Annotated in this window: 43 protein-coding genes, 1 tRNA gene and 1 other RNA gene (1 of these 45 running past the window's edge); 23 read left to right on the top strand and 22 right to left on the bottom strand. The window is 69.5% G+C overall.

The genetic code is table 11. From position 1 onward, the window contains the following. The 7 genes from ACWGE0_RS26385 to ACWGE0_RS26355 all read right to left on the bottom strand — a co-directional run. Positions 1 to 5,976: the 5' end (the start) of a non-ribosomal peptide synthase/polyketide synthase gene (locus ACWGE0_RS26385; protein WP_452263573.1), read on the bottom strand. It extends 17,985 nt beyond the left edge of the window; the window shows 5,976 of its 23,961 coding nt (coding positions 1-5,976); it begins with the start codon at positions 5,974 to 5,976; the stop codon falls past the left edge of the window. A 4-nt stretch (positions 5,977 to 5,980) separates the two neighbouring features. After that, entirely contained in the window at positions 5,981 to 9,571 is a 3,591-nt protein-coding gene (locus tag ACWGE0_RS26380) for an amino acid adenylation domain-containing protein (protein WP_452263572.1), read from the bottom strand. Between the two features lie 50 nt (positions 9,572 to 9,621). Then, positions 9,622 to 10,605 carry a TauD/TfdA family dioxygenase gene (locus ACWGE0_RS26375; RefSeq protein WP_452263571.1) on the bottom strand — a complete coding sequence of 328 codons (984 nt, stop codon included), beginning with the start codon at positions 10,603 to 10,605 and terminating at the stop codon, positions 9,622 to 9,624. Positions 10,606 to 10,630: 25 nt separating this feature from the next. Then, positions 10,631 to 11,569 (bottom strand): TauD/TfdA family dioxygenase, encoded by a 939-nt coding sequence (locus ACWGE0_RS26370; RefSeq protein WP_452263570.1) that lies wholly within the window; start codon positions 11,567 to 11,569, stop codon positions 10,631 to 10,633. A 77-nt stretch (positions 11,570 to 11,646) separates the two neighbouring features. Then, positions 11,647 to 12,069, bottom strand: a complete 423-nt coding sequence (locus ACWGE0_RS26365) for a FixH family protein (RefSeq protein ID WP_452263569.1) — start codon at positions 12,067 to 12,069, stop codon at positions 11,647 to 11,649. A gap of 3 nt (positions 12,070 to 12,072) precedes the next feature. Then, positions 12,073 to 13,476: a hypothetical protein gene (locus ACWGE0_RS26360; protein ID WP_452263568.1), complete on the bottom strand. Its 1,404-nt coding sequence runs from the start codon at positions 13,474 to 13,476 to the stop codon at positions 12,073 to 12,075. A gap of 47 nt (positions 13,477 to 13,523) precedes the next feature. Then, positions 13,524 to 15,332 (bottom strand): BTAD domain-containing putative transcriptional regulator, encoded by a 1,809-nt coding sequence (locus ACWGE0_RS26355; protein WP_452263567.1) that lies wholly within the window; start codon positions 15,330 to 15,332, stop codon positions 13,524 to 13,526. A gap of 325 nt (positions 15,333 to 15,657) precedes the next feature. Here ACWGE0_RS26355 and ACWGE0_RS26350 point away from each other — a divergent pair, with 325 nt between their 5' ends. From ACWGE0_RS26350 to ACWGE0_RS26340, 3 genes are read left to right on the top strand one after another with little or no spacing between them, the layout of a single operon-like run. Then, the gene (locus ACWGE0_RS26350; protein ID WP_452263566.1) at positions 15,658 to 17,577 is read left to right on the top strand and encodes a BTAD domain-containing putative transcriptional regulator; all 1,920 of its coding nucleotides are present in this window, start codon (positions 15,658 to 15,660) and stop codon (positions 17,575 to 17,577) included. A gap of 57 nt (positions 17,578 to 17,634) precedes the next feature. After that, positions 17,635 to 18,420, top strand: coding sequence for an alpha/beta fold hydrolase (locus tag ACWGE0_RS26345; protein ID WP_452263565.1), 786 nt, complete (start codon positions 17,635 to 17,637; stop codon positions 18,418 to 18,420). 16 nt (positions 18,421 to 18,436) lie between these two features. After that, complete coding sequence (locus tag ACWGE0_RS26340; RefSeq protein WP_452263564.1) at positions 18,437 to 19,222, top strand: MerR family transcriptional regulator; 786 nt, start codon at positions 18,437 to 18,439, stop codon at positions 19,220 to 19,222. A 12-nt stretch (positions 19,223 to 19,234) separates the two neighbouring features. Here the strand turns inward: ACWGE0_RS26340 and ACWGE0_RS26335 are convergent, their stop codons facing one another. The 5 genes from ACWGE0_RS26335 to ACWGE0_RS26315 all read right to left on the bottom strand — a co-directional run bounded on the left by ACWGE0_RS26335 (position 19,235) and on the right by ACWGE0_RS26315 (position 22,266). Then, the gene (locus tag ACWGE0_RS26335) at positions 19,235 to 20,134 is read right to left on the bottom strand and encodes an NADP-dependent oxidoreductase (protein ID WP_452263563.1); all 900 of its coding nucleotides are present in this window, start codon (positions 20,132 to 20,134) and stop codon (positions 19,235 to 19,237) included. 125 nt (positions 20,135 to 20,259) lie between these two features. After that, positions 20,260 to 20,529 carry a hypothetical protein gene (locus ACWGE0_RS26330; protein ID WP_452263562.1) on the bottom strand — a complete coding sequence of 90 codons (270 nt, stop codon included), beginning with the start codon at positions 20,527 to 20,529 and terminating at the stop codon, positions 20,260 to 20,262. 128 nt (positions 20,530 to 20,657) lie between these two features. After that, positions 20,658 to 21,323 carry a hypothetical protein gene (locus ACWGE0_RS26325; RefSeq protein WP_452263561.1) on the bottom strand — a complete coding sequence of 222 codons (666 nt, stop codon included), beginning with the start codon at positions 21,321 to 21,323 and terminating at the stop codon, positions 20,658 to 20,660. A gap of 34 nt (positions 21,324 to 21,357) precedes the next feature. Then, complete coding sequence (locus tag ACWGE0_RS26320; protein ID WP_452263560.1) at positions 21,358 to 21,999, bottom strand: RNA polymerase sigma factor; 642 nt, start codon at positions 21,997 to 21,999, stop codon at positions 21,358 to 21,360. A gap of 184 nt (positions 22,000 to 22,183) precedes the next feature. Beyond that, positions 22,184 to 22,266: transfer RNA gene (locus ACWGE0_RS26315), tRNA-Leu, on the bottom strand. Positions 22,267 to 22,325: 59 nt separating this feature from the next. Between ACWGE0_RS26315 and ACWGE0_RS26310 the strand changes: the two genes are divergently transcribed. Continuing rightward, on the top strand, positions 22,326 to 23,420 hold the full coding sequence (locus ACWGE0_RS26310) for a bifunctional RNase H/acid phosphatase (protein WP_452263559.1): 1,095 nt from the start codon (positions 22,326 to 22,328) through the stop codon (positions 23,418 to 23,420). On the opposite strand, the gene ACWGE0_RS26305 is transcribed toward ACWGE0_RS26310, so the two are convergent. Together ACWGE0_RS26305 and ACWGE0_RS26300 are read right to left on the bottom strand one after the other, a co-directional pair. Then, on the bottom strand, positions 23,406 to 23,675 hold the full coding sequence (locus ACWGE0_RS26305) for a hypothetical protein (RefSeq protein WP_452263558.1): 270 nt from the start codon (positions 23,673 to 23,675) through the stop codon (positions 23,406 to 23,408). The two genes, ACWGE0_RS26310 and ACWGE0_RS26305, sit on opposite strands and share 15 nt — an antisense overlap. 109 nt (positions 23,676 to 23,784) lie before the next feature. Next, positions 23,785 to 24,306, bottom strand: a complete 522-nt coding sequence (locus ACWGE0_RS26300; protein WP_452263557.1) for an NAD(P)H-dependent oxidoreductase — start codon at positions 24,304 to 24,306, stop codon at positions 23,785 to 23,787. 104 nt (positions 24,307 to 24,410) lie between these two features. Here ACWGE0_RS26300 and rnpB point away from each other — a divergent pair. The 3 genes from rnpB (at position 24,411) to ACWGE0_RS26285 (ending at position 33,581) form a co-directional block, all read left to right on the top strand. Next, an RNA gene (gene rnpB, locus ACWGE0_RS26295) (RNase P RNA component class A) lies at positions 24,411 to 24,814 on the top strand. Positions 24,815 to 25,044: 230 nt separating this feature from the next. Then, positions 25,045 to 33,135, top strand: a complete 8,091-nt coding sequence (locus ACWGE0_RS26290) for a DNRLRE domain-containing protein (protein WP_452263556.1) — start codon at positions 25,045 to 25,047, stop codon at positions 33,133 to 33,135. A gap of 11 nt (positions 33,136 to 33,146) precedes the next feature. Next, complete coding sequence (locus ACWGE0_RS26285) at positions 33,147 to 33,581, top strand: hypothetical protein (RefSeq protein ID WP_452263555.1); 435 nt, start codon at positions 33,147 to 33,149, stop codon at positions 33,579 to 33,581. Between the two features lie 57 nt (positions 33,582 to 33,638). Here ACWGE0_RS26285 and ACWGE0_RS26280 read toward each other — a convergent pair whose 3' ends face one another. After that, entirely contained in the window at positions 33,639 to 34,835 is a 1,197-nt protein-coding gene (locus tag ACWGE0_RS26280) for a S8 family peptidase (protein ID WP_452263554.1), read from the bottom strand. Between the two features lie 112 nt (positions 34,836 to 34,947). Between ACWGE0_RS26280 and ACWGE0_RS26275 the strand changes: the two genes are divergently transcribed. Together ACWGE0_RS26275 and ACWGE0_RS26270 are read left to right on the top strand one after the other, a co-directional pair. Beyond that, positions 34,948 to 36,072 (top strand): threonine synthase, encoded by a 1,125-nt coding sequence (locus ACWGE0_RS26275; protein ID WP_452263553.1) that lies wholly within the window; start codon positions 34,948 to 34,950, stop codon positions 36,070 to 36,072. A gap of 155 nt (positions 36,073 to 36,227) precedes the next feature. Further along, a complete protein-coding gene (locus tag ACWGE0_RS26270; RefSeq protein WP_452263552.1) occupies positions 36,228 to 37,802 on the top strand; it encodes a DUF6345 domain-containing protein in 1,575 nt (524 codons plus the stop codon). Here the strand turns inward: ACWGE0_RS26270 and ACWGE0_RS26265 are convergent. Next, the gene (locus tag ACWGE0_RS26265) at positions 37,799 to 39,283 is read right to left on the bottom strand and encodes an ABC transporter permease (RefSeq protein ID WP_452263551.1); all 1,485 of its coding nucleotides are present in this window, start codon (positions 39,281 to 39,283) and stop codon (positions 37,799 to 37,801) included. The two genes, ACWGE0_RS26270 and ACWGE0_RS26265, sit on opposite strands and share 4 nt — an antisense overlap. Before the next feature lie 129 nt (positions 39,284 to 39,412). On the opposite strand from ACWGE0_RS26265, the gene ACWGE0_RS26260 reads away from it, so the two are divergent. Further along, the gene (locus ACWGE0_RS26260; RefSeq protein ID WP_452263550.1) at positions 39,413 to 39,934 is read left to right on the top strand and encodes a hypothetical protein; all 522 of its coding nucleotides are present in this window, start codon (positions 39,413 to 39,415) and stop codon (positions 39,932 to 39,934) included. Between the two features lie 12 nt (positions 39,935 to 39,946). Here the strand turns inward: ACWGE0_RS26260 and ACWGE0_RS26255 are convergent, their stop codons facing one another. Then, positions 39,947 to 40,279: a hypothetical protein gene (locus ACWGE0_RS26255; protein WP_452263549.1), complete on the bottom strand. Its 333-nt coding sequence runs from the start codon at positions 40,277 to 40,279 to the stop codon at positions 39,947 to 39,949. Positions 40,280 to 40,635: 356 nt separating this feature from the next. On the opposite strand from ACWGE0_RS26255, the gene ACWGE0_RS26250 reads away from it, so the two are divergent. The 12 genes from ACWGE0_RS26250 (at position 40,636) to ACWGE0_RS26195 (ending at position 51,777) form a co-directional block, all read left to right on the top strand. Next, complete coding sequence (locus ACWGE0_RS26250) at positions 40,636 to 40,914, top strand: hypothetical protein (protein WP_170176263.1); 279 nt, start codon at positions 40,636 to 40,638, stop codon at positions 40,912 to 40,914. A gap of 3 nt (positions 40,915 to 40,917) precedes the next feature. After that, complete coding sequence (locus ACWGE0_RS26245) at positions 40,918 to 41,388, top strand: hypothetical protein (protein ID WP_045313344.1); 471 nt, start codon at positions 40,918 to 40,920, stop codon at positions 41,386 to 41,388. After that, a complete protein-coding gene (locus tag ACWGE0_RS26240; protein WP_452263548.1) occupies positions 41,363 to 44,221 on the top strand; it encodes an ATP-binding protein in 2,859 nt (952 codons plus the stop codon). Before ACWGE0_RS26245 ends, ACWGE0_RS26240 begins: the two co-directional genes overlap by 26 nt. Then, a complete protein-coding gene (locus ACWGE0_RS26235; protein WP_452263547.1) occupies positions 44,218 to 46,086 on the top strand; it encodes a hypothetical protein in 1,869 nt (622 codons plus the stop codon). The genes ACWGE0_RS26240 and ACWGE0_RS26235 overlap by 4 nt, the downstream gene beginning before the upstream one ends. Positions 46,087 to 46,098: 12 nt before the next feature. Beyond that, positions 46,099 to 46,698, top strand: a complete 600-nt coding sequence (locus ACWGE0_RS26230) for a hypothetical protein (RefSeq protein WP_452263546.1) — start codon at positions 46,099 to 46,101, stop codon at positions 46,696 to 46,698. A 2-nt stretch (positions 46,699 to 46,700) separates the two neighbouring features. Continuing rightward, complete coding sequence (locus tag ACWGE0_RS26225; protein ID WP_452263545.1) at positions 46,701 to 47,702, top strand: C40 family peptidase; 1,002 nt, start codon at positions 46,701 to 46,703, stop codon at positions 47,700 to 47,702. 18 nt (positions 47,703 to 47,720) lie between these two features. Further along, a complete protein-coding gene (locus ACWGE0_RS26220; protein ID WP_452263544.1) occupies positions 47,721 to 48,194 on the top strand; it encodes a hypothetical protein in 474 nt (157 codons plus the stop codon). Continuing rightward, the gene (locus tag ACWGE0_RS26215; protein WP_319972007.1) at positions 48,191 to 48,385 is read left to right on the top strand and encodes a hypothetical protein; all 195 of its coding nucleotides are present in this window, start codon (positions 48,191 to 48,193) and stop codon (positions 48,383 to 48,385) included. Before ACWGE0_RS26220 ends, ACWGE0_RS26215 begins: the two co-directional genes overlap by 4 nt. A 34-nt stretch (positions 48,386 to 48,419) precedes the next feature. Beyond that, positions 48,420 to 49,817 (top strand): RNB domain-containing ribonuclease, encoded by a 1,398-nt coding sequence (locus ACWGE0_RS26210; RefSeq protein WP_452263611.1) that lies wholly within the window; start codon positions 48,420 to 48,422, stop codon positions 49,815 to 49,817. A gap of 61 nt (positions 49,818 to 49,878) precedes the next feature. Further along, on the top strand, positions 49,879 to 50,544 hold the full coding sequence (npdG, locus tag ACWGE0_RS26205) for an NADPH-dependent F420 reductase (protein WP_452263543.1): 666 nt from the start codon (positions 49,879 to 49,881) through the stop codon (positions 50,542 to 50,544). After that, the gene (locus tag ACWGE0_RS26200; protein ID WP_452263542.1) at positions 50,544 to 51,305 is read left to right on the top strand and encodes a helical backbone metal receptor; all 762 of its coding nucleotides are present in this window, start codon (positions 50,544 to 50,546) and stop codon (positions 51,303 to 51,305) included. Before npdG ends, ACWGE0_RS26200 begins: the two co-directional genes overlap by 1 nt. A gap of 49 nt (positions 51,306 to 51,354) precedes the next feature. Then, a complete protein-coding gene (locus tag ACWGE0_RS26195) occupies positions 51,355 to 51,777 on the top strand; it encodes an RICIN domain-containing protein (RefSeq protein ID WP_452263541.1) in 423 nt (140 codons plus the stop codon). Here ACWGE0_RS26195 and pip read toward each other — a convergent pair. After that, complete coding sequence (pip, locus tag ACWGE0_RS26190) at positions 51,774 to 52,715, bottom strand: prolyl aminopeptidase (RefSeq protein ID WP_452263540.1); 942 nt, start codon at positions 52,713 to 52,715, stop codon at positions 51,774 to 51,776. The genes ACWGE0_RS26195 and pip overlap by 4 nt on opposite strands. A gap of 18 nt (positions 52,716 to 52,733) precedes the next feature. On the opposite strand from pip, the gene ACWGE0_RS26185 reads away from it, so the two are divergent. Further along, entirely contained in the window at positions 52,734 to 53,591 is an 858-nt protein-coding gene (locus ACWGE0_RS26185) for a glutathione S-transferase family protein (RefSeq protein WP_452263539.1), read from the top strand. 18 nt (positions 53,592 to 53,609) lie between these two features. On the opposite strand, the gene panB is transcribed toward ACWGE0_RS26185, so the two are convergent. The 4 genes from panB to ACWGE0_RS26165 all read right to left on the bottom strand — a co-directional run bounded on the left by panB (position 53,610) and on the right by ACWGE0_RS26165 (position 57,333). Next, positions 53,610 to 54,464 carry a 3-methyl-2-oxobutanoate hydroxymethyltransferase gene (gene panB, locus ACWGE0_RS26180; RefSeq protein ID WP_452263538.1) on the bottom strand — a complete coding sequence of 285 codons (855 nt, stop codon included), beginning with the start codon at positions 54,462 to 54,464 and terminating at the stop codon, positions 53,610 to 53,612. A 182-nt stretch (positions 54,465 to 54,646) separates the two neighbouring features. Beyond that, on the bottom strand, positions 54,647 to 55,477 hold the full coding sequence (locus ACWGE0_RS26175) for an alpha/beta fold hydrolase (RefSeq protein WP_452263610.1): 831 nt from the start codon (positions 55,475 to 55,477) through the stop codon (positions 54,647 to 54,649). 15 nt (positions 55,478 to 55,492) lie between these two features. Next, complete coding sequence (locus ACWGE0_RS26170) at positions 55,493 to 56,140, bottom strand: response regulator (protein WP_452263609.1); 648 nt, start codon at positions 56,138 to 56,140, stop codon at positions 55,493 to 55,495. Between the two features lie 2 nt (positions 56,141 to 56,142). Beyond that, entirely contained in the window at positions 56,143 to 57,333 is a 1,191-nt protein-coding gene (locus ACWGE0_RS26165; protein ID WP_452263537.1) for a sensor histidine kinase, read from the bottom strand. Between the last annotated feature and the right edge of the window lie 338 nt (positions 57,334 to 57,671).

Genomic DNA, 57,671 nt, shown 5'->3' with positions numbered 1-57,671 from the left:
GTCGACCTTGCCGTTGGGCGTCAACGGGATCCGGTCCAGCACCAGCAGGGCGGCCGGGATCATGTAGGCGGGCAGGACCGCGGCCAGGTGGGCGCGCACCTCGTCCACGTCGATCGCGGAGCCGGTCAGGTAAGCGACCAGTGCCTCGCCGCGCACCAGCACCACGGCCTCCCGGACGCCGGGGTGTTCGGTGAGGCGGGCCTGGATCTCGCCGAGCTCGATCCGGTAGCCGCGGATCTTGACCTGGTCGTCCAGGCGGCCGAGGAAGTCCAGCGGCCCGTCCGCGGCGCGCCGGGCCAGGTCGCCGGTGCGGTAGAGCCGGGAGCCGGGGGCGCCGAAGGGGTTGGGCACGAACTTCTCGGCGGTCAGGGCCGGGCGGTTCAGGTAACCGCGGGCCAGGCCGTCGCCGCCGATGGCCAGTTCGCCGGGCACGTCCAGCGCGGCGAGCCCCTGGTGCGGGTCCAGCACGTGCATCGAGGTGTTGGCGATCGGCGCGCCGAGCTGGGTGAGGTCAGTCGGCAGCGACGCGATCGGGTGCCCCGCGTTGGCCACGGTGGCCTCGGTGGGGCCGTACTCGTTGATCAACCGGTCCGGGCCGAGCACGCGCAGCCAGTAGGCGGCGGTGGCGGCGGGCAGTGCCTCACCGCCGACCAGGATCCGGGCGGCCAGCGAGGCGTTGTCGGCCTCGGAGAGCTGGTGCGCCAACAGGTCCAGGTGTCCGGGGGTGAGCTTGAGCAGGCCGAACGGTCCTGCCTCCGCCAGGGCGTGGCCCAGCTCGGCCGGTTCCGCGGTGATCAGGTGCACCGGCTGGCCGGTGACCAGGGGCACGTAGATGTTGGTGGCAGGCAGGTCGAACGCGATCGCGGAGAACAGCGGGGAGCCGCCCTCGCCGTGGCGGCCGTAGCGGTCCACCGTCCAATGCAGGTAGTTGGCCAGGCCGAGGTGGGTGACCATGACGCCCTTGGGGCGGCCGGTGGAACCCGAGGTGTAGATGACGTAGGCCAGGGTGTCCGGGTCGATGTCCTGCGCGGGCGCGGATTCCGGGTGCTTCGAGCAGTCGGTCTCGTCCAGTGGCAGCACCAGGCCCTCATAGGTGGCCGGGATTGCGGACGCGGTGGCCGTCTCGGTGAGCACGATCGGCGCGGCGGTGTCGGCGAGCTGGAAGCCGATCCGCTCGGCCGGGGTGTCCGCCTCGATCGGCAGGTAGGCCGCACCGGACTTGAGGATGCCCAGCAGCGCGGGCAGCAGCAACGGGCCGCGGCGCAGGCACACGCCAACCACGGTGTCCTGCCCGGCGCCCAGGGACTGGAGCCGGTGCGCGAGCTGGTTGGCCTGGCGGTCGAGCTCGGCGAACGTCAGCGTGATCTCGCCCGCGCGCACGGCGACGGCGTCCGGGGTGAGGGCGACCTGCACCTCGATCATGTCGAGCACGCTGGCGGCGGGCCACACCCTGGATCCGGCTCGACCGGCGGTCACGAGCGCCGCGGTGTCGCCGGCCGGCAGCACCGAGCCGGTGGCCTCGCCGCCGGTGATCATGGCCGTGAGCACGGCGCGGTACAGCGCGGACAGGCGGTCCGCGGCGGCCGGGGTGAGCGCGCCGGTGAGCACGATCCGGCCAGGACCGGCGATGGTCTTGAGGGTGAACTCGCTGGCGCCCGCGCCTGCCGAGCCGTCCAGGTCGATCAGTTCGCCGCCGACCTGGTGGAAGTCCTGGTAGTCGAACAGCACCGACAGCAGTCGTTCGGTACCGGCCAGCCGCTGGATCGCCGGCAGCGGATACCGGCGGTGTGCCCACACCCCGGCTTCGGTGGCGTGCGTGCGGGCGATCAGCTCGGCGAAGTCCCTGGCGTCGTGCACCGCGGGGAAGGGCACGGTGTTGAGGTGCATGCCGTGCACCCGTTCGCCGCCGGTGCGGGAGAGCCTGCCGTGCACCACGAGTCCACTGTGGATGGTGGTCTCGGTGCTGAGCTGGCTGAGCACCTTGAGGTGGGCGGCCAGCAGCACGGTCTTGAGCGAGGTGCCGGTGGTGGCGGCCAGGGCGCGCAGGTCCCCGGTCAGGTCGGTGAGGTCGACGGTGGTGCGCACGTCTCCGGCGCCGGGGGTGGACCAGCCGTCGGGCAGGGTGAACGGGCTGTGCCCGCTGACCACGTGCTGCCAGAACTCGCGGTGCTCCGGACTGTCCACAGCGGACAGCTCGGCAGCGATGAAGTCCGCGTACCGGATCTCGGGCGTGGCGTGTTCAGGTACGGGCAGGCCGTCGCGGTGTGCCTGGTACAGCTCCAGCAGCTCCACCAGCAGCGAGGACAGGCTCCAGCCGTCGGTGATCGCGTGGCACTGGGTGAGGGTGAGCCGCCAGGCGGTGGCCGACTCCACGTGCACCGCGAACCGCAGCAGCGGCGCGGTTTCCAGGTCGAACAGGCGGGTCCGCTCGGCCGCGAGGAAGGCCGGGGTCAACGCTCCGCTGTGAACGGTGAGCTCGGCTTCTGCGGTGGCGTGCACCAGCTGGAGCGGAGCCTCGTAGCCGGTGAGCGCGATCGAGGTGCGCAGGGCCTCGTGCCGTGCGATCACCTCGTCGATCGCGGCGCGCAGTGCGGTGGCGGAGAAGGGCTGGTCGTCGGGGACGCGGAAGGAGTTGACGTCGTGGTAGACGTTGTCCTCGTCCGCCACCAGCATCTCCACCAGCATGCCCGCCTGGACCTGGGACAGCGGGTAGGCGTCCACCAGGCCCTCCGGCAGCGCCTCGCGGTCCACTGTGGACAGCAGAGCGAACGGCGCCACGGCGGGAGCTTCCGTGCTGAGCGGGGTGGCGTGGTGAGCGAGGTCGGCCAGGGTGCGGTGGGTGAAGACGTCCCGGACCGCGACGTCCAGCCCCGCGGCGCGCAGGGCGGCGGTGAAGGCGACCGCGCGGATGGAGTCGCCGCCGAGGTCGAAGAACCCGTCGGTGACGCCGATCTCGCCGGCGGGCCGGTCCAGGACCTCGGCCAGCGCGCGGACCACGAGCTGCTCGGCCCCGGTGCGGGCGGTGACCTGGCCGGTGGCGGCGAAGGCGGTGCGGTCGGGGGCGGGCAGGGCGCGGTGGTCCAGCTTTCCGCTGGTGGTCAACGGAACGGTGGGCAGCGCGACGATGGCCGCGGGCACCATGTAGTCCGGCAGGACTTCGGCCAGGTGCGCACGCAGCGGGGTGGCATCGAACGTGCCGGTGGGGACCACGTACGCCACGAGCTGCTCGGCGCGCACGACCACGACGGCCTCGCGCACCTCCGGGCGTTCGGCCAGACGGGACTGGATCTCGCCCAGCTCGACCCGGTAACCGCGGATCTTGACCTGGGAGTCCTTGCGGCCCAGGAAGTCCACGCAGCCGTCGGTCCGGCGGCGGGCCAGGTCGCCGCTGCGGTAGAGCCGGGAACCCGGTGCGCCGTGCGGGTCGGGCACGAAACGTTCGGCGGTGAGCGCGGGCTGGCCGAGGTAACCGCGGGCCAGGCAGCCGCCGATGGTGATCTCGCCGGTCACGCCGGTGGGGACCAGTTCGCCCTGCTCGTCCAGCAGGTGCAGCGGGATGCCGGGGAACGGCAGGCCGATCGGGCTGCCGGCGCCGTCCAGGTCGGCCTCGGTGATCCGGTGGTAGGTCGTGGTGACCGTGGTTTCGGTGATGCCGTAGGTGTTGTACAGCGCGGTGCGGTCCAGCGGGCGGCCGCTGACCCAACGGCGCAGCTCGGACGGTTCCACGGCCTCACCGCCCAGGGTGATCACCCGCAGGCTGAGCCGGTCGATCCGCGGATCTCCCTGCGCGGCCAGCCGGGCGAGACCGCGGAAGGCCATCGGGGTCTGCTCCAGCAGCGTGACCCGTTGCTCCACCAGCAGGTCGAGCAGGTCCTCGGGGGAGCGAGCGGCCTCGCCGGGGATGAGCACCAGGCGGGCGCCGTGGGTCAGCGCGCCCCAGATCTCCCAGACGGAGACGTCGAAGGAGTAGGCGTGGAACTGCGCCCAGGCGTCCTCGGCGGTGAACCGGAACGGCGCGTCGGCAGCCGAGAACAGACCGGTCACCGCGGCGTGCGTGACCGCGACACCCTTGGGACGGCCGGTGGAGCCGGACGTGTGGATGACGTACGCGAGGTTGTCCGACCCGGCCAGCGGCAGCGGGTTGGTGCTGGGCTGCCCGGTGATCGCCGGGTCGACCACGGTGGCGCCGGGGAACTCGCCCTCGGTGGCGACGACCAGCTCGGTGCCGCTGTCGGCGAGCAGGTGCGCGACGCGGGCCGCGGGCAGGCCGGGAGGCAGCGGGAGGTAGGCGGCGCCGGACTTGAGCACGGCGAGCAGCGCCACGACGAGGTCCGTGCCCCGGTCGAGGCTCACGCCGACCAGGACCTCCGGACCCGCGCCCAGAGCGCGCAGGTGGTGGGCGAGCTGGTTGGCCCTGGTGTTCAGCTCGGCGTAGGTCAGCTCGGAGCCGTTGTCCCACAGGGCGATCGCGTCCGGCGTGGTGGCGGCGTGGGACTCCACGAGCTCGTGCACGCAGCCGCTGGCGAGCGTGGCCGGGGTGTTGAACCCGAGCAGCTCGGCACGTTCGGCCGGCGCGAGAACGTCCACAACGGACAGACGGCGATCCGGGTCGGTGGTGACCGCGTGCAGCAACCGCTGGAAGTGGCCGGCGGTGCGCTCGACGGTCGTGCGGTCGAACAGCGCGGTGGCGTAGGTGAGCTGACCGGTGAGGCCGCCGTCGGCGGTCTCCTGGAGTTCGAGGGACAGGTCGAACTTGGCGATCCTGTTGCCGGAGTAGGCGGTGACGTCCAGACCGGGCAGGTCGAACGCGGTGGACCGGTCCTCGTGCAGCACGAAGTCGACCTGGTACAGCGGGGTCCGGGACAGGTCGCGCTCGGGCGCCAGTTCGTCCACCAGGCGCGCGAACGGCACCTCCTGGTGGTCGAAGGCGGTCAGCAGCGTGCCCCTGGTGCGGTCGAGCAGACCGCGGAACGTCAGGTCCCCGGTCCAGGCGGCGCGGACGACGAGGGTGTTGATGCTGTAGCCGACCAGCTCCTGCAACTCCGGACGACCGCGGCCGGACACGGTGACGCCGACCGGGATGTCGGTGCTGCCGGTGAGCCGGGCGAGCAGGGCCTGGAACGCGGCCAGCAGCACGGTGTACGTGGTGGTGCCGGTGGCGGTGGCCAGCGCGCGAACCTGGTCGGCCAGTTCCGCGGAGAGGGTCAGCGGAACCAGATCGCCTCGCCAGTCGCGCACCGCGGGACGCGGGCGGTCCAGTGGGAGCGGCAGGGGTTCCAGGCCGGAGAGCTGGGACCGCCAGTAGTCGAGCTGGGCGCGCAGGGTGTCACCGGTGAGCCGCTCGGTCTCCCAGGCGGCGAAGTCGGCGTACTGCACCGCGAGCGGTTCGGCGGACTCGCCGCGGTAACCGCGGCTCAGCTCGCCGGCGACCAGCCGGATGGACCAGGCGTCGCAGGCGATGTGGTGGAAGGCGATCACCACCACGTGCTCGCCCGCGGCCCGGCGCAGCAGGCGGGCGCGGAACGGCCAGCGCGTGGCCAGGTCGAACGGCTCGGCCAGCTCGGCCTCCACCGCCCGGCGAACATCCTCATCAGACTGTCCACTGAGGTCGGTCGCCGGCAGCTCGACCGGCGCGATCGGGTCGATCACCTGGTGGGGTGCGGTGCCAGCGAGTTCGTAGCGGGTGCGCAGGACCTCATGCCGGTCCACGATCTGCTGCCATGCGGCCCGCAACCTCGGCGCGTCGAGCTCGCCGCGCAGGGCGAGCACCAGCGGCACCACGTACTCGGCGCTGTCCGGTTCCAGGCTCTGCAGGAACCACATCTGCTGCTGGCCGGACGACAGGGCCAGCGGGCGGGAGCGGTCGGCCTGGCCGATCCGGGTGCGACGGCCGGCGGCGCGCCCGGCGAGGCGGCGGCGCAGCAGGTCCGCGCGCAGGTCGGCCGCGCCGGTTCCCAGCTGATCGTCCACGCTCATGTGCTCAGTGCTCCCCAGTCGTGATGGCGTCCCGCAGCTCTGCCTCGGAGAGCTGCTCGATCTCGGCGCGGATGGCGTCCTCCACCGCCGCGGCGAGGCCGTGGATGGTGCGTTGTTCGAAGACCGTGCGCACGGACAGGTCGAGGTCGAACTCCTCCTGCAACCGCGCGGTCATCCGGATGGCCAGCACCGAGTGGCCACCCAGGTCGAAGAAGCTGTCGTGCACGCTGAGCCGCTCGATGCCGAGGACCTCGGTCCAGACCGACGCGATGAGCTCCTCGGCGGGGGTGCTCGGCGGCACGAACTCCCCGGCCGCGACGGCGGGGGCGGGCAGCGCGCGCTGGTCCAGCTTCCCGTTGGCGGTCAACGGGATGGCGTCGATCGACTGGAACACCGCGGGCACCATGTACTCCGGCAACCGGGTGCGCAGCTCGTCGGTGTCGGCCTGGCCGACCACGTAGGCGGTCAGCGCGGTCTCACCGCTCTCGGTGGGGCGCAACAGGACCACCGCGTCACGCACCGCGGGCTGGGCCAGCAGCGCCGCACGCACCTCGCCCAGCTCGACCCGGTAGCCGCGGATCTTGACCTGGTCGTCGGCACGGCCGAGGAAGTCCACCGCGCCGTCGGGCAGCCGGCGGGCCACGTCCCCGGTGCGGTAGAGCCGGGAACCCGGTGCGCCGTAAAGGTTCGGCACGAACTTCTCGGCGGTCAGCGCAGGACGACCGAGGTAGCCGCGGCCGACACCGGTGCCGCCCAGGTACAACTCGCCCGGCACGCCCGCGGGCACCGGCTGGAGGTCGCCGTCCAGCACGTAGGCGGTGGTGTTCGGCAACGGTTGCCCGATCGGCACACTGCGGTGTTGCGACGTGACGACCGGGTGCGTGGTCGCGCCGATGGCGGTCTCGGTGGGGCCGTACTCGTTGATCAACCGGTCAGGGCCGAGCAGCGCGAGCCAGTGGTTGGCGGTGGCGGGAGGCAGGGCCTCACCGGCGACCAGCACGACGTCGGCGAGCGCACGGGCCTGTGTCTCGGACAGCTGGTGGGTCAGCAGGTCCAGGTGGCCGGGGGTCAGCTTGACGAAGCTGTACGGCGCACCGGTGAGCAGCGCGCTGCCGAGCTTGGTCAGGTCCAGGTCGTCGGGCAGCAGGTGGGTGGTGCGGCCGGTCATCAGCGGCACGAACAGGTTGGTGGCCGGCAGGTCGAACGCCACCGAGGAGAACAGCGGCGCGCCACCCTGCCCGCGCACCAGGTCCTGGGCGGCCCAGTGCAGGTGGTTGGCCAGGCCGCGCTGGGTGATCGCGACACCCTTGGGACGACCGGTGGAGCCCGAGGTGTAGATGACGTAGGCCAGCTGGTCCAGGTCGTCCGCACGTTCCGGCGCGGTGGCCGGGTGGGCGGTGAGGTCGACCTGGTCGAGTAGCAGGGCGCCGGGGTGGTCGACGCCACCGGTGGTGATCAGGATCGGTGCGGCGCTGTCCGTGAGGGTGTGCGCGATCCGTTCGGCGGGGTTGGCCGGATCCATTGGCAGATAAGCGGATCCCGACTTCCACACGGCCAGCAGCGCGGTCACCAGGCCGACACCGCGGGGCAGGCACACCCCGACGAGCACCTCCTGGCCCGCGCCCAGCGAGCGCAGGTGGTGGGCCAGGCGGTTGGCGCGGGCGTCCAGTTCGGCGTAGGAGAGTTGTTCCGCACCGGAGATCAGTGCGATCGCCGACGGGGTCTCCGCCACCCTGGCCTCGAACTCGGCCAGCACCGAGGTCTGCGGGAACGCGCGCTCCGGTCCACCGGCGAGCAGGGCGGCCCGCTCACCGGCAGGCAGCAGATCCACAGTGGACAGACGATGGGCGGGGTCCGTGGTGACCGAGCCGATCAGGCGCAGGAAATGGCCGGCCAGCCGTTCGATCGTGGCGTGCGCGAACAACGCCGTGGCGTACTCGAACACACCGGTCCAACTGCCGTCGGACTCCGGGCGCACGTACAGGGTCAGGTCGGTCTTGGCCACCCGGCGGGCGCGCACGAAGGCCGCGCCGTCGGACCGGTCGGGCAGACCGCCGATGTAGCGCTCGTCGCCGAAGTTGAACGCCACCTGGTACAGCGGCGTGCGGGAGAGGTCCCGCTCCGGCCGCAGGTGCTCCACCAGGTGCTCGAAGCACACGTCCTGGTGTGCGAAGGCGGCGAGGGCGGAGTCGCGGACCACGTCCACCGCTTCGGTGAACGGCGCCTCGGCGTCCAGCTGGCAGCGCAACACCAGTGAGTTGAGGAAGAACCCCACTACAGGCTCGGTCTCCGGCCGATCACGTCCGGCCACCGGGACGCCGAGCGTGACGTCCCACTGGCCGCTGTGCCGGGCCAGCAGGGTGCAGAAGGCGGCCAGCGCGGTCATGAACGGCGTCGCGCCCTGACCGCGGCCCAGCGCGGTGAGCCGGTCGGCGACCGGGGCGGGCACGGTGAACGGCACCAGACCACCGCGGGCGTCGCGTTCGGCCGGGCGCGGGTGGTCGGTGGGCAGCTCGAGCGGGGTGGCGCCGTCCAGGGTCCGCTGCCAGAAGTCCAGCTGCGTGCCCAGGCGGTCCTTGTCCCGGTGGGTGCGCTGCCAGGTGGCGAAGTCGGCGTACTGGACGGTCAGTTCGGGCAACGACGGGGTGCGCCCGGCGGTCAGGTCGGCGCAGACCTGGTGGAACTCCTGCTCCAGCACCGCGGCCGACCAGCCGTCCGCGGCGATGTGGTGGACCGTGATCAGCAGCTGCTGGCGGCCGTCCGGCTCGCGCAGCAGCAGAGCGCGCCACAACCGGCCCTCTGCCAGGTCGAACCCGGCGTCGAGCTGCTCGCGGAAACGCTCCTCGATCTCGTCCAGCCTGGCCTCGACCACCCGAAGTTCCACAGTGGACGGTTCGCGGACCAGCTGCCGCGGCTCGCCGTCCACCGTGACGTAGCGGGTGCGCAGCGACTCGTGCCGGGCTTCCAGCACCGTCAGCGCTTCCCTCACCACGGTGGGGGAGAGTTCGCCGGGGAGCCGGACGTGCAGCGGCAGCGCCCATTCCGCGCTCTCCGGGTGCAGGTCGGCCATGAACCACACCCGGCGCTGCCCGAAGGACAACGGCAGCGCGTTCTCCCGGCTCACTCGCTCGACCGGTGGCAACTCGCCCGCCGCCGCGTCCACCAGCTCGGCCTGCCTGGCCACCGTGGTGGCGGCGTACAGCTCGGCCAGCGGCACCTCGCGCCCGGTGACCACGCGCAGCCGTTCCACCAGCGTGGTCAGCAGCAGCGAGTGGCCGCCCAGGTGGAAGAAGTCGTCGTCCGCGCCGATGTCGTCGACGTCCAGCAGTTCCGTCCACGCCGTCGCCACCGCGCGTTCGGTGGCGGTGCGTGGTTCGACGTAGGCCGGACGGTCGGAGTCCAGCAGCAGCAAGGGCTCCGGTTCCTCCACCGGCCCCAGCCGCTCCACCGAGCCGTCGTTGCGAATGCGGGCCAGCTCGCCGGTGCCGACCCCGTCCACGTGCAGCTCGCCCAGAACACCGGGAGGCACCGGGGAACCGAACTCGTCGAGCACGGCCACGGTGGCGTCCTCGGGCGCAAGCGAATCCTGATACACGGGTGCTCCTGGCGGCTTGGAGGGGAACGGGGTCGGCGGGGGAGAGCGGGTCAGGACAGGACGTAGCCGTTGCCGGGGCGGTACCCGCGGGTGCGGCGGTTGTCCAGGTGCACGAACGTCCGGTGCAGCCAGCGGTCCTGGCCGTCGTAGCGCGGCTCGAACGCACTGCGGCCGTGCAAGGAGATCCGGTTGTCCACAAAGGCCATTTCGCCGGACTGCAGCACCAGCGAGGTGGACACCGCCAGCAGCGCGTCACGCAGCGCGTCCAGTGCGGCCCGGCCCTCGGGATCGAGCGGTTCGGTGGCGGCGAAGTCCACGACGACGTTCGGGTCGGCGGGGTCGCCGCCGAGCACCGGCGCCGGTTCGGTGGCCGCGTCGGAGTGGAAGGACGGCGGCGCCGCGGTGACGAACCGCGGGCGGCCCAGCACCTCGACCACCTCGGCCGGCAGCAGCGGCAGGGCGCGCCGGATCGAGGACACCAGGGTGCCCGCGGTACCGCTGTGGTCGTTGCGCAGGCACAGCAGACCGACGAAGTCCGGGCGGTGCGGGTGGAAGGCGTTCTCCACGTGCAGCTCCAGCGGCGTGGACCCGGCGTTGCTCTGGGAGAGCTCACGGCCGGGCACCGGCACGACGTTCTGCACCAGCGCGCCGGACTTCTCCTGCCGGTAGGCCAGGATCTCGCCCAGCAGCAACGCCAGCAGCGCGGCCACCGCGGCGGGCCGCGTCGCGTTGCGCTCCACCGACTCCGGCACGTTCGGCGTGGGCGGCAGCAGGGAGGTGTCGATCGGCAGGTTGCCGATCAGCAGCACCCCGTCGGTACCGGGGTCGTGCCGGAACCGGCTCGCCGTCTCCCGCAGCCGGGTGGGCAGCAGACAGGTCAGGCGACGGGCCGCCGCCACCCAGGCAGGGTCGTCGACCAGGCCGGGCGCGGTGCTGGCCAGTTGTTCGGCCACCACACCGAACTCGGCGCGTTCCAGGTCGGTGAGCGTGATGCTGAGCCCGCTCGCCGCTGGTGCGGTCAACACTTCGGTCATCGCGGATCCGTGTCCTCTCTCGTTGTCAGTCCGACATCGCGACGAGCACACGGCGCTTGCCGGTGAACGGCCGCCGTCCGTGCCCGAGCAGGACGTTGTCGATCAGCAGCAGGTCACCGACCCGCCAGTCGACGTCCACCGCCGCCTCCAGGCCGCGGTCGCGCACCTGGATCACGTACTCCTCGGGAATGGGAGTGCCGTCGGCGAAACTGACCCACTGCGGGAAGTCCTCGACCGGCAGCACCTTCGCCAGTTCCGCGGCGGTCTCGTCGCCGAGCGTCGCCGGGTGCCACTGGTCGGACTGGTTGAACCAGACCTCGTCCCCGGTCACCGGGTGCTTGAGCGTCGCCGGCCGGACCTGGGAGACCTTGAGATTGCCGCGCTTCCACTCCCAGGTGGCGCCCGAGTTGCCCAGGAACTCCTCCACCACGGCCTTGTCGTCGGTCTCGAAGGTGTCCATCCAGCTCTTGCCGAGGCCGTAGCCGTCGTGCAGGTTCTGCGTGTAACGGACCCCGCCGGAGAACGCCTCCTGCACCTCGGGATCAAGCGATTCCAGCCACAGCCGGGCGTCGACCACGGGGGTCGCGCCACCGGTCTCGGCGGCCACCGCGCAGAAGAACAGCAGCCGGGACGGCCACTGGTGGGCGTAGGAAAGCTCGTTGTGCATGGAGATCGTGTACTCGGGCGGGTACTCGGTCGAGGTGTAGACGTTCTTCCCGACCTTGGTGCGCGGGGAGTTGCCGTGCACGTACGCGAGCCGGTTGGGCAGCAGGTGGTCCATCACCCCGCTGAGGGTGTCCTCGGTGACGTGGAAACCGCGGAACACCAACCCCTTCTCCTTGACCAGGAGGGCGTCCAGGTCGCTCGCACCCGCGAGGTGGGCGGCCAGCCCCGCGGCGCTGGCCTCGGCCCCGACCGAGTCGGGGGTGATCTCCAGTGGCCGCCACTCGTGCCGGTTGTCCATTGTGGCCGTTCCCTCCAGGCAGGCGGATTCGTCGTGCGACCACCGTGCCGGGAACGGCTATATTTCTTCGATATAGCTCAACTGGAGGACACGGGCACTGTTACCGTGGTCAGCTCGGTGCCCGCTTTTCCGTGCAGCCGCACCGAGAGTTCCCACACACCGGACATCGGGAACAACTCGCCCGTGGCGTGAAAGCGGCCGGGGCCAACGGTTTCGGCCTTCAACTGCGAGGTGGCGTGGCCCATTCGGGGCATCGCCGCCTCCAGTGCCAGCCGGTCCACCTCCACCGGCGCGTGGTCACGGCGGGAAACCTCGACGTCGACGGTGTTGTCGCCCGCGGCCCAGCGCTGGAGGCGCACCGCCACGGTGTAGCTGGCCGAGTTCGCGGTCAGTTGTTCCTTCGCCGGATCGGGTGCGGAGAACGCCAGGTAGCCGACCACCACCGCGGCCAGCGTCAGCACGCTCACCAGGACGACGGTGACGATCTTCTTGCGCGGCAAGGCTCAGCGCTCCTCAGGGGCCACGTCGACGAACAGCGGCACGGTGTGCACCCGGAAGCCGCGCATGTACTGGATCCACACCGGGTAACGCCCGGCGGTCGGGAAGGTGAAGGCGAAGCGCAGCACCGGGCCGTACTGGGCCACCGTGTCGTCCGGCAGCCGTGCGCCCGGAACGCTCTGCGCGGCCATGGAATCCCGCTCGTGCACGTGCCCGAACAGGTCGCTGCGGGTGTCGCGCACCACCAGGTGCCCTGCCATGCCCAGCCAGGGTTGGAGATCGCGCACCGGACGTCCGCCCGCGCGCACCTCCAGCTCGATGCCGGTGGGCTGTCCCGCAACGGGTTTTCCGGGGTCCAGCCGCAACACCGTCTCGGTGTCGTCCTGCGGCGCGGGCGGTTCGGGTTGTGCGTCGCCGGTGACCTGGAAGCTGCCGGTGACCAGCTGTCCGCCGGAATCGGCGCGTTCCAGCTCGGTGTTCACCAGATAGCGGCCTGGACGGTCCACGGTCAGCCGCAGTTCCAGCACCCCCGGACCCCGGCGCACCGGGTGCAGGTGCCGGAAGAAGACGCAGTCCGCACTGGTGATCACGGTGTGCGCCAGGGCGGCGTGGTGGGAGACCAGGTCGTCGGCGGGTCGCCCGGTGGCGCCGTCGGCCAGTGCGAGGGTGAGGGTGAACTCCTGACCCACCAGCGGTTGCGCGGGACTGGTGGTCAGTGCCTGGTTGAGATAGGGACGGCCGCCGGCGGCGAAACCGTCCTCAGGCCGGTTCTGCACTGTCGGTGGTGCGCCCTCGGGTACCGCGGGCAGCATCGAGGGGGACAGGAGCGCCGCGGTCAGCGCCACGGTGAGGGTGACCACCGCGGCCAAACCGCCCGCCACACCCAGGCTGCGCCGCCGGGTGGCCGCGGCCAGCAGTGCCAGCGCGAGCAGCACCCCGGCCAGGGCGAAAGCGGGGAAGGACACCTTCTCCCACACCGCGGAGGTCGGCACCATCACCCGGAACGGCAGCACCGCGCGTTCGTCCCCGGTGCGCAGTTCCAGTTCCCACGGCCCGGCCCGGTCCACCCGCAGCCGCGTCGTGTAGACGCCTGGCTTGTTCCCGAGCCGCACCGAGCCGGTGTTCGGTGCGGGGTCGGGACTCTCCACCGCGGTGGCAGTCAGGGTGATCTCCACCGGGCGCACCGGGTCGTGTGCCACCACGTCCACCACCAACGGGCCGGGCACGATCTCGGTGCGCCGCAACACGATGGTCAGCTCGTTGCCCGCGAACGACTGCGCCAGCTGCACGTCCGCGGTGTTGCTGATGCCGTGTGCGGCCGCGGTCTGCGCCCCGAACAGGGCCAGCAGCCCCGTCAGCAGCAACATGATCGGCAGCCGGAAGGACCGGACCCCACCCGCGGTTCGCACGCGGTCAGAGTCCGGTCCGGCCATATACCGCCCCTATATCCACCGGTCTAGACCGCGGCGGGGGCCGGGTACAGCCCGCGTGCGGCCCTGGGCGTGGTCAGCTGCCCGACCAGGTGTCGTTCCTGGGCGAAGGCCCGCACCAGGGGGTGGAACCGGTAGTGCACGCACCCGGTCGCGTCCACCGAGACCGCCTCGGTCATCCGCGCGTCGACCAGCGACTCCAGCAGTTCCTCCACCTCGGCCACCGGTTCGTTCAGCGCGGCCGCGGCCACCCTGGCCGGGAACTCCTGCGTCTCCAGCACGCTCAGCCGCACCAGCCCGCGCCGGGCGTCCCGCGGCAGCCGGGCGTAGCTGCCGGCCAGGCTGGTGCGGATGTCCATGTCACCCGTGCACAACTCGGCCAGTCTGGAGTGCGTGCTCTCCAGCCGCCCGGCCAGCACCGAGATCGGCCAGTGCGGTTTGTCCACCAGCCGGGCCGCGGCGATGCGCACCGCCATCGGCAACCGTCCGCACAGCTCCGTGATCCGCCGGGCGGCCACCTGCTCCGCGGCCACCCGTGCCTCGCCCACCACGTCGGTGAACAGGGCCAGGGCGGACTCCGCGTCCAGCGGGCCGAGGTCGAGCACACAGCCGACCTCCGCGGTCACCGGTGCGCTGCGGCTGGTGATCACCACCCGGCAGTTGCGGCCGCCGGGCAGCAACGGCCGTACCTGCTGCCAGCCGGCCGCGTTGTCCAGCAGCACCAGGATCCGCCGGTCGCCGATCAGGCTGCGGTACAGGTTCACCCGCTCCGACAGGCTTTCCGGTACCTGCGCGGAGGTGGCGCCGAGCGCGCTGAGGAACCAGCGCAGCACCTCCGCCGGCTCGCGGGGGACACCGGAGTCACCGCCGAGGTCGACGAAGAGCTGACCGTCCGGGAAGTCCTCGTGCGCGTCGTGTGCGGCGCGCACCGCCAGCGCGGTCTTGCCGCAGCCCGGCATGCCGCGCACCAGTGCCACCGCCCGGCGGTGCCCGGTCTCGCCGGGGCTGGTGCGCAGCAGATCCCGCAGCTGTCGCAGCTGCGGGTCCCGCCCGGCCAGCTCCGGCACGTCGGCGGGCAGCATGGCGGGCGGCACCGGCGTGGCGGTCACGGGCGCCACCTGGCGCAGCGCCGCCTTCCCGGTGAGCACGTCCTGCTGAGCCTGGCGCAGCAGTGGCCCGGGGTCGACGCCGAGCTCACCGGCCAGGATGCGGCGGCCGTCCTCGAACACGGCCAGCGCGTCGGCCTGCCGGTCGCAACGGAACAGCGCGACCATCAGCTGGGCGCGCGACCGTTCCCGCAGCGGGTGGTCGGTGACCAGCCCGGTCAACTCGGAGACCAGGCGTTCGTGCCTGCCCAGCGTGAGTTCGGCCTCGACCAGGTTCTCGAGCGCGGCGACCCGTTCCTCTTCCAGGCGCACGCCCTCGGCGGCGCGCAGGAACTCGGTCACGCCGGCCAGTGCCGGGCCGCGCCAGCAGCCCAGTGCGGCCTGCAGTTCCGCTGTCGCGAACTTGGCCTCACCTCGTTCCAACGCCTGCGTGCCCGCGGACGCGTGTGCGCGGAACTTGCTCACGTCGGAGGCCACGCCGTTGTCCCGCAGCAGGTAGCCGGGCCTTTTGCGGACCAGATCGACCTGGTCGCCGAGATATTTCCGCAAACGCGAGACGTAGGTGTGGATCTGTGCATTCACGGTTTTCGGGGGATTCTCCCCCCACAACAATTCGGTCAGCCGGTCGTCAGAAAGGACATGACCGCTGGAAAGCAGAAGGGCGGCGAGCACTGTTCTCTGTTTCGCGCCGTCGAGAGAGATCTCGGCAGCACCGTCCCAGACGCTCACCGGACCGAGGATCCGGAATTCCACTGTAGATGCCCCCCAGGCACTGTACAGGCGATTCGCCCCGATGTGGGCCGCGTCACCCGATGTGGAAAGAACTGGTAACTGGTATTGAAAGGCTGGTCCTGGTGCCTGATCGGTTCGTAGCGTTGTGTCCCGTCTGTCCAGTTTCGTGAACGGTTCACGAACTCACCCGCACACTTTGCTCTCTCGGTTGGGCTACGCTGGGCGAAGAAACATTCAACAAGCTTGCACGGACCTTGAATTCGCAGGTGCGAGGGTCCGTGTAATAGCGGTAATACGGAATCATGGGCAACTTGGGGGCAAGATGTCGGTGGAGTTCCACCTGCTCGGTGACGTGGGGGCACGCGCCGGTGGACGAGAACTGGAACTGGGGCACGCGCGGCAGTGGAGCGTGTTGGTCGCCTTGCTGGTCGAGGCCAACCGCACGGTTCCCAGCGAGCTGCTGCTCGATCGGGTCTGGGGGCAGACGCGGCCGCACAGGGCGTTGAGCACGCTCTACAGCTACGTCTCCCGGCTACGTCGTGCGCTGGCCGCGGCCGGCACCGAGGTGACCATCGGCCGTCGCACCGGCGGCTACGTGATCACCGTCGACCCGGCCGCGATCGACCTGCACCACTTCCGGGACCTGACCGCCCTGGCTCGCAGCGTGCCGGATCCCGAGGCGCTGGCCCTGTTCGACGAGGCGCTGGCACTGTGGCGCGGCCGTCCGTTCGGCGGGCTGAACCAGCCGTGGCTGGCCGAGGTGCGCGAACGCCTGGACCGCGAACGGCTCACCGCCGAACTGGACCGCAACGACATCCGGCTGCGCCGCGGTGACGACCTGGCGCTGCTGACCGCGCTGTCCGAACTCGGCGCCCGGCACCCGCTGGACGAACGCCTGGCGGGGCAGCACATGCTCGCGCTGTACCGCTCCGGACGTCAGCAGGACGCGCTGGAACGCTTCGGGCGCACCAGGTTCTCCTTGGCCAGCGAACTCGGCCTGGACCCCGGCCCCGCACTGGACCAGCTGCACCGCCGCATCCTCAACGGCGACCCGGAACTGGGCCCTGCCCGCACCGCGATCACCGCCGCACCACCACGCGCCGACCTGCCGCCGCTGCCCGTCCTGTTCACCGGCCGCAAGGCCGAACTGGCCCGGCTGCGCGAGGCCGGCTCGCTGATCGCGGTGGACGGCATGGCTGGCGTGGGCAAAACCGCACTGGCACTGGCCCTGGCACACGACCTCGGCCCACGGCATCCCGATGGCCGGCTGTTCCTGGACCTGCACGCCCACACCGCCGGCCGCCACGCGCGCACCGCCAGCGAGGTGCTGGGCCGCCTCCTGATCGCGCTGGGAGTGCCAGAGGACCGCCTCCCCGCCGACGACGCCGACCGAGCCGCGCTGTGGCGGGAACGCCTGCACGGCCGCCGAGTGCTGGTAGTGCTGGACAACGTGGAAGGCGGCGCCCAGGTCCGCCCGCTGCTGCCGGTGCCGCCGGGCTGCCTGATGCTGGTCACCAGCCGCCGCCGGCTCACCAGCCTGGACGGCGCCGCCCTGCTCACCCTGGAAAGCCTGCCGGAAACCGACGCCCGGCAACTGTTCGTCTCCCTGCTCGGCGACGACCGCGCCACCGCCTCGCCGGCCGCGGTCGGCGAAGTGGTGCGGCTGTGCGGAAACCTGCCACTGGCCCTGCGCATCGCCGCCGCCCGGCTGCGGCACCGTCCACAGTGGAGCATCGAGCACCTGGCCGCGCGCCTGGCCGACCCGCGCACCCGGCTGGCCGAGCTGGAGGCGGAAGACCACGGCGTGGCGGCGGCCTTCGACCTGTCCTACCGCACCCTGAACGCGGACCAGCAGCGAGTCTTCCGGCTGCTCGGCCTGGCCCCGCTGCCCGACCTGGGCCCGGCGGGGGTGGCCCAACTGTCCGGACTGCCGGCCGCGCGGGCGGAGCGGTTGCTGGGAGACCTGGTGGACGCTCACCTGGTGGAGGAGCACACCGAGGGCCGCTACCGCTGTACCGAACTGATGCGCGCCTACGCCGCGCAGCTGACCCAGGAGGGCACCGAAGAGGCTGTCGGCCCGCGCACTCCAGCTGCCCGTGGCACCGATGCGCTGATCTCGCAAACCCTGACGCTGCAACGTGGCCCGGACCTCCTGTCGCGGACTCCGTCCCGCACGGAAAGCGTCGCGGCGCAGCGTTTTCCGGACACCAGGCGGAATCTGGGCAGATCAGGTCTGCGGTGACGTCGGCTCAGACGAACGTCTTGACCTTGACCCGAGGTCAGGGTGGACCCTGCACGCATGACCACCTCACCCCGCACCGGCATGCTGCCCGTCGACGACACGGCCCTCGCGTTCACCGACACCGGTGGCCCCGGCCGTCCGGTGCTCTACCTCAACGGTTCCTATGCCAGCCAACGGTCCTGGCGCCCGGTGATCGCCGAACTCGGCACCGGGTGGAGGCACATCACCTACGACGAACGAGCCCGCGGCGCCTCGAAGCGGTCAGCGGACCACTCCTTCGAAGCGTGCCTGCGTGACGTCGGCGCGATCCTCGCCGCGTCCGATGTGGACCGACCGCTCCTGGTCGGCTGGTCCTACGGCGCGGCGCTCGCGGTGCACTGGGCCGCCCGCAACCCGGACCGCGTAGCAGGTGTGGTCGTGGTGGACGGCGCGATGCCGTGGGGCCTGACCGGCGAGGCGAACAGGAACCGCATCCGGCGCATCTTCGGCCGGATGCGGTTCCTGCTGCCGCTCGCGAGCCTGTTCGGCCTGGCGGCCAGGATGACCGCCGCCCAGCACGCCGAGGTCAACATCGAGATCAACGAGATCTGCGCTGCCCTCGACCCGGTGCTGGACCGGCTGACCTGCCCGGTCAGCTACGTCCTCGCCACGGGCGCGAACCTCGGCGGGGGCGCGGAGGAGATGGAGGAGATGCGGGCCACGCTCGATCCGGTGCTTCGCCGCAACCCGCACCTGCGGATCAGCGCCAAGGTGCCGAGCAACCACACGCAGATCCTGCGCAAGGACTTCCGGGCCGTCGCCACCGCCGTGCGCGAGACGGCCGCGCACTCCACCCGCACGTGAGGCAGGCTGACAGCCGATGAACGGGGTGACGATCGGGCAGGCGGCGGCGTTCGTCGGCGTCACGGTCAAGACGGTGCGGCACTACCACAAGCTCGGCCTGGTCGACGAGCCAGAACGGGACAGCTCGGGCTACCGGCGCTACAGCTCGGCCGATCTGACGCGGCTCGTGCAGGTCAGAACTCTGGCCGCCGCAGGCGTGCCGCTGGCGGAGGTCGGTGCGCTGCTCGACTCCGGCCCCGCGTCGTTCGCCGCCTCCGCAGCCGAGGTCGAGCGGCAACTCGTCGAACGGATCGACGAACTGACCGCGCGACTGCACACCCTGCGCCGGTTGGCCGACGGCGATCGGGCCCTGCTGCCCGACCGCGCCACGGCACTGCTGGACGGCATGCCCGGCGTCGGCTTCACCCCGCAGGACGTCACGATCGCCAGGGAATCCTTCGTGCTGGCCAAAGCCCTGGTCCCGGACGGCTTCGACGACTACCTGGACCAGGTCGAGAACGCCGTGCGGGATCCCCGGTTCGTCGCACTGGTCAGGCGCCTCGCCGAGGTCCCCGGCTGGGCACCGGACGACCCCCGCGTGCCAGGGCTGGCCGCCGACCTGTCCGACCACTACCTCGCCAACCCCGAGCACCTCAAGATCGTGACCGGCCTGCGGGCCCGGACCGAGCCCGGGACGCGGTACCGCCTCATCGCCCACCACGGCGAGGAGCCGGACTCGGCCGCGGCCCGTCTGGCCGTGCTCGTCGAGACGAAGCTCCGCACCGCGGGTGTCCACCTGCCCGGTTCTGACCAGGAGCGCTGACGGCGGCGTGCGTCAGAGGGTGATGAGGACCTTGCCTCGGGTGTGACCGCCCTGGACGTGGGCGTGTGCGTCGGTGGCCTTCTCCAGCGGGTAGCCGGCCTGCACCCGCGGGGTGTAGGCCCCGGCCTCCCCGAGCCGGGAGGCGTCCGCGAGCGTGTCGGCGGCGTTCGTGTTGCCGGCGATGATCGCGACGCCGAGGGCGGCGGCGCCGAAGTCGGCCACGGTCGCGACGCGCGAGGGGTCGCCGACGAGGGCGACGATGTCGGCGAGCGAACCGGAGCCGGCGGTGTCCAGTGCGGCGTCGACCCCGGCCGGGGCGACCGCGGTGACCCGTCCGGCCAGACCTTCTCCGTAGGTGACGGGTGTCGCGCCGAGTTCGCGGAGGAAGTCGTGGTTGGCCTCGCTCGCGGTGCCGATCACTGTGGCGCCCCGGGCGGCGGCGATCTGCACGGCGGCGGAACCGACCCCGCCGGCGGCGCCTTCGACGAGCACGGTCTTGCCGGCGAGGTCACCGAGGGCGTTGAGGGAGGCGATGGCGGTCGCGGAGACGAGGCCGGCCGCGGCGGCCTGCTCCACCGTCCACGTGCTGGGCACGGGCGCCCATGCGGTGAGCACCGCGTGTTCGGCGGCGGTGCCCTGCCCCAGGCCGAACACCCTGTCACCGGGCTTGACGCCGGTGACGCCCTCGCCGATCTCGTCGACGACGCCGGTCGCGTCGCTCCCGGTGATGGCGGGGAACGTGGTCGGCATGATCTCGGACATGTAGCCGGCCCGGATCTTCCAGTCGATCGGGTTCACGCTCGCGGCCTGGACCCTGATCCGGATCTCTCCAGGTCCGGCGTGCGGAGCCGGGGCGTCCTCCACGGTGAGGACGTTCGGGTCGCCGAACTCGTGGAAACGAACTGCACGCATGGCGGTCTGCCTTTCGGCCGAAGGGATTCCCCCAGCTGGGCGGCAACCAGTGTGACCCCGGACGCGACTTCCGGCGCGTCAGCCGACCGAACGCCCGGTACTGCACCGAGAGCGACAGCCGGGGGTCAGTACGTGCCGCAGCCGGCAATCCATCTCGGTTCCCGTGCCACGACCGTGGAGAGGAAGGGCCGCTCCGTGCACGGGTGCTGCCCGGCCGCGAGGATGTCCGCTCTGAGCTCCTGGAGGTAAAGGGCGCCGGGCATCAAGTCCACGAGCTCCCCACGGCAGTGCGCGCATCTCGTGCTGTGCTGCTGGAACTCGTCGGTCTCCTCGGCGGAGAGCATGCCGAGCAGGTAGCTGCCGGCGGACAAAGCGTGCGGACAGGCGTCGGTCACAGGCTCTCCTCCACTTCTGGGCGGCGGAAAAGGGGTGGACGAGCGGCGGCGTGGGGCACAGGCCGCCGCCCGTCCGGAACGGGCGACCCGGTGAGGGGGCAGTCGGGTCGCCCGGATGTCGTGGCGCGTCAGCGGTTCGAGCGAGTGGGTTTGCCAGGCGTGTGGTCGGACTTGCCGGGCTTCTCGCCGGGTTTCTCGCCGAGCAGGTCGGCGCAGAAGCCGGGCACCCGTTCGGCACCGCCCGCGGCCGTGATCAAGGCGCTGAACGCCGGGTTGTCGTGCGCCTTGCCGTGTTCCGAGCCCGCGCCCGCCGTGTAGGCCTGGCACAGGCCCTTGAGCGACGGCGAGGGAGAGGCGCTGTTGTCCGGCTTCTTGTCCGGCCCCTTCGACGTCGCGGCGGTGGTGGCGGACGTCGTGCTGACGACGCTCGTACCGGCGGGCGTGGTGGGTTCCTCGCGCTGCTGACCGGGCAGCGTGCCCGCCGCGGCGGCCAGCGCGATGCCGCCCGCGGCCAGTGCCGTGACAGCGGCGATCTTCACAGCGAGCAGGTTCGCCAGTGCGGCCTTGAGCATCCGGGGTCTCCATCGCTGAGGGGCGGTAGTGAGACGAGCGTCGCGGAACGCCGCCATGGCGGCCTGCTCACCGGCCAGCTCCTGGTCGCGGGCAGGCGCACCCGCCGCCGCGAGCAGGTCGCTCAGCCGGTCGCTTCCGGCGACCGGCAGCCGGCCGGGCGCGTCGCGCAGCAGCTGCTCCGCGGTACGCCGGTCGATGCGACGGGATCGGTGGGTGCTCATCTCATGTCCTTCAGCGTCAGGGCTCGATTTTTTGTCACTCCGACGATGTCGGCCCTGGTGGGGGCGTTGCGGCGAGGTGCTCAGCCAACGTGCGCAGGCCACGGTGCGCCGCAGTGCGCACGGCGCCGGCCCGCTTGCCGAGCACCTTGGCCGCGGCCTTCGCGTCCAGGCCCACGACCACCCGCAACAGCACGGCCTCGGCCTGATCCCGCGGCAGCCTGGCGATCAGGGCCAGCGCGGCGTCGGTGGCCGCGGAGTCCAGCGCCGCCTGAGCCGTGTCCTCCGGCCCAACGGGCTCGGCCACGTCCTCGACGGTCCCGTGCACGACCGGCCGGCGCTGCTGACGGCGAAGGTGATCCATCGCACGGTTGCGGGCGATCGTGGTCGCCCAGCCGCGGAACCCGTCGAGATCCCCGCGGAACGATCCCAGATCCCGCGCGATCTGCAGCCAGGCGTCGGACGCCACGTCCTCGGCATCGGCTCCGACCAGCACCTGGAGGTACCGCAGCAGCTTCGGCTGGATGTCCCGGTAGAGCGCGCGGAAGGCGTCCTCGTCCCCTCCTCGCGCGGCCGCGAGAACCGCGTCCCCAGAGGAGTTTCCGGGACTCGCACGGCGCATCGACCACGCGACACCGGAGATCTCACCGCTGTCGCCGAACCTCGCCGCACTCTGCACGCGCGGCATCCTGAACGACTATTCGTCCAATGCCAAGTCGCCGCCGTCCGGGCGTAGGCGTGCGGGTCCACTGTGGATCGTCCACTCCGCGCAGGTCAGCGTGTGAACTCGGGATCGAGCTGAAGTACGACAAAAGCGAATGAGGCCGCCTTGTCGGCGGCCTCATTCGCTTGACCATCTTCAGTGTCCGAGGGGGGACTTGAACCCCCACGCCCTTACGGGCACTAGCACCTCAAGCTAGCGCGTCTGCCATTCCGCCACCCAGACTGATGGGAGCAGAATACAGGACGGTTCGAGGGCCCTGAGCGCGGGGCTACGATCGGGCCGTGAAGGTCATCGTCGAGGCCGACGGCGGGTCGCGGGGCAACCCCGGGCCGGCCGGATACGGTGCGGTAGTCCGGGACAAGCTCAGTGGCGAGACGTTGGCCGAGCGCAAGGGGTTCCTGGGAGTGGTGACCAACAACGTCGCCGAGTACCAGGGGCTGATCGCGGGGCTGCGGGCCGCTCGGGAGCTCGGGGCCGAGACCGTGGACGTGCGGATGGACTCCAAGCTCGTCGTCGAGCAGATGTCCGGGCGCTGGAAGATCAAGCACCCGTCGATGCAGCCGCTCGCCAAAGAGGCGCAGGCCCTGGCGCGGGACTTCCAGAAGGTCGCGTACGAGTGGATTCCGCGCGAGCGCAACCGGCAGGCCGACCGGCTCGCCAACGAGGCGATGGACGCCGAGAACAAGCCGGCGAACGAGCCCGAGGCGAAGGCCGAGCCGACCCAGGAAGGCGCCAAGCAGCCGCACTGGAGTGGCGCGGCGGGGGAGCCCACGCGGTTGATCCTGCTGCGGCACGGGCAGACCAAGCTGTCGGTCGATCGCCGGTACTCGGGGCGGGGTGACCACGCGCTCACGGAGCTCGGGCTGGAGCAGGCCGAGAAGGCCGCCCAGCGTCTGTCCAAAGTGGGCGGTCTGGACGGGATCATCTCGTCTCCGCTGCAGCGGGCGGCCCAGACCGCGCAGAAGCTCGGCGACAAGATCGGGCTCGAGGTCGTCACGCACCAGGGGCTCATCGAGACCGACTTCGGTTCGTGGGAAGGGCTGACGTTCGCGGAGGCCGCGCAGCAGGACCCGGAGATCCACCGGCGGTGGCTGGGCGACACGTCCGTCAAGCCGCCCGGCGGGGAGAGCTTCGACGAGGTCAACGCCAGGGTGCGGAAGGCGCGGGCGGAGATCATCGCCCGGTACGGCGGCAAGACGCTGGTGCTGGTGAGTCACGTCACGCCGATCAAGACGCTGCTGCGGCAGGCGCTTGATGTCGGGCCGCAGTTCCTGTTCCGGATGCACCTCGATCTCACGGGTGTGTCGATCGCCGAGTTCTATCCGGACGGGCACGCGTCGGTGAAACTCGTGAACGACACCTCACACCTCGGATAAGTAATCGACGGCGCTTCTGGGCATTTCCATCACTGAGCTATAAAGCTTTGTGGAGGACGTGTAGAACGTCCCGGTAGCTTCGCGCAGGGCGACCGCGCTCACCGGCAAGGCGATCCAGGCCGTCACACCACCCGGTCTGTACCAGGTCGACGCCGGCAACCCGTCGCCCGGCAGCCGTCGCTGGCCTTGTTCGACGTACCGGTCGACACCAAGAGCCTCGACGTTGTTTCGGACACCGAATACATGGTCTGCCACACCACTGGACAATGCGACAAGTCGAAGTCTTCGAAAGCGTCTTTCACGCTCATCGTGAACCAGTGGAATGCCAACCCGGATTGCGCGCCGCGGTATCCCCGCCAAGTGATCAGCTGGCCTTCCGCAGTCGCGGCGTCAAAGCACCCATGAACCGGTCGGCCGCTGCCTCCAGGGCGGCGGCCGCGCCGGGTGAACCCACGTTCTGGTCCAGCACGAACTCCCCGCGCACCACCTGGTCCGCGCCCTTCGCGGCGAGCAACGGGTGCAGTGCGTAGTCCATCGCCACCAGGAAGCCCTGGCTGCCACCCGTCGCCAACGGCAGCACCGCACGTCCGCGCAACGCCTTCTTCGGCAACAGGTCGAGCAACGCCCTCACCAAACCGCTGTACGCGGCGCGGTACACGGGCGACGCGACCACGATGCCGTCAGCCGACAGCACGTTGCTCACCGCGGCAGCGATCTCCGGGTCACGCAGGTCTTCGGTGAGCAGCGACAACGTCGGCAACGCGCGCACGTCGAGCAACGACACGTGGTGTCCCGCAGCCCGCAAGGCCGCGGACACGTGCGAAACCACGACACCGGTCGGCGCGGAATGGGACGGCGCACCGGAGATGATCAGCAGATCGGACATGGCGGGCCACTCCGTAGCGACGGCTTGTGATGGCACCGAGTCAACCAACGTCCAGGCCGGTGAACAACCAGTCCCAGCCGCTGGGATATCCTGACGAGTGCGGATGAGTCGGCAGGGCGGCCGCGGTGGTCTGCGTCCACGGACGCGGGCAGTCGAGGAAAGTCCGGACTCCACAGGGCAGGGTGGTTGTTAACGGCAACCAGGGGCGACCCTCGGGACAGTGCCACAGAAAACAGACCGCCTCGCTTGTCGAGGTAAGGGTGAAACGGTGGTGTAAGAGACCACCAGCGCCCCAGGTGACTGGGGCGGCTAGGTAAACCCCACCCGGAGCAAGGCCAAGAGGGCACCGGAACGCAAGGGAAGGTGCTGCGTGAGCGTTCGAGGGCTGCCCGCCCGATGCTCACGGGTAGGCCGCTAGAGCCTGCCGGCAACGGCAGGCCCAGATGGATGGCCGCCAAGTGGGACCTAGTCCCATGAACAGGATCCGGCTTACATGCCGGCTCATCCGCCTTCACCCGTTGCCTCGTTCGGCCCACCCTGACCGCACGTGTGCGGTGGGAGAGTTGGCGGCCGCGATTGCTCCGTTCGGCCCTGTGCGGCGAATTGTTCGTCAATTAGCGTCCCTCTCCGCGTGACGCTGTGCGGATTGTCGATCACTGTGGGGTGACCGCCGCCGGCGTCCGAGGACTGGGGGTTCTCGTGCCGTCGCGTGGATTCAGCCTGCCCAAAAAACTTCTGGTGCTCTTCTCGCTGACCGTTCTCGCCCTGGTCGGCGTTCCGGCCGGACCAGGGATCAACGGCCCCGGCAAGCTTCCTGACCTGGGCATCTCGGGTTGGTGGCAGTCGATCGCCGGGTGGTTCGGCGGGAGAGCGGAGGCGGCGCCGAGACCTCGGCAGGAGCCGCCGAAGAGAGTGCGGGAGCTGACCGAGCGGCGGACGCCGTCCGTGCGGTTGTTCCAGATGTCGGACGGCCAGGTCGAGGCGGAGGTCTCGCCGCGTCCGACGGTCTTCAAGGACGCGCAGGGCCGCTGGAAGGACATCGACGCCACGGTCCGCGAGACACCACGTGACGGCTACCGGTTCCTCAACGACACCAACGGTTTCACCAGCCTCTTCGGTGAGTCGACGGACAAGCTGGCCCGCTTCGAGGCGGCCGGCAGGCGGATCGGGCTCGGCATCGACGGCGCGGCCAGGACCGCGAAGCCGAAGGTCGAGAAGAGCACCGTCACCTACCCCGGCGCGTTCGACGGCGCGGATCTCGTCTACCAGGTCACAGGCGAGGCGTTGAAGGAGAACATCGTTCTCGCCAAGGCGCCGAAGGACGCGACGTACCGGTTCACCCTCGACCTCGCGGGTGTCACGGCGCGGGCGTTGCCGGACGGTGTGATCGGGTTCTTCGACAACCCGGACGCGCCGCCGGTGTTCACGATGCCCAAGCCGTTCATGTTCGACAGCTCGGCCGACCGCAAGTCGCCGCACGGCAAGGTGTGGAGCGACAAGGTCACGCAGACCGTGGAACAGCAGGGTTCGAAGATCACCGTCACGGTGCGGGCGGACCAGGGCTGGCTCACCGCGAAGGAGCGGCGGTACCCGGTCACCATCGACCCGACGATCAAGCTGCAGCCGACCCCGACCACCGGTCAGGACGTGCAGATCTGGTCGGACTCCCCGGACCGCAACGACGGGTCGAGCTCCCAGCTCTCGGTCGGCGCGGACGCGTGGGGCAAGGCCCGCACGCTGATCAAGTTCGACACCTCCGTCGTGCCCGCCGGCACCGCGCTGACCAGCGCGAAGCTGCGGCTGTACTACGACTCCGAGCTGTGGACCGCCGCCAACGACAACGTCCACGAGGTGCGGCGGGTGACGCAGGGCTGGTCGGAGGACACGGCTACCTGGAACTCGAGCAACACCGCGTTCGCCGAGGCAGCGCTGTCGACCGCCACCAAGCAGGCGAACGTCGGCAACACCTGGCACGAGTGGGACGTGCGCAACATCGCCCAGCAGTGGGTGTCCGGTTCCGCCACGAACTTCGGTCTCATGGTCAAGTCGACCGACGAGACGCTGAACCGCGGCGGTGCGATCTACCAGGCCTCCGAGTTCGCCTACAACGGCGAGACCGAGAACTCCCCGAAGCTGATCCTGAGTTACGGCAGGCCGAGCGCGGACCTGCGGTCGCCGACGAAGATCTTCTCGACGGGCGCGGACCTGAGCTGGGGTGCCTACCCCGACCCCGATCCGAACAACCCGGCCGACGACGCGGTCGAGTACCAGGTGCACCGGTCGGTGTTCCAGGCGTTCACGCCGTCGGAGTCGACGCTGATCGCGCCTCTTTCCCCGGCCACGACCGCGTTCACGGACACGACGGCCCGGCCGACGCCCGCGGACTCGCCGGACCCGTTCGGCAACGCCTACTACTACATGGTCGCGGTGAAAACCCGTGACGGGCAGGTGATCCCGGGCCCGACACAGCTGGTGCGGCTGCCCAAGGCCGGGTTCATCACGCAGGTGTTCCGCGGTGGCGCGGACGACGCGACTCTGTCGTCGAACCAGCCGAACACGAACCTGGACACGCTGGGCGGACAGCCGTGGCTGATGGTCGGCAAGGGTTCCGGCACCTACGGCACGACCCGTGCGGCGGTCCGGTTCCGCGACCTGTCCGCACTCCCCGCCGGAGCTCGGGTGACCACCGCCGAGATGACGCTGTGGGGCTTCTACAGCACCGGCTCCGGCGCGATCTTCGACGGCCACCCGCTGACGAAGTCCTTGGTGGAGAACCAGGTCACCTGGAACCGGGCGTCGACCGCGACGGCGTGGACCACGCCGGGCGGTGACATCGGCTCGGCGACCGACAACGTCTCCAGCATCACCAACGACGCCAAGCGGCAGATCTGGGACCTCACCGCGACCGCACAGGGCTGGGTGGACAACTCCGCCACCAACCACGGCTACGAGGTCAAGCTCCGCGACGAGGCAGGACCGGCGCAGCGGGTGCTGTTCCTGTCCGACGAGGCCGCGGAGCCGCACCTGCGGCCCAAGCTGACGGTCACCTACACGCAGCCCATCGCGGAGATGACCTACTACGCGCCGGACACCCCGTCGATCCGCATGATCCCCGGCGACGAGTACACGATCCCGGTCACCGTCACGAACTCGACCACGACGACGTGGCGGGCCGCGGACCAGGTCGTGTCCTACCGCTGGAACCTGCCTGACGGCACCGACGTCACCACCGGTGGCAACCGGCTCGAAACGGCGCTGCCGACGGACGTGCCGCCGGGCGGCAGCGTCACCGTGCAGGCGAAGGTCAAGACGCCGATCCAGAGCGAGGCCGGGAACAAGCGCGAACAGTTCGTGCTGAACTGGGATCTGCGCAACAAGACCGCGGGCACCTGGCTGTCGGCGACCGGCGGGATTCCCGCGCTGCCGCAGGGCGTCACGGTCGAGGACCCGACGTCCGACCAGCTGGGTCTGGAGAAGTTCTACTCCTACGCGGGCAAGGCCACCGGTTCCGGCTCGAACGTGCTGGTGAACCAGTTCGCGGGCAACACGGTCTGGTCGTACGACGCGTTCACCAACCCCGGTCGCGGCCTGAACTCGTTCGTGCGCATGACCTACAACAGCCTGGACACCTCGGCCACCTCGCTGGGGCAGGGCTGGTCGCTGGCGGCGTCGGGCGTGACGCGGCTGGGCGCGTACCTGGAACTGCACCCGAAGGGCCAGGACCACCCGAGCAGGATCACGCTGCCCGACGGTGACGGCACGTCGCACACCTTCGAGCTCAACAAGAACAACAGCTCCGATCCGGCGCAGTGGACCTACGACAAGCCCGCGGGCGTGCACCTGCACGTGCAGCGGGACGGGACGGCCGACAAGTCCCGGCGCTGGAAGATGACCCGCCCGGACCGCACCGAGTTCCTGTTCGACGACGAGGGCTGGCTCACCGCCGTCCGCGACCGCAACGGCAACGAGCAGAAGTTCACCTACACCGAGCGCAAGTCCAACAACCAGCCGCGCAAGTTCCTCGCCTACGTCACCGACCCGTCCGGCCGGCAGACGCTGACGCTGGACTACTGGGAGAAGGGCGAGACGCAGAACCCGAAGATCATCGACAACGTCCAGTCGCTCAAGGACGTCTCGGGTCGCACCATCACCTTCTCCTACGACGACAAGGGTTTGCTGACCCAGTTCGTCGACGGCTCCGGCACCTCGCTCGCGAAGACGTTCAAGTTCGTCTACGACGCCACTCAGGGCAACAAGAACGTCAAGCTCGTCAAGGTCACCGACCCGCGCAACCACGACACCGGCCTGGCGTACTACACCGCGCCGGTGGACCCGAAGGACAAGTGGAAGCTGCGGACGATCACCGATCGCCTCAACTTCACCACGACCTTCGCGTACGCCGATCCGGACGGTTCCGCGGGTTCGGAGGTCGAGTCGACGATCACCGACGCGGAGAACCACGTCTCGACGTACCGGATCGACGGCTACGGGCGCCCGTTGCGCACCACGAACGCCAAGAGCCAGACCACCGCGCTGGAGTGGGACGCCGACAACAACGTCACCAAGCTGACCGAGGACAACGGCGCCGTCTCGACGTGGACCTACGACGCGAAAACCGGTTACCCCACGTCGATCCGCGACGCGGAGGCGGTGGCGAACAACTGGCCAGCCATGACCATGGGGTACCAGACGTCGCTGAACGGCCACGTCGCCGAGCTGACCTCGAAGACGTCGGTGGAGGGCCGCTCGTGGGCGTTCGGTTACGACGCCAAGGGCAACCTGACCTCGGTCACCGACCCGAAGGGCGTGGCGACACCGTCGCCTGACGACTACAGGTCCGTCTACGCCTACGACCAGTTCGGTCTGCTGCAGAGCTCGACGGACGCCAACGAGAACACCACCACGTACTCGGAGTTCGACCCGACGGGCTACCCGAAGAAGACGACCGATGCGTACAACAAGGTGACCAACACGGTCTACGACGTGCGCGGCAACGTCACGTCCGTGACCGACGCGCTCGGCAAGACGAGCACGGTCGCCTACGACGTGTTCGGCCGTCCGCTGGAGCGCAAGGCGCCGAAGGACCAGGGCGCCGGCCTGTTCATCACCACGCCGGCTCCCGTCTACGACGCGAACGACAACATCACGCAGTCCACGGCGCCCAACGGGGCGGTGTCGACGGCGGTGTACGACAACGCCGACCAGCTCTCCGAGACCACGGCACCGAAGGACACGCCGACCGGTCCCGAGCGCAAGGCCAGCTTCACCTACGACACGGTCGGCAACCTCAAGACCGAGACGCAGCCGCTCGGCAACCTGACGCCGACGAACGCGAACGACTACATCACCCGGTATGACTACGACGAGATCTATCAGCTGAAGTCCGCCACCAATGCGGACAGCAAGAAGATCACCTACGAGTACGACCGCGTCGGCAACCTGATCACCGTGGTGGACCCGCGCAAGAACGCGACCGCGGACACCGCCGACTACACCACGAAGATCGCCTACGACCTCAACCACCGTGCCGTCGACACCACCGACGCGGCAGGTAAGACCGCGCACGTCGGCTTCGACCGGGACGGCAACGTCACCACCAAGCGCGACAAGGAGAACAACACCACCACGCTCGTGTACGACGAGCGGGCCAAGATCGTCGAAGCACGTGTCCCGCACAAGGCGGGCGTCACGCGGGTCACGAAGTTCGAGTACGACGAGGTCGGCAACTCCACCCGCGTCATCTCGCCGCGCGGCGTCGAGACCACCGACGACGCGGACGACTTCGTCGCGCAAACCGTGTACGACAAGCTGAACCGGCCGATCGAGAAGCTCACGCCGTTCGACAAGGACGACGTGCGCTACAAGACAGCGGACAAGACGACCTACGCCTACGACGCCATCGGTCGCGTCGAGCAGGTCAGCGCGCCGCCGTCCGCGGGTCAGACCTTCCGCAACGTCACGAAGTACTCCTACTTCGACACCGGCTGGGTGCGGTCGTCCACTGATCCGTGGAACATCGTCACCACTTACGACTACAGCCCGCTCGGGCAGCAAGCGTCGCGCACGCTGACGTCCGCGGGCGGTTCGTCGGGCCGCACGATGACGTGGGACCACTTCCCGGACGGCAAGCTGAAGTCGCGTTCGGACAGCGGCGTGCCGGTCGGCCTGCACGTGGCGCTGACCGACAACTCGGACACCGGGTTCATCGACCTGGCCGGCAGCTGGTCCACGGCAACGGCGGGGACGGGGTTCCAGGGCTACGACTACCGCAGCACCGCCCGCGGCACCGGCGGCACCACCTTCACGTGGAAGCCGGTCATCCCGCAGGACGGCAGCTACGAGGTCTTCGTCAAGTACCCGAAGGACGTCTCGGGCGCGGCGACCAACGCGCCGTACAAGGTCGAGACGGGCACCACGACGTCGACCGCCGCGGTGAACCAGACGCAGCGCGGTGGCGAGTGGGTGAGCATCGGCAGCTTCGCGTTCACCGCTGGTACCGCCGCCAAGGTGACGGTGTCCGACAACGCCGACGGCACCGTGTTCGCCGACTCGGTGAAGCTGGTGCGCGACAACGCCTCCGAGCCTGACAACGAGTCGAAGACGTTCGGTCAGTCCTACGACGCCAACGGCAACCTGACGTCGCTGACCGACTCGTCGCCGGGCGCGAAGGTCGACTCGTACGCGTTGACCTACAACGGGTTGAACCAGCTGACCAAGGTCGAGGAGAAGCTGGCCGCGGTCATCAAGGGCACGACGACCTTCTCCTACAACGAGAACGGCGCCGCGCTGACCCGCGGTCACGACCGGCAGTCCGCGGAGTTCTCCTACGACCCGCGCGACCTGATCGGGCAGGTGAAGAACACCGAGACCGGTGGCTCGCCGAAGATCACCTCCTACAGCTACACCGACCGCGGTCAGGTCAAGGAGGAGACGAAGCCCAACGGCAACAAGGTCGTCTACGGCTACCACCAGGACGGCGCTCTCGCCTCCCAGGTGGAGTCGAAGTCCGGTGGCGCGCTGGTGGCCCAGCACGTCATCGACTACGACGCCAACGGTCACCGGACGAAGGACACGTCGAAGGTCCAGAACGCGGACAACGCGTCCGCCTACCTGGACGAGGTGCGCGAGTACAGCTACGACCCGCTCGACCGCATCCGCAACCTGACCAAGAAGTCGGCCGCCGGCGCGGTGCTGGAGACCGAGGACTACGTCCACGACGCGAACAACAACGTCACGTCGCAGACGATCGAGAACAAGACGACCACGTTCAACTACGACCGCAACCGTCTGCTCTCGGCCTCGGCGTCGGGCACGATCGCGTCCTACAACTACGACCCGTTCGGCCGCCTCGACTCCGTGACCTCGGCGGGCCAGATCGTCGAGGCGTACAAGTACGACGGGTTCGACCGGACCGTCGAGCACCGCAAGCAGGCAGACGGCGGTGGGTTGAAGTCCACCACCTACGCCTACGACCCGTTGGACCGCACGTCGTCGCGGACCGAGGACGGCAAGACGACCGACTTCGCCTACCTCGGCCTGTCCGACAAGGTCGTGTCGGAGACGATCGCGGGCCAGCTGCAGCGCACGTACCAGTACAACGCGTTCGGGCAGCGGCTCACTCAGATCAAGAAGGACACCGACGGCGCCGGTCCCGGCGTGGCCGAGGACTCCTACTACGGCTACAACCCGCACACCGACGTCGAAACGCTGACGAAGGACAACGGCGACACTCGGGCGACGTACGGGTACACGGCCTACGGCAAGGACGACAGCGAGGCGTTCACCGGCATCGACAAGCCGGACGCGCAGCAGCCGGGCAAGCAGCCGTTCAACTTCTACCGCTACAACGGAAAGAGGTTCGACCCGTCGTCGGGCTCGTACGACATGGGTTTCCGCGACTACAACCCCGGCCTCAACCGGTTCATGACGCGGGACATGTACAACGGCGCGCTGGCCGACCTCAGCCTCGACAGCGATCCGTTCACGGGCAACCGGTACGCGTTCACGAGCGGCAACCCGATCAGCCGGATCGAGCTCAACGGGCACGACTGGTTCGACGACTACATGGACATGATCACCAAGCCGGCGCCCGCGCCGAGTGGTGACGGTCTGCCGCTGCCGCTGGGCGGCACGTCGTCGACCCCGCGTCCGCCGACACCGGCTCCCGCGGTCCAGGACGGGAAGCTGCAGAACATCGTCAAGGACATCTACGCCAAGCCGACCGTCGCGTCGGTGGAGGGACGTGGCACCACCGGCGACGCGTTGCGCTACGAACTGCGGACCGGCCAGCAGCTCGGCGCCCAGCAGAACCGCTGGCACTACGACGAAGCGGCGCGGCAGTTCAACCAGCTCTCGTCGTGGCTGGAGGACGTCCGCAAGGTGGAGGCGAACATCGCCGCCGGCAAGGGAGGCACACTGCCCGCCGCCGAGGACATCAAGATCGCCAGGGCCGAGGCCGCGGACCTGTGGGACGCTCTGACGACCAAGGACACCGGTGGCAAGGTGGTGAACGAGATCAGGAAGGCTGACTCGTCCGGCAACCAGAACTTCCGGAACAACATGGAAAACGCGATGAAGCGGTCCGCTGTCGCCGACATCACCGGCGCCACGTTCGAGACGGGCCACGGTGGCAGGCCGATCTTCAAGGGCGGCTACCCGCAGTTCCTCAACGGCGCGGGCAACGTGCTGGGAGTGCTCGGGTTCGGTGTGGCGGCTTACAACCGCGGTGTCGAGAGCGCGTTCATCGAGACGTTCGACGTCACCGGGGTCGTGGGCGACTACATGCGCTGGCAGCAGTGCACGGCCGATCCGAACTGCGGAACGGCGTGAGGGAGAGGTTCGTGCCTGAGCAACCGTCACCACCGTGGAAGATGCAGTGGAGCATCGGGCTCCTCGGCGACTTCCTCTGGATGAACCTGCCGGAGTCCCGTCCGTTCTTCGCGGAACGGATCGCGGCCGAGGTCGAGGAGGCGATCGAGCTCGACCGGGAGTTGCAGCCCCTCCAGCCGATGGACACCGCTCGCGACGTGTTGTGGTATCCGCTGATCCAGCCGGCGCTCGACGCCGACCCGATGGACGAGGAGTGGGTGTCCCGGCTGCTGCGGGTCGTTCGCGAGGCGTGGGAGCTGGAGCCACCTCCGTGGGAGGACACCAGGTACGGCCTGCGCGTGTACGTGCTGGAGAACCTCGACGTGCCGGACTACCTCCCGATCGTCGAACGGCTTGATCCCGCGCTGCACGCCGCGATCAGGAACGAGATCGGTTCGCAGCTCTGAAAAGGACGGTGCCCCGGGCGGAGATCCGCCCGGGGCACCGTTGTGCGGTCAGGACGATCAGAACGTCGCGACGTTGAGCAGCCGCTCGTGCGTGCTGTCCGGGTCGGTCGCGGAGGTCCAGTCGGTGGTTCCCGCCGACTGCAGGGCGGACTTCACGGCCGACGGGGACGCGCTCGGGTGGGTCGCCTTGTACAGCGCCGCCGCACCCGCGACGTGCGGGCTGGCCATGGACGTGCCCGAGATCGTGTTGTAGCCGCCGCCCTTCCAGGTCGACAGGATGCACACGCCTGGGGCGATGACGTCCACGTCGGCGCCGTAGTTGGAGAAGTCGGCGAAGGTGTCGTCGACGTCCGTGCGGCACGTCGACGCGGCGCCGCCGCCCGGCCGGCCGTTGAAGTCGGCCAGCGCGCTGACCGTGATGACCTCCTCGTAGGTGGCCGGCACGAAGGTCGACGAGTTCGCCGCGCTGTTGCCCGCGGCCACGACGTAGGTCACGCCGGCGGACACCGAACGGCAGATCGCCTCGTGCATCGCGTCCTTGTTGGATCCGCAGGCGCTGTCGCTGCCGGATCCGCCGAGGCTCATGTTCGCGACCTCGATCTCGTTCGCGTGCGCGGTGACGTAGTCGATGCCGCAGATGATGGCCGAGAACGAACCGCTGCCCTGGTTGTTGAGCACGCGGACCGGCCAGATGCGGGCACCGGGGGCGACGCCGACGACCCCGTTCCCGTTGTCGAGCGCGCCGATGGTGCCGGCGACGTGGGTGCCGTGGCCGTTGCCGTCGTCAGCGCTGCGACCGGTGGAGCAGTTCTTCGCTCCCGCCGTGTTGACGTTGAGGTCCGGGTGGTCGAGGTCGACGCCGGTGTCGATCACGGCGACGTCCACGTTCACCCGCTCGTCGGTGCCGTTGATCTTGGCGGTAGGGCTCTTCTCGGCATCGATGCGGTCGACACCGGTCGGCAGGGTCTGCGCGGCGATCGAGGCCACGCCGTCCGGTTGCACCAGCGCGATCCGCGAGTCGCGGGCCAGACGCGCTGCGGTGGCGGGGGTCATGCGCGCTGAGTAACCACGCACGGCTGACTCGTACAGGTTCTCGACGGTGATGCCCGCCAGATTGGTCACGCTCTGCACACCCACGCCGTCTTTCAGCAGCACGATGTAGCCACTGGTCTGGGTGTCGGCGATGGCGGGAGCAGGGAGTGCGGCGGCGATCAGGACAGCTGCGAACAGGGCTTTGACGGTGAGTCGTCGCATGTCTCTCCTCAAAGGGGCTTGAGCAGGGACCACGATGCTCGCATCCGAATGGCCAAATGCGCTAGCCCGTTCGGGTGTAATCAGAACGAGTGGTTCATGTATTGATGGACGCGTGCTCTCCCATCTGGAATGTGCTCGCTGCGGTCTGCGCCACGACGCCGACCAGCCGCAGAACCTCTGCCGCGAGTGCGCGTCGCCGCTGCTCGCCCGCTACGACCTCACTCACGTCCGCAAGCCCACCAGCGAGAACTCGCTGTGGCGCTACCGGGACGTCCTGCCGGTCCGCAAGCTCGATCCCGCCTTCAGCCTCGGCGAGGGCATGACCCCGCTAGTTCCGTTGCCCGCGCTGAGCCGGGCACTGGACGCGACCATCCTCATGAAGGACGAGTCGCTCATCCCGACCGGTTCGTTCAAGGCGCGAGGTGCGGCCGTGGGCGTGGCGCGGGCGAAAGAGCTGGGCATCGAGGGCATCAAGATGCCGACCAACGGCAACGCGGGCGCCGCCTGGGCCCTGTACGCGGCGCGCGCCGGCATGCGCAGTGTCATCGCGATGCCCGAGGACGCCCCGCTGATCACCCGCGAGGAGGTCGAGGCGAGCGGCGCCGAACTGCGGATCGTGCCGGGCACGATCGCCGACGCCGCCAAGGCCATCAAGGACGTCGATCTCTTCGACGCCTCAACGCTCAAAGAGCCCTATCGCATCGAGGGCAAGAAGACGATGGGCTACGAGATCGTCGAACAGCTCGGCTGGCGCGTTCCCGACGTGATCGTCTACCCGACCGGCGGCGGGGTCGGCCTGATCGGGATTCACAAGGCGCTCAACGAAATGCGCGAACTCGGCTGGATCGAAGGACCTCTGCCGCGGCTCGTCGCGGTGCAGTCCACCGGGTGCGCGCCGATCGTGCGCGCCTACGACGAGGGCGCCGCCGAGTCGACGTTCTGGGACAACGCCTTCACGAGCGCGTTCGGCATCAACGTGCCGAAGCCGTTGGGGGACTTCATCATCCTGAATGCCATCAGCGAAACCAATGGCACCGCAATAGCTGTAGATGATGGGCAGATCGCCGCGGACCGCGCGGAGTGCGCCCGGCTGGAAGGCGTGTTCCTCTGCCCGGAAGGCGCCGCCACGATCAGCGCCGTCCGGAAGCTGAGGGAAAACGGTTGGCTCGCAGCGGATGACGAGGTCGTCGTGCTGAACACCGGAGCCGGCATCAAGTACCCAGGTGTCCGCCTCTAGGTACCCGCAAGCCCCAAGAGCGTTACAGAATTTCGGCCGTTCGAGTGGTGCCGCCATCGCTTCGGGCCACTCTCGGTATCACGGCCCGAAACGCCAAATCCTCCTGTCAGACGGCCGGCCCCTGCAGCCGGTCGTCCCCAAGGGAGGGAAGAGACATGCAACGCAAGCTGACCGTGGTGCTGGCCCTGTCCAGCCTGGTCACCGCCGGAGCGGTCGGAGTCGCGACCGCCGACGCCACGGAGCTCCCCGTCTACGGGGTGAAGAGCTCCGGTCTCGACCAAGAGCAGGCTCAGAAGCTGCAGAGAGCCTTCGGGCTCGAGGACGTCCAAAGATCCGAGTTCGGTGCGGTGAGCTTCGCCGACGAGCAGCGCTACCAGTACGTCCCCACTGTCGACAAAGGACAGGGGAAGCCGGACGAGGACGGCGAGCCGACCACGCTGTCGGCGCTCGACGTCGACGCGCTCAAGCGCATCAAGTCCGTGCCGGCCGAGGAGGCGGCCAAGCGGGCGCAGGAAGGGCTGCGGGTGGCAGGTGTGTTGCCGGACAACGCGACGCCCACCGCGCAGTACACGACGTTCGAGCTGACGGATGCCAATGGGCGTACGGGCCTCACGGCGAACCTCGACACGTCGGTGTCGTACACGTTCCAGCTCGGCGGCATTCCGCTCGAGGGTGAGGGCGCGAACATCCGCGTCGCCTTCGACGCGCAGGGCGTGACGGCAGTCAGCCACGCCGCGCGTACCTACGGCCAGGCGGGCACGGTCAAGGTGCACGACCTCGTCACCGGCGCGAAGCTGTGCGAGAAGTTCCTCGGCGTGCAGTCGAAGGCCGACTACGTCTACGTGGCGCCCTCGCTGGAGGAGAAGACCGACAAGATCGAGCCGTCGTTCCGGTGCACCGGTGGCAACGCGGACAAGGGCGCGGCTCAGGCGATCACGCTGCCCGCGGCCGTCGGTGCCGAACTGCCGCAGCCGACCGAGCCGGAACCGCCACGTGAGCAGTCGTTCCAGGCCCAGGAGATCCGCGAGGTCGGGATGGAGGGCACCGGCAACTGCTCCGGCCTGCCCAACACCGTGGCCAACGTCAACAGCTTCGACGCGGAGGCCGGTGCCCACGGCATCAACAGGAACTTCAAGTGGCTCGACGGCAACGCGTGGGAGAGCGACTTCAAGGACCCGGCGTTCGCCGGCGGCGACGACACCCACTGGGCTGACGACGTCGACATGACCTACTGGCAGGGCCACGGCTCCGGCACCGGCTTCTACTTCACCGGCTGCTCCAACCACAACGACACCAAGCTCGCCAACACCGAGGCGCGCTGGGGCCAGAACGACGTCGAGTGGATGAGCCTCTTCACCTGCCAGATCCTCGAGGACAACACCGGTGGCCAGACGTGGGCGCAGCGGTGGGGCCAGGCGTTCCGCGGCCTGCACCAGATCAACAGCTTCACCACGGTCAGCTACAACTCGTCCAACCACGGCGGCAAGTTCGGGCACTACATGTGGCGCAACCCGTTCCTGTGGTGGAACAAGCCGATGAAGATCAAGGACGCGTGGGCGCAGGCGAGCATCGACACCCAGCCCGCCGCGGTCCGCTGGGCGACGATGGGCGTCTACAACCAGGCGAACGGTCAGTGGGTCAACGTCGACGACTACTTCCACGGCAAGGGTTCGGTCGGGCCTGACCTGCTCCCGACCGGCTGGTTCTGGCGGATCTCCGGCGCCAGCTAACCGAGGTCGCGCACCCTCAACCGCACCATCCCGAGTGACGTGAGCAGGACAGCCACCGCCGCGAGCCCGATCAGGGGCGCGGCGGTGAGCTGTTCCCCGGTCAGCACCCGCGGCAGGAAACCGAACGGCGACACCAGGTTCGCCACGTCGAAGCTGATGCCCAGCGACGGTCCGACGATCTCGCCGAACATGTTGACCACCAGCCACACCACGAACGAGATCGCCGCGGCGGCACGGGGCACGAACCCCACGGCGAGCATCGCCACCGCGCCCACCACCAACGCGGCCGGCACCTGGAGCAACGCCGCGGTCAGCACGCGAAGGTCACCGCGTCCGGCGGTGAGCCCGGCGACGGTCATCATCGCCAGAGTCCCCACCACGGCCACGAACAGATGTCCGGCGGCCCACCGCATCCGGCTCATCGCGGTCGACAACAACAACTCCGCCCGCCCGGACACCTCGTCCGCCCGCAGCCGCAACACCACCAGCACCGGGAACAACGCCGCCGCCCCACCCATGCTGATCATGATCATCCACAGCAACGTGTCCCCGAGCTCACCGGTGCCGTAGCGCCGCAGGAACTCGGCCATCACCGGCGACGCACCGTCGATCGTGCCGCGCATGCCCGCCGCGACGCCGCCCATGGTGGCCCCGGCCAGCGCGAACGCCGTCACCCACCCGATCAGCTGAGTCCGGTGATCCCGCCACGGCAGGCTCGCGTCGCCCCCATCCCTCCCCGGCCGCGCGGGCACCACACCGGCCCCGAAGTCACGCCGCAGGTTCAGCCACAACGCCACGGCGCTCAGCACCGCGGCGGCCACGAGCGGCACCACGATCACCCAGGCCGACGTGAGAAAGAGGTGGCTCCAGCCGTTGGGGGAGAACCAGCGAGCCCACAGCACCCCGCTGCCGTCCGCCGCGAACCGCACGCCGTAGGTGACGCCCAACGCGCCGCACGCGATGAGGTGAGCCGTCGACGAACGCTCCGTGAGCTGCGCCGCCACTCCCGCCACAGCCGCGAACACCAGGCCGGGCGCCGCCACCGCGATGCCGAACCGCATCCCGCCGATCGCCGCCACCAGCGCCCCGACCACCAGGCTCGCGCCCATCGCCAGGCCCAGCGCGGCGGTCAGCGGCGCGAGGCGGGAGACGGGCGTCGCGCGCAGCAGTTCCTGACGGCCGGACTCCTCTTCCGCCCTGGTGTGCCGCAGCACCACGAGGATCGCCATCAACGCGGTCAGCGTGAACGCGATGTCGCCGATCTTCCACAGGATCAGCCCGTGCAACGTCGGCGCGGTCAACTGCCCGGTGAACGCGGTCAGCGCGGTGTTGCCCGCCAGGTCGTCCGCGAAGGATCTGGCGGCCTCCGGGGTCGGGAACATGCGGCTGTACTGGCCGGTGACGCTCAGGACCACGCCCGCGATGAGCACGATCCAGCTGGGCAGCAGCACGCGGTCACGGCGCAGCAGGAACCTCAACATGGTTCAGAAGCTACACATCATTCACAAATTTGTGAAGGCTGTGCGTAACAAGTGGGCGGCGGATGTCGAGCTAGGGGCATGACGACTGAGGGCTCCGGCACGGCTGACGGCAGAGCGGATCTGGACTCAGTGTTCAGCGACTCGAAGTTCGTCGCAGATGTCCTGCTGGCCGAGTACAAGTCGCTGCGAGACGAGATCCTGAAGAAGATGGATCACAGGACTTCGCTGGTCGTCTGCTCGGTGACGGTCAGCTCTGCGGTGCTGGGCTTCGGGATCGACCGGAAGAGCGGAGCCCTTCTCCTCGTCTCTCCGCTGGTCTCGCTGTTGCTCGGCACGCTGATTCTCTTCCACAGTGTGCAGATCGGGGAGGCTTCGGCACACCTGCGCGCGCAGTTCGAGAAACCGCTGCTGGAGAGGTTCGGCGGATACGTCGGATGGCACCTTTACAAGGTTGCTCCCAAGCACCGCTTCCACCGGCGGATCCTCCCGTTGCACCTTTCCCTCATCTTGATCGCGATCGCGCCGGCGCTGGTCGCGATCCCACTGGCATTGGCGAACGCCAACTGGGTTGTTCGGGTGATCCTTGCTGTAGATCTCGCTCTGCTCGCGATCTACGCCATTCAGTTCGTCAGATACCGATCCTTCGTATAGCCACCGAGGCGTTCAGCGGTTGGCCGGGCGCCCCGAAGGCATCCTCAACACCGGACGGAACGGCTGACCCCCGTTGTAGAGCTCCTCCAACTCCGTCACATAAGCGAGCACCGCCGGATTCACGATGTCGGCCAGCGACCGCACCCCGGCCTGAGGCTCGTACGACGCCAGGTACGTCGCCGCCGCACGCGCGCGCTCCAGTACGGACCGGTCGAAGTTGATCGTCCGCTGGACCCGGCGCGTGGATTGAGGAGGCTCCCCGGTAGGCTCGATCACGCCTGGAGCACTAGGGGAGGCTGTGATTCCGTCCACACTTCCGTCCGGCACGAGGTCAGGTTCGAGCATGGGCGAATCTCCTCGGAGTCGTCGCTTCGGAGCGCACCCGCAGTGCCAGTCAAAGGGGTCGCGAACCGGCCGATCAGGGCGTTCACATGAGTGGACACGTGCGCGTGTTTAGAGCGCACGCACTGTGTGTGACCAGGGCGTTCGCAGTCGGGTGAACCTTGCCAGCGACGGAGAGAATCTTGGTCCTGGTGTTCCCCACTGACGTCTCCTCAGTGATGATGTGTCGGCCAGATTAGACGTAATTCCTCCCAGGGGGAACGGCCAGATGATCTACACCCCGCCCCAACAGCTTCACACGTCGTGACGAACTCGTGTTCTACTCGTAGCGCAAGCCCGAGCGCACTCTGGAGTACCAAATGACCGCCATGGACCTGGTGACACTTGCTCAGCAGCAACCGACGGTGCCGGGCACAAGCAACGTCCGTGACTGGATCCTGAACAACATCGTTCCGCTGCTCCTGCTCACCGTCGCGCTCCTCCTTCTCTGGCTGGGAGGTGGCAAAGGTGACAACGCGGGTGTCATGCGCCGCCTCGGTGGTGTGATCGTCGCGCTGGCCATCATCGGCCTCGCGGTCACGACCGACGCGGGGGCGAACATCGGCAAGTGGCTCGCCGGCCTCTTTGTCGGAGGCTGATCCGTGCGGGTCCGCACTGACGACGAGGTCTACCGGGTCGACGCCGTCTGGCTCGGCCCGCCCAAAGCGACCTTTCCCTGGCGCGCGCGATACGTCGCGTGGGGCGTCGGGATCGTCGTTTTCCTCGTCGTACTCACGATCGAGCGGCAGATGGGCGTCGGGTTCGGGTTCTTCTCGACCGCGTGGGCCCTCGTCGCGACGATCATCCTCACTCGCTTCATCACCCAGCGGATCAGCCATGAACGGCCGCTCACGGCCGTCATGTCGATGTGGGTCCGCGAGCTCACCGCACCTCGAGAGCGCACGGCGAGTACCGGCGGAGCGGCCAGTGCCGCCCGGATCCGGGTCAGTCCGCAGCGGCCTCGTCCCAAGTTGAGCAAGAAACAACGGGCGAGACAGCAGGCCCAGCACCGCCGGACGTCAGCCAGCCGTAAGAAGGAGGTTCGCGGTGTTCGGACGCCGGCGAGACCGTGACCGTCGCTCCGCCCAGCACATCGCCCAGCACGCCGCCGCGGACCCGCGCGAGCGCGAGAGGGCGGCGTACTCCCAGCGCGGCCGTCGCCTGCCCGGCGAGCAGGCCGTGCCCAGCTACACCCCGTCGATCGCCGCGCGCAGCATCGACGGCCACCTGCTGCGCACCGGCCAGGAGGTCTACGCCTGGTACCGGCTCGCGCCGCAACGCTGGTCGTTCCGCAGCGACTCGCAGCGCCAGGACCTGATCGCCGCGATCGCCGGCCAGTACGCCGAGCTGCAGGGCCGCTGGATGCACCTGCGGGTCACCACGCGGCCGTACCCGATCCGCATGTGGGCAGAGGCGCACGTGCACAACGCCGTCAAGCGCCTGCCGGACACCCCCGGCACGCTGTCGTTCGACGACTACATGATCGGCGAGCAGCAGCAGCTGATGGGCCGCTCGATGGCGGAGAAAGAGGTCTACCTGGGCGTCCAGGTGCAGACCCGCAACATGATGGACCGCGCCGTCGAACGCGCCGCTCCGGTGCTGCGCAAGGTCTTCCCGGACGCCGTCGACGCCGAACTGGTGGCGCTCGACTCCGAGGTCGAGCACCTCGACCAGGTCATCGGTTCCGCGGGTCTCGAAGGCCGTCCCGCGACGGCCGAGGAGATGTCCTGGCTGATGCACAGGTCGTGCTCGCTGGGCCTGCCCGCGCCGCGCAACCTGCCCGCCGTGCCCGGTGCCGCGTGGGAACCGGAGGACCTGGCGTCGTTCACCGACGCCGCGGACTTCCACCAGGAGCCCTACTCGCCGACGGTGACCGTGCGCGGCCGCACCGGCTCGAACGCGGGCATCAAACGGCACGTCTGCGTGCTCACCGTCGGGCTGATGCACGGCCTGCAGATCCCCGAGGTCGACGACCCGTGGGTGCAGCGCGCCGACCGGCTGCCGGCCTCCGTGGAGTGGTCCGCCCGCATCTACGTGCGCAAGCCCGAGGAGGTCTCGGGTGAGCTGTCGCGGCAGATGAGCAAGGTGCGCTCGCAGGTCCGCCACTACACCGACGAACACGAGATCGAACCGCCGCAGTCGCTGGCCCGCCAGGCCGGTCGCGTGCTGGAGATCGACGACGAGATGACGTCGGGCTTCACCGCGCTCGGCACCCGGGTGCGCTCGTGGTGGCGCCTGGCCGTCTCCGGCCCGACCGAGCGCGAGGCTCTCCGGCTCGCCCAGTCGCTGCTGGAGCTGTACAAGCCGAAGGTCTCGATCGACCACCCCGAGGCCCAGTACGCGATCGCCCGCGAGTTCATCCCCGGCGAACCGCTGTCGAACGGCGCGTACCTGCGTCGCGGCAGCGTGTTGTGGGCCGCGTCCGCTGTCCCGACCGCGACGGCCGAGGTCGGTGACCGCCGCGGGATCCTGCTCGGCGAGACCGTCACGGCCACCCGCCGCCCGGTCGCGTGGGACCCGTGGATGGCGCAGGAACTCCGGGACGCCTCCGGTCTGACGGCGATGGTCGCGGGCCTGGGTGCCGGTAAGTCGTTCCTCGGCGGCGGCATGGTCTACAAGACGCTGCGAGCCGGCGCGCACTGGACGTTGCTCGACCCGTCCGGACCGCTCTCCGCCCTGTGCGACCTGCCGGAGCTGCGGCCGTACGCGCGGCCGATCAACCTGCTCAACGCCCAGCCCGGCATCCTCAACCCGTACCGGGTGGTCGCCGAGCCGATGATCGAGCACTTCCTCGACGAGGACGACCCGGAACGCGCCTGGCGCCGGGAGAAGGCACTGGCCGCGGCGACCCGCCGTCGTCTGGTGCTGGACGTGCTCACGGGTCTGCTGCCGTACGAGGTCGCCCGCCTGCCCCAAACGCGCATCGTGTTGCTGCGTGCGGTCCGCACGGTCGGTGGCCGCTTCGACGCCCACCCCGGTCTCGTCTTCGAGGCGCTGCGCCGGGACGCGTCCGAGCACCACGAGCACGCCGTCGTCGTCGCGGACTTCCTCGACGAGATGCGCGAGCGCATGTCGTTGCTGATCCCCGAGGAGAACGACGACCCGTACAACGAGGTGCGCGACGACCGCCTCACCGTCCTGACGATGGCGGGCCTGAACCTGCCCAAGGACGGCGTCGGCCGCGAGCACTGGACGGACGCCGAGTCGCTCGGCGTCGAGATGCTGAACCTCGCCGCGTGGCTCACCCAGCGCTCGATCTACGAAAAGCCGAAGGACCAGCGCAAGGGCGTCTGGATCGACGAGGCGTTCTTCCTCTCGGAGGTCCCGACCGGTCGCGTGCTGATGAACCGCTTCGCGCGTGACTCGCGAAAGTGGAACGTCCGCGTGCTGCTCTCGTCGCAGATCCCCGCCGACTTCCTGAAGATCCAGGGCTTCGTGACGCTGCTCGACTCGGTCTTCGTCGGCCGGCTCGACGACGACTCGGCGCAGGCGGACGCGTTGCGGCTGCTCAAGGTTCCGATCGGGGCCGGGTACGAGCAGGTCATCGCGTCGCTCGGCCGCCGCCCCGGTGGCGACCGCAACGCGACCGAACGCGACCGCGCGCCGCGGCAGTTCATCTTCGGCGACGGTGCCGGTGGCGTGGAGCGGATCCGCATCGACTTCAGCGGCCCGCACCTCGAGCACCTGCGCAACGCGCTCGACACGACGCCGGACGCCAAGCGCGGCAACCCCAACGGTGAGCTCGTGCCGACCGACGAGAACTCGGTTGCCCAGCCGCCCGCCTACGTGCCCGACGAGATGGACGACGAACTGGCGGCGGACATGGAACTAGGACTGACGGAGGAAGAGGCCCACCTGGTGGGCCACGGTGACGGCCCCAACCGCCACCGGGACGGCGCCGCATGACGGCGCTGACGATCGTGCTCGCGATCGCCGCCTTGCTCTGGGCGAGGCGGCGGTTCGCGCTGCGCACGTCAGCCCGATCGCGCTCCGTGCTCGCGGTCTCGGTCATCCTCGCGCTGCAGGTGGTGATCGGCGCTCCCTCGGCGAACGCCCAGGCCTGTGGTGACCCGCCGAACCCCGAACGTCCCGGCGCGGGCATGGTCGGCGCGCTCGACCCGCCCGTCGGCAACGGCCTGCCGGGCTCGCCGTACCTCGAATACGGCTACGCGGGCATGGTCTGGCACTACTACCAGGCCAGCTGCACCATCCCGAACGCCAGCGCCACGCTTGACACGTGGGCGGGCAACGAGCTCTTCAGCATCGGCAAGAACATCGTCGGTGCCACGAACGCGTTGCACTACACGGTGATGGGCCGCGGTCTGCTCGTCCCGCTGGACGACGCCGTGAAGAACGGCGTGCAGAAGGTCTACGACAACGTCTACCTGCGCTGGTTCGGACTGGTCGCGCTGATACTCGCGATCATGATGTTCCGGCAGATCTGGACGGGCGACTTCGCCACGATCTCCAGACGCGGGCTCTGGGCGCTGGCGGCGATGTGGCTGGCAACGTCCACATTGGCCTTGCCGCAGTTCTACAACCTCCTCGACAACACGCTGGTCTCCAAGACGTCGGAGATACAGGCGGGGTTCATCGAGGCCCCTGAAGAACAAGGCACACTTCACGTACTACCGACGAAACTGCACGACGCGGTCGTCTACCAGAGCTGGCTGCGCGGTGCGTTCGGCACGCCGGAAGCACCGCAGGCAACCGAGTTCGGCCCGCGCATCCTCAAGGCCCAGGCCTGGACGACGGCGGAGATCGCCGAGCACAAGGACGCGGACCAGGCGGCGCTGACGGCGAAGAAGGCCGAGTGGAAGGCGCTGGAAGGTCAGCTCGGCACCTCGAAGGGCTACTTCGACGGCACCGACGGCAGCCGCACCGGCGCGGGTTTCCTGGCGTTGCTGCAGTCCATCGCGTTCTCGCTGTTCCAGCTGTTCGCCAAGGCCGCGGTCCTGCTCGCGCAGCTGCTGCTGCGCATCCTCACGCTCGCCGGACCGCTCATCGGCCTGGTCGCGCTGATCCACCACGACCTGCTGCGCAAGGTCGCGCGGGCGGCCGCCGTGACGGTGTTCAACGTGCTGGTGCTCGCGGTTCTCGCGGGTGTCCACGCGTTGCTGCTGCAGGCGATCTTCAACGCGACCGGGCTTTCGTTGCTCACCAGGACGTTGCTCGGCCTGATGCTGACACTCGTGTGCTTCGTCATCGGCAAACCGTTGCGCCGCATGTGGCAGATGGTCGAGATGTCGGTCGGCTCCGCGGGCAACGTGCTGCCGATGAGCGGCGGCGTCCTGTCGAAGATGATGGGCAGGAAGAAGCAGACCGGCCCCACCCCGCAGGACGAGTTCTGGGATTCCGTGCGGGAGAACGACAACGACGGCGAACAGGTGCCGCAGCGCGGCCGCGGCCGGGTGCGCCCGGAGGCCTCCAGTCCGGTCATGGCCACGGCTCAGCGGCTCGACCGCGACTCCCAGCCCGGTCAGATCGTCAGCGGTGGCGACGGCTACGGCGTGCGCGCGGGTGCGCTGCCCTCGGGATCGGGCCCTGCGGCGTTGCCGGTCGCCCGGTCGCGTGTCGTGGACAGCCCGCCCGTCACGGATCGGCAGTGGGACCGGGTCGACGACTCGGTGCTCGTGCCGTCGCGGACCAGCTCCAACGGTTATCAGAGCCCGGTGCAGGAACCGCGCAGGGCCGAGACGGAAGTGGTGGCAGGACGCCCGGTGCACGTGATCTACCGACCGTCACGCGGTTTCGAAGTCAGGGACAACTGAAGGGAGGCGTAGGTGCCGATCCGAACGAACCGCGGCCGTGCCGCGGTCTACCGCAGGCTGTGGGGATGGCCGCTGCGCTCCCCGCGGCACCTCGCCGCGTCGATCATCATCTTCGTGGTGCTGGTCGTCGCGCTCGGCGTGGTCATCCCGAAGGTGCTCGACCGCAAGCCTGCCGATCCGACGGCCGCCGGCCAGCCCTCGACGTCGGCGGAGGGGACTCAGGTGGGGCAGCTGCCGACCAGCGGCGTCTCGCTGCCGACCAAGCAGCCGCCGCCCACGAACGCCGCCTCGGCCGCACCGCCCGCGGCTGACGCGCAGCTCGTCGCGGAGCTGTGGGCGGAGAACTGGATCAAGCCGCCGCCGGACAACGACGTCACCAAGTGGCTCGCGGAGCTCCGTCCGTACACGACGGAGGAGTTCCTCGCGCAGATGGCGACGATCGACCCCAAGAACGTGCCGGACAAGATCACCGAGAAGGTGGCGCCGAAGCGGTCGACCGTGTCGTCGGCGGACTTCCAGGTGGGAACCGACGTCGGCAAGGTCACCATCACGTTGATCAAGCTCTCGCCCAGCAACGAGTGGCGGGTCAACGGCTACACGAAGGTGGACTGACCATGCGATGGATGCTGCTGGTCGGTGCGCTCGGCATGGTGGTCGTGATCGCGGTGGCGACCTCCGGCGTGACCCAGGTGGTCAGCAACTCCACGAACCCCGCTGCCGGGGCGAACTACCTGAAGATGAGCTGCAACGCGTCCATCGGGCCGTGGGACGCGGGTGGCGGCGACAAGGGCCGCCACGACGCCTCGCGCCTCAACGACGAGCAGCGCAACATCGTGGCCCGCATCATCTCCATCGGCCAGGAGCGCAAGCTGCCGCCGCTCGCGTGGCAGGTCGCGATCCAGGCAGGCATGACCGAGTCGGGCCTGCGTCCGCTGAACTACGGCGACCGCGACTCGCTCGGGATCTTCCAGATGCGCCCGTCGATGGGCTGGGGATCACCCGCCCAGGTCACCGACCCGACGTACGCGATCAACAAGTTCTACGACGTGCTGCTGAAGGTGCCGGACTGGGAGAACAAGCGGCCGGGCGACTCCGCGCAGGCGGTGGAGCGGTCGGCGTTCCCGGACCGCTACCACAACTGGGAGTCCATGGCGGCGTTCCTGCTGGGCGAGCTGGGTCAGATCACCGACCCGGCCGGCTGCGGCTCTGGCGCGGGCCAGTTCCTGCTGGCGTCGAACGCGGCGGGCGTCGCGATCCAGTTCACCAGGGAACAGCTGGGCGAGCCGTACCTGTGGGGCGGCAACGGCCCGGACGCGTGGGACTGCTCCGGCATCCTCGTGAAGGCGTTCGGGGCGGCCGGCGTGAAGATCCCGCGCGTGGCGAACGACCAGTACGAAAAGGGCGGCGCTCACTTGCCGGTGCGCGACGCCCAGGCAGGCGACCTGCTCTTCTGGGCCTACAACACGGCTGATCCGCGCTCGGTCCACCACGTCGGCATGTACCTCGGCAACGACGAGTACATCCATGCCCCCCAGACGGGTGACGTCGTGAAGATCAGCAAGATCAACTGGAATTATCAAGAGTTGATGCCGCTGGCCGTCCGGCCGGGCGTGTAGATCGCGGGGAGGCGCTGCATGTTCAACCACGACCCCATCCCGAGGCCTTCCGGACCGCCCGCGTCGAGCACACCAGTGCGTGACTACATGGCGGCTGGAGCTCCGGGTGTGTCCGCTGACTACGTGGTGATCCCACGTGCGCTGGCAGAAGCCATGCCGCTGCCGTGGCAGCAGCACCTGACGCACCTGATGGCCGAGTTCCACCGCACCTACGGCCACCTCAAGTGGCCGGTCTACCGGGTGGTGCCGTCGCGCTACGAGAAACTCGCCGACCTCGACGAGGAACAACTGGCCGAGGTCGGCGCCATCATGGAGATCGACAGCGACGGCTCGCTGGTCTACCGCGACCGTTCCGGCCGGAAGATCGAGAACGCCGAGGACCGCACAGTTCTGGTCTCGTGTTTGGATCCGATCCCTTCGGAGTACGCCAACGCCAACCAGTCGACGCCGCCGCGGGGATTCCCGGCGCCTTTGGGAGGCGAACGAGTATGAGCGACAGCAGTGGTTGGTACTACTGCCTGACTCACCAGACGGTGGAACAGGGCAAGGGCTGCAAGGGGCCCGACCGCATGGGTCCCTACCCGGACGAGGCCACCGCGGCCAACGCCCTGGAGATCGCCCGCGAACGAACCCGCGCGGCCGACGAGTCGGACAAGAAGTGGCGCGGCGACGACGAGGACTGAGTAGCTGAGTCCTTAGTCTGTGCGGGTGGCTTCCATGGTGATCCGCACGGGCCGTGCCGACCTGGCTTTCGACGGCGTGCGTGCCGAGTTCGGACTGCGGTCCGCGTTCCCCGCCGCCGTGCTGGCCGAGGCTGAGGCGGCGGTCTCCCGTTCGTTCGGAGACCGCCCCGACCTCACCTCCATCCCGCTGGTGACGATCGACCCGCCCGGCGCGAAGGACCTGGACCAGGCGCTGTGCGTCCTTCGTTCGGGTGACGGCTTCGTCGTGCACTACGCGATCGCCGACCTCGGTGCGTTCGTGACGCCGGACGGAGCTCTGGACGCCGAGGTCCGGCAGCGCGGCCAGACCATCTACCTGCCCGACGGCAACGTGCCGCTGCACCCGACCGCGCTGTCCGAGGGCGCCGCCTCGCTGCTGCCGGGCGTCGTGCGGCCCTCCGTGCTGTGGACGTTCACCTGCTCGGCCGACGGCGTGCCCGTCTCGGTCGAGGTGAAGCGTGCCCTGGTGCGCTCCCAGGCCCAGTTCGACTACGCCTCGGTGCAGGAGACCTTCGACGCCGGCAACCCGCACCCGTCCGTCGCCGCCCTGGCCGAGTTCGGCCCGCTGCGCCGCGCCCTGGCCCGCGAGCGCGGCGCGATCGAACTCCAGCTGCCCGAGCAGGAGATCGAGTCCAACGGCTCCGGCTGGAAGCTCGTCACCCGCCCGCGCGCCCAGGTCGACGCGTGGAACGCCGAGATCTCGCTGATGACCGGCATGGCGGCCGCGTCGATCATGCTGGAGGCCCGCTGCGGCATCCTCCGCACGCTGCCGAACCCGGACGCCGACGCGGTGACGTCGCTGCGGAAGTCCGCCGCGGCCCTGAAGGTGGCGTGGCCCGCCGACGTGTCGCCCGGTGCCTTCCTGGCCGGGCTGGACGCTTCGACGCCCGAGGCGTTGGCGCTGTTCACCGACGCCACACGGTTGTTGCGCGGCGCGGGCTACTCGGCGTTCAACGGCACGGTGCCCGAGGTGACCACTCACGCAGGCGTTGCCGCGCCCTACACACACGTGACCGCACCGCTGCGCCGCCTGGTGGACCGCTTCGCCACCGAGGCCTGCCTGGCGGTCACGGCCGGCGAGGAGCTGCCGGCCTGGCTGGCCGAGGCGCTGCCGCAGCTGCCGTCGCTGATGGGCGCCTCGGACTCGCTGGCCTCCAAGGTCGACCGCGCGGCACTGGACCAGGTCGAGGCCTGGGTGCTGGCCGGACGCGTCGGGCAGGAGTTCGAGGCCGTCGTGCTGCGCGCCAGCGATCAGGAGGCCGAGGTGTTCGTCGCGGACCCGCCGGTGCTGGCCAAATGCGCCGGCAAACGCTTGCCGGAAGGCGAGCGGATTCGCGTCCGGCTGGAAGAAGCCGACCCGGCACAGCGTCGGGTTCGGTTCACGGCGGTCTGAGCATCGAGCGCATGGTCACGTTGCACAGCCCGCTCCCAGGCGTCCGTGTGAAGATGCACGGGTGACAGACATTCGTGACCTCACCGTCGGCGTCCTGGGCGGCACCGGAGCCCAGGGCAAGGGCCTCGCGATCCGCTGGGCCACGGCGGGACTCAAGGTGATCATCGGTTCCCGCAGCGCCGAGCGGGCCGAGCTGGCGGCCAAGGAGATCGTCGAGGTCGCCGGCGGCGACGTGCGGGGTGCGGACAACTCCGACTGCGCGGCCGACTCGGACATCGTGCTCGTCGCGGTGCCGTGGGACGGGCACGGGGATCTTCTGCAGAGCCTGCGGGACCAGCTGGCCGGGAAGATCGTCATCGACTGCGTCAACCCGCTCGGCTTCGACAAGCAGGGGCCGTTCGCGCTGCCGGTCACCGAGGGCAGCGCGGCCCAGCAGGCCGAGATCCTGTTGCCGGAGTCCAAGGTCACGGCCGCGTTCCACCACGTGTCCGCGGTGCTGCTCGCCGACCTCGCCGTGTCCGAAGTGGACATGGACGTGCTCGTGCTGGGCGACGACCGCGAGGCCACCGACACCGTGCGCGAGCTGGCCGAGCTGGTGCCGGGCTTCCGCGGCGTCTACGGCGGACGGCTGCGCAACGCCCACCAGGTCGAGGCGTTCACCGCGAACCTCATCGCGATCAACCGCCGCTACAAGACCCACGCCGGCCTGAAGATCACGGGAGTCTGATGCTTCCCGTCGACGACCTCGGTGAACCGGTGGCGGTGGACCAGCCCCAGCGCGTGGTCAGTCTGGTGCCGTCGATCACCGAGGCCGTCGCGGTCAGCGTGCCCGCCTCTCTGGTGGGCGCCACGGACTACTGCACGCATCCGTCCGATTTGGACGTTGAGCGCGTCGGCGGCTCGAAGTACCCGGACGTCGACAAGGTCCTGGGTCTGCACCCCGACCTGGTCATCGCGAACTCCGAGGAGAACCGAGCAGAGGACGTGGACAGGTTGCGCGCCAACGGCATCCAGGTCTGGGTGACCGAGGCGCCCGCCACGGTGCCGATGGCGCTCAAGTCCCTCCGCCGGTTCTTCGCCATGGCCTGGGACCTCGAACCCGACTGGCTCACCCAGGCCGAAGACCTGTGGCGCGAGACGAAACCGCAGAGGCTCACCGCGCTGATCCCGGTCTGGCGCCGCCCGTGGGTCGTCGTCGGCCGCGATACATTCGCAACGGATGTGTTGCGGCGCTTGGGAATCGAGAACGTCTACGCCCAGGACGCCGAACGCTACCCGCGCCCCACCCTGCAGGAGCTGAACGACAAGCGCCCTGACCTGGTGATCCTGCCCGACGAGCCGTACGTGTTCACCCACGACGACGGCCCGGAAAGCTTCCCGGGACTGCCGTACGCGCTGGTCAACGGCCGGCACCTCACCTGGTACGGCCCGTCCCTGGTCGAAGCGAGGGCAAGCCTGGAACGAGCCCTCGACTACGGCCAGGGTTGACAACCACAGGTGGATTCGCGAAACCGGGCGCGCTGCCAAGATCGCCGCCATGGGGAAACTAGCCGCGATCATCGCGACCGCCGCCGCCGTCACGACCCTGACCGCCGTCCCGGCCTCGGCCGAGCCGGTCGTCATCTACCAGCTGTCCGGCACCAGCCGCTGTCTCGCCGACACCGGCACCAACGTGGTTCTGAGGCCCTGCAGCCGGACGTCCGACGAGCAGCGCTGGATCGTCCCGATCACCGACGTGGACTGGCCGCACAACATCGCCACCGGCAAGTGCCTCGGCGCCACCGCCGCCGGTGACGTCCTCGGTCAGTCCTGCAGCGCCGGCACCACCCGCTGGCGTCGCGAGCCGGCCACCAGCACGCCCTTCCGGTTCCGCAACGCGGCCACAGGCAAGTGCCTGACCGCGTCGGTGACCGTCACCACCTGCACCACGTCGAGCGCCAAGTGGGTCGGCCTCCGCTAGTCCCGGAACCGGTCCGTCGCCTCCAGCAGTGCCGCCAGGATGCCGGGCTCGTCGTAGGCGTGCCCGGCGTCCGGCACCAGCACCAGTTCCGAACCAGGCCAGGCCTTGTGCAGGTCCCACGCCGACACCGCGGGCGTCGCGATGTCGTACCGCCCCTGCACGATCACGCCGGGAATGCCGTCCAACCGCGCAGCGTCCCGGATCAGCTGCCCCTCCTCGAACCACCCGCCGTGCACGAAGTAGTGGTTCTCGATCCGGGCGAACGCCAGCGCGTACGACGGCTCGGCGAACTCCGCCACCAGCTCCGGCCGCGGCAGCAACGTCACCGTCGCGCCTTCCCACGTGCTCCACGCGACGGCCGCGGGCCCGTGCACGGCGGGATCCGGCGAGGCGAGCAGCTTCGCGTACAGCTCGACGGGATCGCCGGACATCCCCTCCAGCGGCGCCATGAACTTCTCCCACAGGTCGGGGAAGAGCTGCGCCGCCCCGCCGCGGTAGTACCAGTCCACTTCGGACGAACGCAGCGTGAAGATCCCGCGCAGCACCAGCTCGGAGACCCGCGAAGGGTGCTTCTCGGCGTAGGCCAGCGCCAGCGTCGAGCCCCAGGAGCCGCCGAACACCTGCCACCGTTCGATCCCCAGCGTCGTCCGCAGCAGCTCCATGTCGGCGACGAGGTGCCAGGTCGTGTTCAACGACAGGTCGTCCGACGTCGAGGCGTGCGGCTGCGAACGCCCACACCCGCGCTGGTCGAACAGCACGATCCGGTAGGCGGCGGGGTCGAACAGGCGGCGGTGCGACGGCGAGCAGCCACCGCCGGGGCCGCCGTGCAGGAACACGACGGGCTTGCCGTCCGGGTTTCCGCACTCCTCCCAGTACACGAGGTTGCCGTCACCGGTGTCCAGGTGGCCTGACGCGTGGGGCTCGATCTCCGGGTACATGGGCCTATCGTCGGACACATGGCGCAGTTCACGAAGGAGACATCGACCACGGGGGCGTTCGTCCGGCAGCCGAACCGCTTCACCGCCCGCCCGGAGCCGGAGCCCGGCCGCTACCGGCTCGTCGTCAGCCTCGCCTGCCCATGGGCGCACCGCGCGGTCATCGTCCGCAAGCTGCTGAACCTCGAAGACGCCATCTCACTGGCGATCGTCGACCCGATCCGGGACGAGAGGGGCTGGCGGTTCGCGGAGACGGACCCGGTCCTCGGCATCGACTTCCTCAGCCAGGCGTACCGCAACGCCGATCCGGACTACGACGGCCGCGTCACCGTGCCGGCGATCGTGGACACCACCACCGGCGAGGTCGTCACCAACGACTACCCGCAGATCACGCTGGACTTCAGCCTGCTCTGGCGCCCGGAGAGCACCCTCTACCCGGAACATCTGCGCGAAGAGATCGACGCCTGGATCGAACCGATCTTCCACAACGTCAACAACGGCGTCTACAAGGCCGGTTTCGCCACGTCACAAGAGGCCTACGAAGAGGCGTACACCAACCTGTTCGCCGAACTCGACCGCATCGAGAAGCACCTCGACACCCACAGCCACCTGGTCGGCGACCAGCTCACCGAGGCCGACATCAGGCTCTGGACCACGCTCGTGAGGTTCGACGCCGTCTACCACGGCCACTTCAAGTGCAACCGCAACAAGCTGACCGAGATGCCGAACCTCTGGGCGTACGCGAAACGGCTGTACGCGCAGTTCGGCGACACGGTGAACTGGGACCACATCAAGCGCCACTACTACGTGACGCACCACCAGATCAATCCGACCGGCATCGTGCCGGCGGGCCCAGACCCGGAGGCCTGGACCCGCTAGGACGAACGACCAGAACGATCAGTGGAAGGTGTGCTCGGGGCCGGGGAACTGGTGCCCGCGCACCTCGTTGGCGAACTCGGTGGCCGCGCCGAGCATGACGTCGCCGATGTTGGCGTAGCGCTTGACGAACCGCGGTGCCTTGCCCCGGTTCAGGCCCATCATGTCCTGCCAGACGAGCACCTGGGCGTCGGTGTCGGGACCGGCACCGATACCGACGGTCGGGATGACCAGGTCGTGCGTGATCTGCTTGGCGACCTCGGCGGTCACCATCTCCAGCACGACCGCGAACGCGCCCGCCTCCTGCACCGCCAGCGCGTCCTGGACCACGGCGTCGTGGCCCTCGTGACGACCCTGCACGCGGTAGCCGCCCAGCTGGTGCTCGGACTGCGGGGTGAAGCCGATGTGCGCCATGACCGGGATGCCCGCGGCGGTGATCGCGCGGATGTGGGGCGCGAAGTAGGCGCCACCCTCCAGCTTGACCGCGTGCGCCTTGCCTTCCTTCATGAACCGCACCGCCGTCGTGACAGCCTGCTCGACGGACACCTGGTAGGAGCCGAACGGCAAGTCAGCGACCACGAGAGAGCGCTTGACCGAACGCGTCACGGCGCTCACGAGCGGTACGAGCTCGTCCACCGTGACCGGCAGCGAGGTGTCGTGCCCGAAAACGGTGTTCGAGGCGGAGTCACCAACCAGGAGAACGGGGATGCCCGCCTCGTCGAAGATCTGGGCGGTGTAAGTGTCGTACGCGGTGAGCATGGGCCACGGCTCGCCGCGTTCCTTCATGTCACGCAGGTGATGAACGCGGACGCGCTTCGCAGGAGCCTTCTGACCAGCTCCGTTGCCGTACGGCGCGGAAACTTCGGCATTGGTCATCGTCGACCGTTCCTTTCCTCGAGGCCTGCCTTCGCAGGTCCCCGGGCGCTTTGTGCACGGTTGCCGAACACCAGAGTGGCACCGTTGGCCAGAAACGGAATGCAGATGCGGTTACCGTCACACGCGTGGCAGCACGAATCACCGAACTGGTACTCGACTGCACCGATCCCGAACGTCTTGCCTCAGCGGTCGGGTAGACCCTTCAGTACCTCCCGGACGGCCATCACCACGGCGTCCGGCCGGTCCATCTGAATCATGTGACGACTACCGGGCACCGGCACGTTGCGCCCCCACGGCACGAGGGCGGCCAACGACCGGTGTTCCGGCCACACCTTGCGTCCGGCCGTGAGCACCAACCACGGCACACGCGGCAGCTCACGACGCTTGCGCAGGCGTTCCAGCGTGGCCAACTGGCCGGGGTACGACGCGAGCTCCCACAGCGCCGCCCGCCCCACCCCGGGCCGCCGGTAGACCAGTTCGACCAGGTCAGCGGGTGCGGGATCGGTGACGCCGAGCGTCGACACCGCGGTCAGCAGGTTGCGCACCGCGTGCCCGTACCGCCGGGAGATCCGCGCACCGAGCCAGCGGCTGCCGAACGCCCGCATGCCCTGCGCGAGCAACGCCGCCGGGTCGAACGGAGCTCCCGCACCCGGCGTCTCGGCGTCCGGATCGAGCAGCACGACCCCGTCGACCCGGTGCGGCCGAAGTCTGGCGTAGGCCTCGACGTGCATGGACGCCATCGAGTGCCCGACCAGGACCGCCCGCGGGACCCCGCGCAGCACCGCGTCCAGCACGGCGACCTCCCGCGCCAGGGACGGCCCGCGCCGGGCAGGACCGCTCATCCCGAGCCCCGGCCGGTCGAACACGATCACCCGTGCGAGTGGTTCGAGCAGCCGCACGGTCCGGTCCCAGTCGAACCAGGCCCCACCCAGCCCCGAGCTGAGCACGACGACCGGCTGGTCATCACGCCCGGAGGAGGTGACGTGCACCCGTCCTGCCGAGGTGGGGATCATGGTCCGCACGGGTGCTCAGCGTTCCAGGTAGGCGAGCACGGCCTGGACCCTGCGGTCGCCGGCGCCGTCCTCGGAGTTCAGTCCGAGCTTGAGGAACACGTTGCCCACGTGCTTGTGCACGGCGCCCGCGCTGATGACGAGCTGGTCGCCGATGGCGGCGTTCGACAGGCCCTGCGCCATCAGACCGAGCACCTCGCGCTCACGGGGTGACAGCACGCCGAGCGCGTCGTCCGCCCTGCGCCGCACCAGCAACTGCGACACGACCTCTGGGTCGAGCGCCGTGCCGCCCTGCGCCACGCGGTGCAGCGAGTCGAGGAAGTCCGCGACCTTGCCGACGCGTTCCTTGAGGAGGTAACCGACACCGCCGTTGGTGCCGGCGAGCAGTTCGTGCGCGTAGCTCTGCTCGACCCACGCGCTGAGAACGAGCACGGCCAGCTTCGGGTGCCGCCGTCGTGCTTCAACGGCTGCTTTGAGGCCTTCGTCGGTGAATGTAGGTGGCATCCGCACGTCGACCACGGCGATGTCCGGCTCGTGCTCGGCCACGGCGTCGAGGAAGTCGGTCGGGTTGTCGGTCGCGGCCGCCACTTCGAGGCCTTCGTTGCGCAACAACAACGTCAGCCCCTCGCGGAGCAGTGCGTCGTCTTCGGCGATCACGATGCGCATGGTCACTTCCCCATTGGTAGCACGACGGTGAGCACGGTCGGGCCACCCTCAGGGCTGCTGATGGCCGCGGTGCCGTCCAATGCCGCCACCCTGCCGCGAATGCCGTCCAATCCCGTTCCCTGCTTCTCGTCGGCGCCACCCTTGCCGTCGTCGTGGACCACGACGGTGAGGTGGTTGTCGTTCGTTTCCAGACTTACTTTTGCGTGCCGTGCCCCGCTGTGTTTGGCCACGTTCGTGAGGGCTTCCGCCACGGCGAAGTACGCCGCTGCTTCCACTGCTGCCGGGAGTCGGCCGAGGTGGTCGGCCTGGAGGATGCACGGTACTGGGCACCTTGCGGCCAGGGCCTGGATCGCGCCGTCGAGGCCCAGGTCTTCCAGCACTGGTGGGTGGATGCTGCGGACCACGTTGCGGAGTTCTTCCAGAGCGTCGCCTGCTGCGTCTTGGGCTCGCAGGAGGGCTTGCAGGGCGTTGTCCGGGTTCTGTTTGAGGGTTCGTTCGGCGATGCCAAGCATCATGACCACGCCTACCAGCTTGTTCTGGGTGCCGTCGTGGAGGTTTCGCTCGATTCGGCGGAGTTCGGCGCCGTGGGCTTGGAGGGCGGCGGCTCTCGTGGCCACTACCTCGGCCAGGCGTTTCTCCAGTGAGGCTTTGGGTGGGGACAGGAGTTTGTGGGCCCAGGTTGCGTCGATGGCTGCCAGGCGGGGGAGTTGGAGGACGATCAGGGTCAGGACGATGGCGATCGGGACGCTTAGGAAAGCTGTGGGCCAGGAGTCGACGTGGACGCCGAAGGAGTTCTCCATCCCGCCTGGGACTGTCCACCAGAGCAGGAGGGCTATCGGTTGCTGGACCAGGGCGCCGGGGATGCCGATGGCTATTGCGCCGAAGAGGGTGCCGAAGAGGGCGTGGATGATGAGCCACAGGCCGTCGCGGCGGCTGTCCGGGTCGGCCAGGACTCGTTGGGCTCGGTGTAGCCATGGGCCGTCTAGGGGTTCTGGGGATGGGATTTGGACGGCGGTGAACCTGGCTAGGCGTTGGCGGTCCAGGTCGACGATGCGGCGGATGGCAGGGGCTGTGATGGGGAGCAGCGGCAGGATCACGATGGACAGCAGGAGGATTCCCACTGCTAGCCACGAGGCGATCGCGGTCAGGAGGCCGGTCGCCAGGTAGACCAGCGCTGCCCAGATCCGTTTCATGGTGAGAAAAGTAGCTGGTGGGGGTGGGGGTGCGCGGTGGAGCAGGCTCTACTCCTGATTTCGCGGCAGCTTCACGACGCGAGTTTTGAGGGTGGTCACCTTGCGGGCGGCGAGTTTGCGTTGAGTGCTTTCCCTGGGGGCGCTGCCCCCAGACCCCCGGCAATCTGATCGGGGGATACCTCGCCACGCGCGGGTTGATGGCACGCCTGTTGCGTTGGGCGGCTGCCGGTTGCGTAGGTGGTTGCGTTGGCGGTGGGGTCCCGTCACGAGTCGCACTGGGAGCTAGCCACCCACGAGGAGGGGTGTCAACTCGACGAAAAGCGTGTCGAGTTGACACC

The sequence above is a fragment of the Lentzea sp. NPDC054927 genome, assembly GCF_053610285.1.
Note: the sequence above shows the minus strand (reverse complement) of the source record. Positions and strands in the feature narration are given on the sequence as shown.

Coding starts and splice junctions, on each gene's coding strand:
- ACWGE0_RS26375 (WP_452263571.1), bottom strand. CDS start 10,605: ATGACCGAAGTGTTGACCGCACCAGCGGCGAGCGGGCTCAGCATCACG.
- ACWGE0_RS26370 (WP_452263570.1), bottom strand. CDS start 11,569: ATGGACAACCGGCACGAGTGGCGGCCACTGGAGATCACCCCCGACTCG.
- ACWGE0_RS26350 (WP_452263566.1), top strand. CDS start 15,658: ATGTCGGTGGAGTTCCACCTGCTCGGTGACGTGGGGGCACGCGCCGGT.
- ACWGE0_RS26345 (WP_452263565.1), top strand. CDS start 17,635: ATGACCACCTCACCCCGCACCGGCATGCTGCCCGTCGACGACACGGCC.
- ACWGE0_RS26340 (WP_452263564.1), top strand. CDS start 18,437: ATGAACGGGGTGACGATCGGGCAGGCGGCGGCGTTCGTCGGCGTCACG.
- ACWGE0_RS26335 (WP_452263563.1), bottom strand. CDS start 20,134: ATGCGTGCAGTTCGTTTCCACGAGTTCGGCGACCCGAACGTCCTCACC.
- ACWGE0_RS26325 (WP_452263561.1), bottom strand. CDS start 21,323: ATGAGCACCCACCGATCCCGTCGCATCGACCGGCGTACCGCGGAGCAG.
- ACWGE0_RS26300 (WP_452263557.1), bottom strand. CDS start 24,306: ATGTCCGATCTGCTGATCATCTCCGGTGCGCCGTCCCATTCCGCGCCG.
- ACWGE0_RS26280 (WP_452263554.1), bottom strand. CDS start 34,835: ATGCGACGACTCACCGTCAAAGCCCTGTTCGCAGCTGTCCTGATCGCC.
- ACWGE0_RS26270 (WP_452263552.1), top strand. CDS start 36,228: ATGCAACGCAAGCTGACCGTGGTGCTGGCCCTGTCCAGCCTGGTCACC.
- ACWGE0_RS26265 (WP_452263551.1), bottom strand. CDS start 39,283: ATGTTGAGGTTCCTGCTGCGCCGTGACCGCGTGCTGCTGCCCAGCTGG.
- ACWGE0_RS26255 (WP_452263549.1), bottom strand. CDS start 40,279: ATGCTCGAACCTGACCTCGTGCCGGACGGAAGTGTGGACGGAATCACA.
- ACWGE0_RS26250 (WP_170176263.1), top strand. CDS start 40,636: ATGACCGCCATGGACCTGGTGACACTTGCTCAGCAGCAACCGACGGTG.
- ACWGE0_RS26235 (WP_452263547.1), top strand. CDS start 44,218: ATGACGGCGCTGACGATCGTGCTCGCGATCGCCGCCTTGCTCTGGGCG.
- ACWGE0_RS26225 (WP_452263545.1), top strand. CDS start 46,701: ATGCGATGGATGCTGCTGGTCGGTGCGCTCGGCATGGTGGTCGTGATC.
- ACWGE0_RS26220 (WP_452263544.1), top strand. CDS start 47,721: ATGTTCAACCACGACCCCATCCCGAGGCCTTCCGGACCGCCCGCGTCG.
- ACWGE0_RS26215 (WP_319972007.1), top strand. CDS start 48,191: ATGAGCGACAGCAGTGGTTGGTACTACTGCCTGACTCACCAGACGGTG.
- ACWGE0_RS26210 (WP_452263611.1), top strand. CDS start 48,420: ATGGTGATCCGCACGGGCCGTGCCGACCTGGCTTTCGACGGCGTGCGT.
- ACWGE0_RS26200 (WP_452263542.1), top strand. CDS start 50,544: ATGCTTCCCGTCGACGACCTCGGTGAACCGGTGGCGGTGGACCAGCCC.
- ACWGE0_RS26195 (WP_452263541.1), top strand. CDS start 51,355: ATGGGGAAACTAGCCGCGATCATCGCGACCGCCGCCGCCGTCACGACC.
- pip (WP_452263540.1), bottom strand. CDS start 52,715: ATGTACCCGGAGATCGAGCCCCACGCGTCAGGCCACCTGGACACCGGT.
- ACWGE0_RS26185 (WP_452263539.1), top strand. CDS start 52,734: ATGGCGCAGTTCACGAAGGAGACATCGACCACGGGGGCGTTCGTCCGG.
- panB (WP_452263538.1), bottom strand. CDS start 54,464: ATGACCAATGCCGAAGTTTCCGCGCCGTACGGCAACGGAGCTGGTCAG.
- ACWGE0_RS26175 (WP_452263610.1), bottom strand. CDS start 55,477: ATGATCCCCACCTCGGCAGGACGGGTGCACGTCACCTCCTCCGGGCGT.
- ACWGE0_RS26170 (WP_452263609.1), bottom strand. CDS start 56,140: ATGCGCATCGTGATCGCCGAAGACGACGCACTGCTCCGCGAGGGGCTG.
- ACWGE0_RS26165 (WP_452263537.1), bottom strand. CDS start 57,333: ATGAAACGGATCTGGGCAGCGCTGGTCTACCTGGCGACCGGCCTCCTG.